Origin of the sequence: Streptomyces niveiscabiei (genome assembly GCF_033794345.1) — a bacterium.
GTDB classification, from domain to species: domain Bacteria; phylum Actinomycetota; class Actinomycetes; order Streptomycetales; family Streptomycetaceae; genus Streptomyces; species Streptomyces niveiscabiei.
On the sequence record NZ_JARAYJ010000018.1, the window covers coordinates 84,165 to 141,835 of the forward strand.

Annotated in this window: 42 protein-coding genes (1 of these 42 only partly in view); 15 read left to right on the forward strand and 27 right to left on the reverse strand. The window is 72.6% G+C overall.

Annotated elements, in window-relative coordinates:
• Positions 1 to 1,103: the 5' portion of a cell division protein PerM gene (locus PV682_RS24330; protein ID WP_319733272.1), read on the reverse strand. 943 nt of this gene lie to the left of the window's left edge; 1,103 of the gene's 2,046 nt are visible here — the first part of the coding sequence; the start codon lies at positions 1,101 to 1,103; its stop codon lies beyond the left edge, outside the window.
• Positions 1,104 to 1,199: 96 nt separating this feature from the next.
• On the opposite strand from PV682_RS24330, the gene PV682_RS24335 reads away from it, so the two are divergent.
• Positions 1,200 to 2,309 (forward strand): helix-turn-helix domain-containing protein, encoded by a 1,110-nt coding sequence (locus tag PV682_RS24335; RefSeq protein WP_319733274.1) that lies wholly within the window; start codon positions 1,200 to 1,202, stop codon positions 2,307 to 2,309.
• A 77-nt stretch (positions 2,310 to 2,386) separates the two neighbouring features.
• Here the strand turns inward: PV682_RS24335 and sucD are convergent, their stop codons facing one another.
• The 5 genes from sucD to PV682_RS24360 all read right to left on the reverse strand — a co-directional run bounded on the left by sucD (position 2,387) and on the right by PV682_RS24360 (position 9,650).
• Positions 2,387 to 3,271 (reverse strand): succinate--CoA ligase subunit alpha, encoded by an 885-nt coding sequence (gene sucD / locus PV682_RS24340; RefSeq protein WP_055724966.1) that lies wholly within the window; start codon positions 3,269 to 3,271, stop codon positions 2,387 to 2,389.
• 28 nt (positions 3,272 to 3,299) lie between these two features.
• Positions 3,300 to 4,478, reverse strand: coding sequence for an ADP-forming succinate--CoA ligase subunit beta (sucC, locus tag PV682_RS24345; protein WP_319733277.1), 1,179 nt, complete (start codon positions 4,476 to 4,478; stop codon positions 3,300 to 3,302).
• Positions 4,479 to 4,818: 340 nt separating this feature from the next.
• A complete protein-coding gene (locus PV682_RS24350) occupies positions 4,819 to 6,039 on the reverse strand; it encodes a VWA domain-containing protein (RefSeq protein ID WP_407705731.1) in 1,221 nt (406 codons plus the stop codon).
• Between the two features lie 157 nt (positions 6,040 to 6,196).
• Complete coding sequence (locus PV682_RS24355) at positions 6,197 to 8,446, reverse strand: DUF5682 family protein (RefSeq protein ID WP_319733279.1); 2,250 nt, start codon at positions 8,444 to 8,446, stop codon at positions 6,197 to 6,199.
• 46 nt (positions 8,447 to 8,492) lie between these two features.
• Positions 8,493 to 9,650: an ATP-binding protein gene (locus PV682_RS24360; protein ID WP_319733281.1), complete on the reverse strand. Its 1,158-nt coding sequence runs from the start codon at positions 9,648 to 9,650 to the stop codon at positions 8,493 to 8,495.
• 131 nt (positions 9,651 to 9,781) lie between these two features.
• Between PV682_RS24360 and PV682_RS24365 the strand changes: the two genes are divergently transcribed.
• Together PV682_RS24365 and PV682_RS24370 are read left to right on the forward strand one after the other, a co-directional pair.
• A complete protein-coding gene (locus PV682_RS24365) occupies positions 9,782 to 11,113 on the forward strand; it encodes an SWIM zinc finger family protein (protein ID WP_319733283.1) in 1,332 nt (443 codons plus the stop codon).
• 31 nt (positions 11,114 to 11,144) lie between these two features.
• On the forward strand, positions 11,145 to 12,830 hold the full coding sequence (locus tag PV682_RS24370; protein WP_319733285.1) for a DUF5691 domain-containing protein: 1,686 nt from the start codon (positions 11,145 to 11,147) through the stop codon (positions 12,828 to 12,830).
• 164 nt (positions 12,831 to 12,994) lie between these two features.
• On the opposite strand, the gene PV682_RS24375 is transcribed toward PV682_RS24370, so the two are convergent.
• Positions 12,995 to 13,417, reverse strand: coding sequence for a cobalamin B12-binding domain-containing protein (locus tag PV682_RS24375; protein ID WP_319733287.1), 423 nt, complete (start codon positions 13,415 to 13,417; stop codon positions 12,995 to 12,997).
• Between the two features lie 943 nt (positions 13,418 to 14,360).
• On the opposite strand from PV682_RS24375, the gene PV682_RS24380 reads away from it, so the two are divergent.
• Both PV682_RS24380 and PV682_RS24385 read left to right on the forward strand, forming a co-directional pair.
• Entirely contained in the window at positions 14,361 to 15,188 is an 828-nt protein-coding gene (locus tag PV682_RS24380; RefSeq protein WP_319733402.1) for a lipase family alpha/beta hydrolase, read from the forward strand.
• Positions 15,189 to 15,445: 257 nt separating this feature from the next.
• Complete coding sequence (locus tag PV682_RS24385; protein WP_319733289.1) at positions 15,446 to 16,945, forward strand: M23 family metallopeptidase; 1,500 nt, start codon at positions 15,446 to 15,448, stop codon at positions 16,943 to 16,945.
• A gap of 61 nt (positions 16,946 to 17,006) precedes the next feature.
• Here PV682_RS24385 and pcrA read toward each other — a convergent pair whose 3' ends face one another.
• Positions 17,007 to 19,454 carry a DNA helicase PcrA gene (gene pcrA, locus PV682_RS24390; protein ID WP_319733291.1) on the reverse strand — a complete coding sequence of 816 codons (2,448 nt, stop codon included), beginning with the start codon at positions 19,452 to 19,454 and terminating at the stop codon, positions 17,007 to 17,009.
• Positions 19,455 to 19,902: 448 nt separating this feature from the next.
• Here pcrA and PV682_RS24395 point away from each other — a divergent pair, with 448 nt between their 5' ends.
• The gene (locus PV682_RS24395; RefSeq protein ID WP_319733293.1) at positions 19,903 to 21,033 is read left to right on the forward strand and encodes a C40 family peptidase; all 1,131 of its coding nucleotides are present in this window, start codon (positions 19,903 to 19,905) and stop codon (positions 21,031 to 21,033) included.
• Positions 21,034 to 21,075: 42 nt separating this feature from the next.
• On the opposite strand, the gene PV682_RS24400 is transcribed toward PV682_RS24395, so the two are convergent.
• Positions 21,076 to 21,429 (reverse strand): hypothetical protein, encoded by a 354-nt coding sequence (locus tag PV682_RS24400; protein WP_319733295.1) that lies wholly within the window; start codon positions 21,427 to 21,429, stop codon positions 21,076 to 21,078.
• 340 nt (positions 21,430 to 21,769) lie between these two features.
• Here PV682_RS24400 and PV682_RS24405 point away from each other — a divergent pair, with 340 nt between their 5' ends.
• Positions 21,770 to 22,855: a C40 family peptidase gene (locus tag PV682_RS24405; RefSeq protein ID WP_319733297.1), complete on the forward strand. Its 1,086-nt coding sequence runs from the start codon at positions 21,770 to 21,772 to the stop codon at positions 22,853 to 22,855.
• 12 nt (positions 22,856 to 22,867) lie between these two features.
• Here PV682_RS24405 and PV682_RS24410 read toward each other — a convergent pair whose 3' ends face one another.
• Positions 22,868 to 23,554: a LuxR C-terminal-related transcriptional regulator gene (locus PV682_RS24410; RefSeq protein WP_055725290.1), complete on the reverse strand. Its 687-nt coding sequence runs from the start codon at positions 23,552 to 23,554 to the stop codon at positions 22,868 to 22,870.
• Positions 23,551 to 24,840 carry an ATP-binding protein gene (locus PV682_RS24415; RefSeq protein ID WP_319733300.1) on the reverse strand — a complete coding sequence of 430 codons (1,290 nt, stop codon included), beginning with the start codon at positions 24,838 to 24,840 and terminating at the stop codon, positions 23,551 to 23,553. Before PV682_RS24415 ends, PV682_RS24410 begins: the two co-directional genes overlap by 4 nt.
• Before the next feature lie 153 nt (positions 24,841 to 24,993).
• On the opposite strand from PV682_RS24415, the gene PV682_RS24420 reads away from it, so the two are divergent.
• Together PV682_RS24420 and PV682_RS24425 are read left to right on the forward strand one after the other, a co-directional pair.
• Positions 24,994 to 26,367 (forward strand): PspC domain-containing protein, encoded by a 1,374-nt coding sequence (locus PV682_RS24420; protein WP_319733302.1) that lies wholly within the window; start codon positions 24,994 to 24,996, stop codon positions 26,365 to 26,367.
• Positions 26,354 to 26,584: a hypothetical protein gene (locus tag PV682_RS24425; RefSeq protein WP_319733304.1), complete on the forward strand. Its 231-nt coding sequence runs from the start codon at positions 26,354 to 26,356 to the stop codon at positions 26,582 to 26,584. Before PV682_RS24420 ends, PV682_RS24425 begins: the two co-directional genes overlap by 14 nt.
• Here PV682_RS24425 and PV682_RS24430 read toward each other — a convergent pair.
• Positions 26,581 to 27,108 (reverse strand): DoxX family protein, encoded by a 528-nt coding sequence (locus tag PV682_RS24430; protein ID WP_319733306.1) that lies wholly within the window; start codon positions 27,106 to 27,108, stop codon positions 26,581 to 26,583. The genes PV682_RS24425 and PV682_RS24430 overlap by 4 nt on opposite strands.
• Positions 27,109 to 27,220: 112 nt before the next feature.
• Complete coding sequence (locus PV682_RS24435; protein ID WP_319733308.1) at positions 27,221 to 28,507, reverse strand: hypothetical protein; 1,287 nt, start codon at positions 28,505 to 28,507, stop codon at positions 27,221 to 27,223.
• 191 nt (positions 28,508 to 28,698) lie between these two features.
• Between PV682_RS24435 and PV682_RS24440 the strand changes: the two genes are divergently transcribed.
• Positions 28,699 to 29,574: a DUF4429 domain-containing protein gene (locus PV682_RS24440; protein ID WP_319733310.1), complete on the forward strand. Its 876-nt coding sequence runs from the start codon at positions 28,699 to 28,701 to the stop codon at positions 29,572 to 29,574.
• Here the strand turns inward: PV682_RS24440 and PV682_RS24445 are convergent.
• On the reverse strand, positions 29,571 to 30,365 hold the full coding sequence (locus PV682_RS24445; protein WP_109363413.1) for a class II aldolase/adducin family protein: 795 nt from the start codon (positions 30,363 to 30,365) through the stop codon (positions 29,571 to 29,573). The two genes, PV682_RS24440 and PV682_RS24445, sit on opposite strands and share 4 nt — an antisense overlap.
• A 119-nt stretch (positions 30,366 to 30,484) precedes the next feature.
• On the opposite strand from PV682_RS24445, the gene PV682_RS24450 reads away from it, so the two are divergent.
• Entirely contained in the window at positions 30,485 to 30,958 is a 474-nt protein-coding gene (locus PV682_RS24450) for a pyridoxamine 5'-phosphate oxidase family protein (protein WP_319733313.1), read from the forward strand.
• Between the two features lie 10 nt (positions 30,959 to 30,968).
• Here the strand turns inward: PV682_RS24450 and guaA are convergent, their stop codons facing one another.
• Positions 30,969 to 32,543, reverse strand: coding sequence for a glutamine-hydrolyzing GMP synthase (guaA, locus tag PV682_RS24455; protein ID WP_319733315.1), 1,575 nt, complete (start codon positions 32,541 to 32,543; stop codon positions 30,969 to 30,971).
• A 279-nt stretch (positions 32,544 to 32,822) separates the two neighbouring features.
• On the opposite strand from guaA, the gene PV682_RS24460 reads away from it, so the two are divergent.
• Complete coding sequence (locus PV682_RS24460) at positions 32,823 to 33,104, forward strand: chorismate mutase (RefSeq protein ID WP_055725304.1); 282 nt, start codon at positions 32,823 to 32,825, stop codon at positions 33,102 to 33,104.
• Between the two features lie 603 nt (positions 33,105 to 33,707).
• Here the strand turns inward: PV682_RS24460 and PV682_RS24465 are convergent.
• Entirely contained in the window at positions 33,708 to 34,862 is a 1,155-nt protein-coding gene (locus PV682_RS24465; RefSeq protein ID WP_319733318.1) for a hypothetical protein, read from the reverse strand.
• Between the two features lie 240 nt (positions 34,863 to 35,102).
• Between PV682_RS24465 and PV682_RS24470 the strand changes: the two genes are divergently transcribed.
• Positions 35,103 to 36,128, forward strand: coding sequence for an LAETG motif-containing sortase-dependent surface protein (locus tag PV682_RS24470; RefSeq protein WP_319733320.1), 1,026 nt, complete (start codon positions 35,103 to 35,105; stop codon positions 36,126 to 36,128).
• Positions 36,129 to 36,186: 58 nt separating this feature from the next.
• On the opposite strand, the gene PV682_RS24475 is transcribed toward PV682_RS24470, so the two are convergent.
• The 6 genes from PV682_RS24475 to PV682_RS24500 form a co-directional block, all read right to left on the reverse strand.
• On the reverse strand, positions 36,187 to 37,977 hold the full coding sequence (locus PV682_RS24475; protein WP_319733322.1) for a GMC family oxidoreductase: 1,791 nt from the start codon (positions 37,975 to 37,977) through the stop codon (positions 36,187 to 36,189).
• Between the two features lie 8 nt (positions 37,978 to 37,985).
• The gene (locus PV682_RS24480; protein ID WP_319733324.1) at positions 37,986 to 39,605 is read right to left on the reverse strand and encodes a succinic semialdehyde dehydrogenase; all 1,620 of its coding nucleotides are present in this window, start codon (positions 39,603 to 39,605) and stop codon (positions 37,986 to 37,988) included.
• A gap of 177 nt (positions 39,606 to 39,782) precedes the next feature.
• Positions 39,783 to 40,778 carry a serine/threonine-protein kinase gene (locus PV682_RS24485; RefSeq protein ID WP_319733326.1) on the reverse strand — a complete coding sequence of 332 codons (996 nt, stop codon included), beginning with the start codon at positions 40,776 to 40,778 and terminating at the stop codon, positions 39,783 to 39,785.
• Positions 40,779 to 40,921: 143 nt separating this feature from the next.
• On the reverse strand, positions 40,922 to 42,757 hold the full coding sequence (locus PV682_RS24490; RefSeq protein WP_319733328.1) for a serine/threonine-protein kinase: 1,836 nt from the start codon (positions 42,755 to 42,757) through the stop codon (positions 40,922 to 40,924).
• Positions 42,758 to 42,901: 144 nt separating this feature from the next.
• Complete coding sequence (locus PV682_RS24495) at positions 42,902 to 45,535, reverse strand: protein kinase (RefSeq protein WP_319733330.1); 2,634 nt, start codon at positions 45,533 to 45,535, stop codon at positions 42,902 to 42,904.
• 178 nt (positions 45,536 to 45,713) lie between these two features.
• Entirely contained in the window at positions 45,714 to 47,549 is a 1,836-nt protein-coding gene (locus PV682_RS24500) for a serine/threonine-protein kinase (RefSeq protein ID WP_319733404.1), read from the reverse strand.
• A gap of 347 nt (positions 47,550 to 47,896) precedes the next feature.
• Between PV682_RS24500 and PV682_RS24505 the strand changes: the two genes are divergently transcribed.
• A complete protein-coding gene (locus tag PV682_RS24505) occupies positions 47,897 to 48,937 on the forward strand; it encodes a serine hydrolase domain-containing protein (RefSeq protein WP_319733332.1) in 1,041 nt (346 codons plus the stop codon).
• A 180-nt stretch (positions 48,938 to 49,117) separates the two neighbouring features.
• On the opposite strand, the gene PV682_RS24510 is transcribed toward PV682_RS24505, so the two are convergent.
• On the reverse strand, positions 49,118 to 50,824 hold the full coding sequence (locus PV682_RS24510) for a glycerol-3-phosphate dehydrogenase/oxidase (RefSeq protein WP_319733334.1): 1,707 nt from the start codon (positions 50,822 to 50,824) through the stop codon (positions 49,118 to 49,120).
• Positions 50,825 to 51,046: 222 nt separating this feature from the next.
• On the opposite strand from PV682_RS24510, the gene PV682_RS24515 reads away from it, so the two are divergent.
• The gene (locus tag PV682_RS24515; protein ID WP_319733336.1) at positions 51,047 to 52,246 is read left to right on the forward strand and encodes a nucleotide sugar dehydrogenase; all 1,200 of its coding nucleotides are present in this window, start codon (positions 51,047 to 51,049) and stop codon (positions 52,244 to 52,246) included.
• A gap of 661 nt (positions 52,247 to 52,907) precedes the next feature.
• On the opposite strand, the gene PV682_RS24520 is transcribed toward PV682_RS24515, so the two are convergent.
• From PV682_RS24520 to PV682_RS24535, 4 genes are all read right to left on the reverse strand, one after another.
• The gene (locus PV682_RS24520; protein WP_319733338.1) at positions 52,908 to 54,032 is read right to left on the reverse strand and encodes a GuaB3 family IMP dehydrogenase-related protein; all 1,125 of its coding nucleotides are present in this window, start codon (positions 54,030 to 54,032) and stop codon (positions 52,908 to 52,910) included.
• Between the two features lie 117 nt (positions 54,033 to 54,149).
• Positions 54,150 to 55,652: an IMP dehydrogenase gene (gene guaB, locus PV682_RS24525; protein WP_319733340.1), complete on the reverse strand. Its 1,503-nt coding sequence runs from the start codon at positions 55,650 to 55,652 to the stop codon at positions 54,150 to 54,152.
• Between the two features lie 205 nt (positions 55,653 to 55,857).
• A complete protein-coding gene (locus tag PV682_RS24530; protein WP_010351757.1) occupies positions 55,858 to 56,445 on the reverse strand; it encodes a sigma-70 family RNA polymerase sigma factor in 588 nt (195 codons plus the stop codon).
• Between the two features lie 347 nt (positions 56,446 to 56,792).
• Entirely contained in the window at positions 56,793 to 57,404 is a 612-nt protein-coding gene (locus PV682_RS24535; RefSeq protein ID WP_003948568.1) for a response regulator transcription factor, read from the reverse strand.
• Positions 57,405 to 57,671 lie beyond the last annotated feature (267 nt).

Consider the following 57,671-nt stretch of genomic DNA (forward strand, 5'->3'; position numbering starts at 1 on the left):
AGGAGCGGGAAGGGCGGCAGAAGGGCGGCGGGGTCGGAGCCGAGGGGCGTGACGGGGTGCCCGGCGCCGAGGGCGAAGCCGGGGCCGAGGGCGTAGGAGGCGCCCCAGACGGCCGCGTTGGGGACGAGGGCGACGCACAGGAGCAGGACGGCGAACCGCCCGGACCAGCCCTCCGTCAGGTGGAGGAACGACCCGCGCGCGGCGCCCCCGTGCAGGACGGTGGAGACGGCGACCAGCAGCGCACCGCCGCCGAGGAGTACTCCGGCACCGGCGAGCCCGGCGCGGAGGGCGACGCCGCACCACTCCCGGACGTCCCGCTCCGCACCGTCGGACTGTTCGGCGCCCGGCGCCGAGGCCCCCGGCTCCCCGCCGCCGAACCTCCGGAACAGCCCGGCGGAACCGGCGCCGTTCCCCGGCGGAAACCCCCCGAAACCCGACCGCCCGGAACCCGAACCCCCAGAACCCGACCGCCCGGAACCGAACCACCCCGAGCCGATCGCCCCTGAGCCGAACCACCCCGAGCCGACCACCCCCGCACCGACCGAACCCGGCCCGACCGCCCCCGCGCCGAACCCCCCGGACCCGCTCCAGGCCCCCGCCGCAGCCGCGACGGCGACGACCACCGGCACGCACACTCCGGTCCACCCCCAGGAGGGCCGCAGCGCACCCCCGGCCGCGTACCAGGCGGCTCCCGCCGCGACGAGGAGGTACCCGGCGACGACGCCCGCCCACCCCGCGCCGCCCCCGTCCGCGTCGCGCGCGGCGCGCCGTACGAGCCACACCGGCAGCAGGACGAGCAGCAGCGGCGTCACCCCCATGGGCGCGGGCACACCCGAAAGTGTGTCGACGCGGACGAGTTCCGCGCCGTGCGCGAGGAGCCACAGGGAGGCGGCGACGTGGAGCGCGCCGCCGGGCCCGCTGTCGGGGTACGGGGAGCTGATCCACAGGACCATGACGAGCACCGCGACCGACCCGAGCCCGAGACCTGCGGCGAGCACGCCGCCGAGGAGGCCGGCGGCGAGTGCGGGCGAGCGTTCGCGCACGCGCGCGGGGAGGGACGACAGCGGCGGGCGGCGGGCGGTCATCGGGTTCACGCCCGTCATGCTCCCAACGACACGCGCTTTCCCGGCGTAACAGGCGAACGTTCGCCGTGTCACCCAAAATACTTTTATGTACTTTTTCGTACGAAGGGGTGCCCGGTGACCCAGAGCCCAGCCGCTCCCCTCCCCCCTCCCAAGGAACGCCGACGCCTGCGCGAGGCCCACGCGCTGACGCAGGCTCAGGTCGCCTCGACGGTCGGCGTCACCCGAGAGACGGTGCGCGCCTGGGAGGCCGGGCGTACGACACCGCGCGGCACCAAACGGGAGGCGTACGCGAGGCTCCTGGCCTCGCTGGAAAAAGAAGTGACGGAATTTCAGGGAGTGACGCAACCTCAACCGGCGGTAGCCGCGTCTCTCCAGGCAGAACGGCCCGAGCAGGACCCGAGCGCCCAGGACGCCCCCGAGCGCTCGCCCCTCACCCCGGCCCAGGCCTTCGACGCCCTGTACGCCTTCTGCGCCCCCGCCCTCGTCCGCCAGGCCTACCTCCTCACCGGCCGCCGCGAGCTGGCCCGCGAATCGGTGGAGCGCGCGTTCCAGTCGGCGTGGCAGCGCTGGCCCGAGGTCGCGACGGACCGCGACCCCGCGGGCTGGATCCGCGCCACGGCGTACGAGTACGCGCTCTCCCCCTGGCACCGGCTGCGCCCCCGCTACCGCCACCCCGAACCCCCGCCCGCCTCCGCCCCCGACCGCGCCCTGCTCGACGTACTCCTGAGGCTCCCCCCGTCCTACCGGCGCACGCTCGTCCTGTACGACGGTGTCGGCCTCGACCTGCCGGAGACGGCGGCGGAGACGGAGGCGAGCACCCCGGCGGCGGCGGGCCGCGTCCTGTACGCGCGCGAGGCCCTCGCCACCCGCCTGCCCGAGCTCGCCGACCCGGCCACCCTCCACCGGCGCCTGGCGGAGGCCGCCTCGGCGGAGCGCCTGCGGGCGCCGAGGCCGAGGACGGTACGGCTGGCGGGCGAGCGCCGGGCGAGTTTCTGGACGCGCGCGGCCATCGCGTTCACGGTGGCGATCATCGGCGCGACGGCCCTGACTCTGAACACGGCGCCCACGCACTACGAACCGCCGGTCCCGCCGGGGGCGACGGTCAGCGGGGTCCCGCCGAGGCAGGCGCCGGGCGCGCTGTCGGACGCGGAGCTGTCGCTGCGGGCGAAGCTGCGCAAGGAGACGAGCCACGGCCCGGAAAGGCTCGTACCGGACGTCCGATGACGCCGCGGGTGCGCCGAGTACGCCGATGGGCCCGCCCCCGTGCGGGGAGCGGGCCCATCGGAAGGAACCGGTCGGCGTCAGCCGGCCAGGATCTCCCGGGCCAGCTTGGCCGTCTCGGTCGGCGTCTTGCCGACCTTGACGCCCGCGGCCTCAAGGGCCTCCTTCTTCGCCTGGGCGGTGCCGGACGAGCCGGAGACGATGGCGCCGGCGTGGCCCATGGTCTTGCCCTCGGGCGCGGTGAAGCCCGCGACGTAGCCGACGACCGGCTTCGTCACGTTCTCCTTGATGTACGCGGCGGCCCGCTCCTCGGCGTCGCCACCGATCTCACCGATCATGACGATGAGGTCGGTGTCGGGGTCGGCCTGGAACGCGGCGAGCGCGTCGATGTGCGTGGTGCCGATGATCGGGTCGCCACCGATGCCGACGGCGGTCGAGAAGCCGATGTCACGCAGCTCGTACATCATCTGGTACGTCAGCGTGCCGGACTTCGAGACCAGCCCGATGCGGCCCGGCTTGGTGATGTCGCCGGGGATGATGCCGACGTTCGACTGACCGGGCGTGATGATGCCGGGGCAGTTCGGGCCGATGATCCGGGTCTTGTTGCCCTTCTTGCCGGCGTACGCCCAGAACGACGCGGAGTCGTGCACGGCGATGCCCTCGGTGATCACGACGGCCAGCTCGATCTCGGCGTCGATGGCCTCGACGACGGCGTCCTTCGTGAACTTCTCCGGCACGAAGATGACGGTGACGTTGGCGCCCGTCTTCTCGATCGCCTCGGCGACCGTGCCGAACACGGGTACCTCGGTGCCGTCGAAGTCGACGGTCGTACCGGCCTTGCGCGGGTTCACGCCGCCCACGACGTTGGTGCCGTCCGCCAGCATCAGCTTGGTGTGCTTCTGCCCGGTGGCGCCGGTCATGCCCTGGACGATGACCTTGCTGTCCTTGTTGAGCCAGATAGCCATGGTGTGTCGGTGTCCTCGTCCTGAGTGCTTACTTGGCGGCGGCCAGCTCGGCGGCCTTGTCGGCCGCGCCGTCCATGGTGTCGACGCGCTGCACCAGCGGGTGGGCGGCGTCGGTGAGGATCTTGCGGCCCAGCTCGGCGTTGTTGCCGTCGAGGCGGACGACGAGCGGCTTGGAGACGTTCTCGCCGCGGTCCTCAAGGAGCTTCAGGGCCTGGACGATGCCGTTGGCGACCTCGTCACAGGCGGTGATGCCACCGAAGACGTTCACGAACACGGACTTGACGTCCGGGTCGCCCAGGATGATCTCCAGGCCGTTGGCCATGACCTGGGCGGAGGCGCCGCCGCCGATGTCCAGGAAGTTGGCGGGCTTGACGCCGCCATGGTTCTCGCCGGCGTAGGCGACGACGTCGAGGGTGCTCATGACGAGACCCGCGCCGTTGCCGATGATGCCGACCTCGCCCTCCAGCTTGACGTAGTTGAGGCCCTTCTCCTTCGCCGCGGCCTCGAGCGGGTTCGCCGCGGCCTTGTCGTGGAGCTCCTCGAAGTCGGGGTGGCGGAACTCGGCGTTGTCGTCCAGGGAGACCTTGCCGTCCAGCGCGATGACGTCACCGGAGGCGACCTTCGCCAGCGGGTTCACCTCGACGAGGAGGGCGTCCTCCTTGATGAAGGTGTCCCACAGCTTGACGAGGACGTCGGCGACCTTGTCCGCGACCTCGGCCGGGAACTTCGCGGCCTCGACGATCTCGCGGGCCTTCTCGGGGGTCACGCCCTCGATGGCGTCGATCGGCGTCTTGGCGACGGCCTCGGGACGCGTCTCGGCGACCTCCTCGATCTCCATGCCGCCCTCGACGGACGCGATGGAGAGGAAGGTGCGGTTCGCGCGGTCGAGGAGGAAGGAGACGTAGTACTCCTCCACGATCTCCGGCGCGGTCTCCGCGATCATCACCTTGTGGACCGTGTGGCCCTTGATGTCCATGCCGAGGATGTTGGTCGCGTGCTCGACCGCCTCGTCGGCCGTGGCCGCCAGCTTCACGCCGCCGGCCTTGCCGCGGCCACCGACCTTCACCTGGGCCTTGACGACGGACTTGCCACCGAGCCGCTCGGTGGCTGCGCGGGCCGCCTCAGGCGTGTCGATGACTTCACCGGCCAGCACCGGTACATCGTGCTTGGCGAAGAGGTCCCTCGCCTGGTACTCGAACAGGTCCACGCGCTTCCGTCCCTATCAGTGATCTCGCGGTTCGTTGGATGCGTGGGCGTGCCGCGAAGGGCAACGTGACGACCGCATGTGTCACAAGCAGGGCGCACACGGTGTCCGAGCGCGCGGCATGTCCGTCTCGCAGGTTATCCCTGCCATGCGACCCCCTCTAAATCGCGGGTCACACCCAGGCGGTGATACCTGTCACATGATGCCGCCCGACGGCCCCCTCCCTGGCACCGCGTGCCGTCTCCGCAGGTCCCGCAGGCGGGCGCGGAGGGGCGAGGGGGAGGGACGGGTACGAGGGGAGCCGGCCCCCCGTCCCGCCCGGCGCCCCCTCGCCCCCGGCCCCTCAGCCCGCTGCCGGCACGGGCAGCGGTCTCCTCTCCAGCGCCGCGGCCATCACCTCGGGGAACAGCTCCGGGGTGCAGGCGAAGGCGGGTACGCCCAGGGCCGCCAGCGCGGCGGCGTGTTCCCGGTCGTAGGCCGGAGCCCCTTCGTCGGAGAGGGAGAGGAGGGCGACGAACTCGACACCCGCCGCCTTCATCGCGGCGACGCGCTTGAGCATCTCGCCCTTGATCCCTCCCTCGAAGAGATCACTGATCAGTACGACGACGGTGGCGGCGGGCCGCTCGATGCGCGCCTGGCAGTACGCGAGCGCGCGGTTGATGTCGGTCCCGCCGCCCAGGTGCGTCCCGAACAGGACGTCCACCGGGTCGTCGAGCTGGTCGGTCAGATCAACGACCGACGTGTCGAACACGACGAGTCGCGTGCTGATCGTCGTCAGAGACGCCAGCACCGACCCGAACACCGCCGCGTACACCAGCGACGACGCCATCGAACCCGATTGATCCACGCATAGCATTACCCCCTTGTCGAGTGACTGTGCCGCCCGCCCGTATCCGACGAGCCGCTCCGGTACGACCGTCCCGTGGTCCGGGAGGTAGTGCCTGAGGTTGGCGGCGATGGTGCGGTTCCAGTCGATGTCGCGCGGGCGTGGCCGCCCCGTCCGCGCGCTGCGGTCGAGTGCTCCGGCGAGCGCGGCCCGGGTCCGCCCGGCGAGCCGCTTCTCCAGGTCCCGGACGACCTTGCGGACGACGGCTCTGGCCGTCTCCCTGGTGGTCTCCGGGAGTGCCCGGTCCAGCGAGAGCAGGGTGCCGACGAGATGCACATCGGCCTCGACGGCCTCCAGCATCTCCGGCTCCAGCAGCAGGGACGCGAGCCCGAGGCGCTCGACGGCGTCCCGCTGCATGACCTGGACGACCGGTGAGGGAAAGTACGTCCGTACGTCCCCCAGCCAGCGGGCCACCGACGGCGCGGACGCCCCGAGCCCCGCTCCCCTCCCCTGCCGCTCCCCCTCCTTCCCGTACAGGGCTCCCAGCGCCGCGTCCATCCCCGCGTCCCGCCCGTGCAGTTCGCATCCGGTCCCCTCCGCCTGTGCTCCCCCGAGCACCAGCCGCCATCTCCGCAACCGCTCGCGCGCCTCGCCGTCCCCCGGGAGTCCGCTCGTGTCCGTCACCGTCTTCACCTCCCCCTCGGTCGCCGCCACCGGGGCCTCCCGGCGGCATTCCATTCGTCTGATGATTCGTCAATTCGTTTTATGAGTCGGGCAGTTGCCTGGTTCTCCGGCCCCTCACTCATCGATCGCTTCAGCCTCCCCCATCGGTTCACTCATCCGCTCACCAATTTCTCAATCCCTGAAAACCCCGGCGAACCCCGGCCAACCCCCGCTAACCTGCGCCCTCACGCATCCCGAGCAGGAGCCGCACCACCGGTACGACCGCCTCGGCCCGGACCGCGTCGAGTTCCTCGGCGAACCCGGTGGTCCCCGTCGCCGCCCCGGCCGCGGTCCCCCGCCGAACGACCTCGCCCAGCGTCCGGCGCACGCCCGCGTCGAAGGCCGCGAACGTCCGCCGCAGCAGCGGCAGCACGTCCACGAACGCCTCCTCGGACACGCCGGTGAGCCAGGTGTCGACGATCGCGAGGAGCCGTTCGTCGTGGACGAGCAGCAGTCCGCCGCCCGCTCCGCCGCCGACGAACCCCTCGACCCAGTCGGCGGCCTCCCTGGGCGCGGTCCCCGGGGACAGGGCGAGCCCCATCCACCGGGCGGCCTCCTCCGGCCCGGCGTCCCCGCCGTCCAGCAGGAGCCTCGCCGCGCGCCCGCGGATCACCGCCGCGACGGAGTCCCGTCCGGCGAGGGTGCGCAGGACACCGCGCCAGCGCGCGCCCAGGTCGTCCCCTGTGCCTCCTGTGCTCTCGGCGCCTTCTGTGCCTTCTGTGCCTTCTACGAGCAGCGCCACGGCCCCGTGGACGGCGTCCACATGCGCGCGTATCTCGCCGGCCGCGTCGGTGTCGAGGCCGGTGCAGGCGGCGGGCAGGCCGACGCAGATCCGCAGGGCGAGACCTGCGGCGACCTCGGCGAGCGCGCCGGTGTCGGTGCCCCGGACGTCGCCGTAGCGCAGGGCGCGGACGAGCGCGGGGAGGGCCTGGGCGAGGTGGCCGACGTCGGTGTCGAGGGCCGCGCGGTCGGCGAGGGCCCGCATCACCTCCGGGAGGGCGTCGGTGAGGCCCGCCAGGAGGCAGTGCTCGGCGAGGGCGGTGACCTCGGCGAGGGCGCGCGCTGCGACGGCGTCGGCCTGGGCCTTCGCGGTCGCGGCGGCCTGGACCGTCGTCCCCCAGCCGCCCGCCTCGGCGACCCGTACGGCCAGTTCGGGTTCCCAGCGCAGCCGCCAGGTCTCCCGGAAGGTCCCCGTGGCGCCGCGCGCCTCCAGCGGTGTGCCCCAGTCGACGCCGAGCAGGCGCAGCCGGTGCAGCAGGCGGCTGCGCGCGGTGTCGGTGTCGCCCCGCAGGTCCAGGTCGACCTCCCGCCCGGCCGCCTCGGGGCGCAGCCGCAGCCGGCGCTGCTCGCGCTCCAGGTCGCGGCGCAGGGGCACGGCGGGCGCCTCGTCGGGGACCTCCCCCATGACGTCCCCGACGACGAGCCGGTCCCACACGAGCGCGAGCGGTACGTCCGACCCGTCGCACAGCACCGCGCGCGCCGCGTCGGTCGCCTCCCCGAGCCCCGCCAGGGGCCTGCCCCGCAGTGCCGCGAGCGTCTCGGCGAGCCGTACGGCCTCGATGACGTGCGCCGGGGAGACGATCCGGTCCTCCTCCCGGAGCAGCCGCGCGACCTTCGTCATCCACCGTTCGACCGGCCGGTCCGGCGCGCCGAACAGGTGCCCGTACCAGCCCGGCGACTCGATGCCCGCGCCGTACCCGCCCGCCCGCGCGAGCCTGCGGTACGTCCACGGCACCCACGTCAGTTCAGCCCTGGCCTTCGGCAGTCCCTTCAGGAGCGCGCGGTCGGCGGCGACGGTCGTACGGCGGCGCAGCGCGGGCACGTGCCAGGCGCCGCACACGACGGCCACGCCGTCCTCGCCGAACTCCTTCACCGCCGCCCGCGCGTGGAGCCGCATCTGGGCTTCGCGTACGGCGTCCCGCGGGTCCTCCTGGTCGTCGTACGCCTCGCGGACCGCGCCCATGGCCTCCTCGACGGCGGCGAACGGGTCGCCTGTGCCCCGGTGTTCGATGACGTCCTCCCACCAGCGCTCCGGGTCGTCGTGGCCGGCGGCCTCGGCGAGGGCGCGCAGGGGGTCGACGCGCAGGGCGGTGGGGGCGGTCGCCGGGGGCGCGGCGAGGGTGTGGGCGGCCGGCAGGTCGATGAAGCGGGCCTGTGCGCCGTGTGCCAGCGCCCATGTGAGGGCCGCCCACTCCGGGGAGAACTCGGCGAACGGCCAGAACGCGGACCGTCCGGGTTCGTCGACGACGTGGGCGAGCAGGGCGACCGGCGCGCGCATGTGCGCGTGGGCGATGAGCGGCACCAGCGCGTCCGCGTCGGACGGGCCCTCGATCAGCACGGCCCGGGGCCGTGCCTCCTCCAGCGCCCTGGTCACGGCGCGGGCCGAACCCGGTCCGTGGTGCCGTACCCCCAGCAGCTTCATCGTCCTCACCTCCTTCCGGGCCACTTGCTGTCGTCGTTGTCGCTGGTCACGCGCTCGCCTCCCGGCAGGCGCGGTAGAAGTCCGTCCACCCCTCGCGCTCGCGGACGACCGCTTCGAGGTACTCCTGCCAGATCCCCCGGTCGGACGCCGGGTCGCGGACGACCGCGCCGAGGATCCCGGCGGCGACGTCGGCCGGGCGCAGCACGCCGTCGCCGAAGTGGGCGGCGAGCGCGAGGCCGCTCGTGACGACGGAGATGGCCTCCGCCGTGGAGAGCGTGCCGCTGGGCGACTTGACCTTGGTGCGGCCGTCGGCGGTGATTCCGTCGCGCAGTTCCCGGAAGACCGTCACGACGCGCCGGATCTCTGCGATGCCGTCCGGGACGGCGGGCAGGTCCAGGGAGCGGCCGATCTGCTCGACGCGCCGGGCGACGATCTCGACCTCCGTCTCCGCGCTCGCGGGCAGGGGCAGCACGACCGTGTTGAACCGGCGGCGCAGCGCGCTGGACAGTTCGTTGACCCCCCGGTCGCGGTCGTTGGCCGTCGCGATGACGTTGAACCCCCGTACGGCCTGCACCTCCTGGCCCAGCTCCGGGACGGGGAGGGTCTTCTCCGAGAGGATCGTGATCAGCGAGTCCTGCACGTCGGCCGGGATGCGCGTCAGCTCCTCGACGCGGGCCGTCATCCCCTCGGCCATCGCCCGCAGCACCGGGCTCGGTACGAGGGCGGCGCGGCTCGGGCCGTGCGACAGGAGCTGCGCGTAGTTCCAGCCGTAGCGGATCGCCTCCTCCGGGGTCCCGGCCGTGCCCTGCACGAGGAGCGTCGAGTCGCCGCTGACCGCCGCCGCGAGGTGCTCGGACACCCACGTCTTGGCGGTGCCGGGGACGCCCAGCAGGAGCAGTGCGCGGTCCGTGGCGAGCGTGGAGACGGCGACCTCCACGATCCGGCGCGGGCCCACGTACTTCGGCGAGATCACCTCGCCGTCGGGCAGCGTGCCGCCCAGCAGGTACGTCGCCACCGCCCACGGTGACAGCTTCCAGTTCGGGGGGCGCGGACGGTCGTCCTGCGCGGCCAGCGCGGCGAGTTCGGACGCGAAGGCGGTCTCCGCGTGCGGGCGCAGGACAGTCTCGGCGACGGGTGTCGCGTTCGCGAGCGCGGCGTGGTTCTGGGTCGGTTCGGCGGACGTCGGTCCAGCGGTGAAAGACATGGCTGAGGCCCCCTCCAGCTCGGCCGGTTCGGATCTGGTTCCACCATGCACCACCCCACTGACAATCGCCCTGACCTGCACAAACGCTCTGTCGAGGGCGATTGTCAGTGGGGGGTTCTACCGTCGGTGTCATGACTCAGCAGGGGGTGCGCCGGACCGCGGACCAGGTGCTGGCACTGGCGCCTGACGACGCGTCGCGCAAAGCGGGGAGCGAACTGGCCGAGGCCGGGCGGTGGTCGGGTGCGGGCTGCTCCGGGGCGGGGGTGGTGTGGGGGGTGTACGAGGCGGGCGGGGCGTCGTACCGGGCGCTCGCCGACCTCTCGGGCGCCGGGGGGCTCGTGTCCGTGTGCGGCTGCCCGGGCCGGAAGTCGCCGTGCGAGCACGTGGTGGGGCTGCTGCTGCTCTGGGCGGCGCACGATCCGGCCGTGCGGGAGGGGGTGGCGCCGGACTGGGTCCGGCGGGGCGGCCCGCAGGAGGCGTCGCCGGCGAAGGGCGGCGGCCTGGCCGATCCGGAGGCGGCGCGGCGGCGTGCCGAGCGTCGGGCCGCGCGGATCACCGCGGGCGTCGTGGAGTTGGAGCAGCGGCTCGGCGATCTGGTCCGGTCGGGGCTCGCGGGGGCCGAGCGGGAAGGGTACGGGCTGTGGGAGGAGACGGCGGCCCGGATGGTCGACGCGCAGGCGCCGGGGCTCGCCGCGCGCGTGCGCGAGGTGGGCGCGATACCGGCCTCCGGCCCCGGCTGGCCGTCCCGCCTGCTGGAGGAGTGCGCCCTGCTGCACCTCCTGACCCGGGCGTGGCTCCACCGGACCGGCCTGCCCGAGGAGTTGGCGGCGGCGGTCCGCGCGCACGTCGGCCTGCCGACGACCCCGTCCGGCCCGCCGGTCCTCGACGACTGGCTCGTCCTGGCCCAGTACGACACGTCGGACGGCAGGCTGACGACCCGTCGCAGCTGGCTGTACGGCGCGGCCACCGGGCGTACGGCGCTGGTCCTCTCGTACGGTCCCGCGGGCCGCGCGCCCGAACTGGCCCTGCCGGTCGGCCTGTCCGTGCGCGCGGAGGTCACCGCCTATCCGGTCGGCCCCCGAGTCGCGCTGGGGGACCTGTCCGCCGCTCCGGTCCCGACGGCCCTGCGGCCTCCCGGTGTCACGCCGGGCGAGGCCACCGCTCTCTACGGCACCGCGCTCCGGGCCGATCCGTGGCGGGAATCCGTGCCGGTGACGCTGGGCGGGGTCGTGCCGACTCCCGTCGGTGACTCCTGGCACCTCGCGGACCTGGAGGGGAAGACCGCGCTTCCCCTCACCCCGGCCGCTCTGTCCCGTTCCGGGCTCTGGCGGCTCGTCGCGCTCTCCGGCGGGGCTCCCGTCACGGTGTTCGGGGAGTTCGGGCATCGGGGGTTCACGCCTCTGACGGCATGGTCACCCGATCGGGGTGAACCGATCGCGGGGTTCGTTCCGATCTCCTCGTGAAGGCACCGACATCGCAGGAAAGGGCGGGGTCATGAACGGCACATCTTCATCCGGTCTCTGGGACGAGTTGGTCACGGCGGCGCTGCTGGGCACGAATCGGCGGTCGGTCCCGGAGGCGGTGGGCGCGCGCGGCGGGGAATCGTCGCCGGGTTCGGCTCGGGGGCGAGCGCCGGATCCGCCTGACGGCCCTCTCGCCGAACCGCCTCGCCCGAAAGACGCCCCCGCCGTCCTCCTCGACGCCGCCGCCACGGAAACCCTCCGTCGCAGGGCCGGTCTCCTCCCCGGGCTCGCCGCGCCCCCTCTTCCGCTGTCCCCGGAGGACTTCCGGCGCCCCCTGCCGGCTCCGGCCGCCCGGCGTCTGGCGCTCCTGCTCGCCGACCGTGCCGCGCAGGCAGGTGGCAGGCGGGGAGCGGCCCCGGACCTCATGGAGCTGCTCCCGCAGTGGCTGGCGGCGGCCAACGCGCACGGGTACGCGCCGCCCCCTCAGGTGCTGCCCGCGTTGCTGGACGCGGCCAGGGGGCGGACGGATCTGCGGCCGGCGGCGCTGGAGTTCGCGGGGCCGAGGGCGCTGTGGCTGGCGCGGCTCAACCCGGACTGGCGGTTCGCGCTGCGGGCGACGGCCGGGGACGGGGTGGCGCTGCCGGGGCCCGAGGAGACCGAGCGGGTACGACGGCTGTGGGAGGAGGGGCTGTTCGCGGAGCGGGTGACGCTGCTGATGGCGCTCCGCGCGCGGGACGCCGACGGGGCGCGCGAACTGCTCGCGGAGACGTGGGCGACCGAACGTGCCGAGGACCGTCTGATGTTCCTGGACTCCCTGCGGGCCGGGCTCGGTCCGCGCGACGAGCCGTTCCTGGAGCAGGCCCTCTCCGACCGCAGCCGCAACGTGCGCTCGACGGCGGCGGAACTGCTCTCCGCGCTGCCCGGTTCGGCGCTGGCCGCGCGGATGGCGGCCCGCGCCGGTACGTGCGTCGCCGTCGACCACCTGGCCGAGGTCCCGACGATCGGGGTGGAGGCACCGCACGAGTGCGACGCGGGCATGGAGCGCGACGGGGTGATCAGGACGGCTCCGACGGGGCGCGGTGAACGGTCGTGGTGGCTGGGGCAGTTGGTGGAGGCGGCGCCGCTCGGCGCGTGGTCGGCGCGGCTGGGGGGCCGGACGCCGGAGGAGATCGTCGCGATGCCGGTGGCGGACGGGTGGGCCGACGAGCTGCACGCGGCGTGGTGCCGGGCCGCCGTACGGCAGGGGGACGCGGAGTGGTCGCGGGCGCTGCTCGGGGCGCCCTCGGCGCCGGATGCGGGCGGGCCCGGCGCCGTCTCGCTGGCCGAGCGCGCGCGGCTCCTCGGGACACTGGCTCCGGCCGAACGCGCCGACTGGGTCGCCGGGTTCATCGCCGCGCACGGGCTGTCCGAGGCGTTCCAGCTCCTCGGAGTCTGCGCAGTCCCCTGGGCGCCGGCCCTCGGGCGCGCCGTAGTCGACGCCCTCGACATCGCCCGCGACGCCGGCAGCTACCCGTGGAGCTTCAGCGGCGTCATGGGCCTCGCCGAACGCTGCCTCGCCCCCGAGGAGGCCACCCGCCTCGACGCGCTCCTCTCCGTACCGGAGGAGTCCGAGAACACCGCCCCCGGCGCCGGAAGCTACTGGGCGGAGGCGTTCCAGAGACTCGCGGCGACACTGCGGCTGCGGGGCGAGATGCGGCGGGAACTGGAGGGGGCGTGAGGCCGGCCGGGGTGAGGGCGCGCCGCGCGGGGTGCGGGTGTCGCCGACGCCGCTCCCCGGAGCCCCCAGCCTGCCGCCGACGCCGCTCGCCGGAACCTTCAGGCTGCCGCCGGCACCGCTCCCCAGCCCCCTCAGCCTGCCGCCGACGCCGCTCGCCGGCCCCCTCAGCCCCCGGAAACCGCCGACTGCCGCACGTTCCCCCGCACCCACTCCACGATCGACTGAGTCGTGGCCCCGGGGGTGAAGATCTCCGCGACGCCCTGTTCCTTGAGGCGCGGGATGTCGGCCTCGGGGATGATGCCGCCGCCGAAGACGAGGATGTCGTCGGCGGAGTGTTCACGCAGGAGGGCGATGACCGCGGGGAAGAGCGTGTTGTGGGCGCCGGAGAGGATGGAGAGCCCGATCGCGTCGGCGTCCTCCTGGATCGCCGTGTCGACGATCTGTTCCGGGGTCTGGTGGAGGCCGGTGTAGATGACCTCCATCCCGGCGTCGCGCAGCGCACGCGCGATGACCTTGGCCCCGCGGTCGTGGCCGTCGAGCCCCGGCTTGGCCACCACGACGCGGATCCGGCCGGCTGCCACACCCATCACTGCCTCCCTGGAGGGATCGCCTCGTCGGTGCCCCTGTGGCCCGGACGCCCCAGGCCCACAGTGGCACGAGAAGTGAACGAACGTTTCCTACAGCTTCCCGCAACCTGCCGTTTCACGGCGAAGGGCGAGGGGCACATCACACAGTGGGACACGTTCGCCGCGCACCGCTCCCCTCGCAGCACGGGGGAACAAGCGCAACGGGAGCCGCAACGAGGTCGCCGTACCGCCGCGCCGTGGCCACGCGCCGCGGCGGTACGGCGAGTCGGCGCAGGCAACTGGGGGCACCTCCCGGGCCATGGGCTCCGGGGGGAGGGCACGAGCAGAGCAGGTACGGCACGACAGCGGGGAAGCCTCGTCGCCACACCGGCAAGGACCCTCGCCGCGTCACGGGTGATCGCGCGGCCCGGCCACCCCCTCCGCACCGCCCCCCACCGCCTCACCGTCCCCCTCCGCCCGGCCTCCCACGAGGGCACACGGGGGAACAGAGCCGTTCCTCCCGTGCGCCGACAGGAGGAGGCCGGCCATGACACACGCCACGCAGACCCCGACGGCCGCGACCGAAGGCGAGGCCCCCGAAGCCGAGCCCGCAGCCGACACCCGGCCTCAGCCGCCGGCCGCGCTCCCCGCCCCCACCGACCCACCGGCCCACGCCAAGGAACCGGCACCCCGCGCACAGCCTCCGATCCCGACGCCGACCGCGTTCCCCTCCCCCACCGAACCCCCGGCCCACGCCGACGAGCCGGCACCCGACGCGCAGCCCCCCGCCGCCCCACTGGCCCACGCCAAGGAACCGGCACCCGACGCGCAGCCTCCGGCCGACGGCCGGACCCCGGGACCGATCCCGGCCCCGACCTCGGCCGAACCCCCCGCCAAAGCCCCCGCCAAAGCCGCCGCACCAGCCACCCCCCATACCGCGCCCCCCACCCCCACCCCCAACCCCCTGAAGCGCCTGATCCCCGCCTGCCTGACCACCCTCTCCACAGCCCTGTGGAAAGCGACGGCCCTGGAGCTCGCGATCCTCGCCGGGCACCTCCTCCTCTACCCCACCGGCATCACGCAGGAGCGCCCGGCCCCGGCCCCCACCACCCCCGACGACGAGGCCCCCCGGCTGCCGACCGCGCCTCGCCCCCCGGTCGTCCTCCTGCACGGCTTCATCGACAACCGCTCCGTCTTCGTCCTCCTGCGCCGAGCCCTCGCGGAGCGCGGCACGCGTTCCCTCACCTCGCTCAACTACTCCCCCCTGACCTGCGACATCCGCACGGCGGCGGAGCTGCTGGCCCGGCACATAGAGGACGTCTGCGAGCGCACGGGCAGCCGCCAGGTGGACGTGGTCGGGCACAGCCTCGGCGGTCTGATCGCCCGTTACTACGTGCAGCGCCTCGGCGGCGACATCCGCGTCCGCACGCTGGTCACGCTCGGCACCCCGCACGGGGGCACGCGCGCGGTCCCGCTGGCGAACGCGCACCCGATCGTGCGCCAGATGCGCCCCGGCTCACCGCTGCTGGAGGAGCTGGAGCGCCCCGCGCCGGGCTGCCGGACGCGTTTCGTGAGCTTCTGGAGCGACATGGACCAGGTGATGGACCCGCCGGAGACGGCGTGCGTCGACCACCCCGACCTGCTCGCCGAGAACATACGGGTCACCGGCATCGGCCACCTCGCCCTGCCGGTGCACCCGGCCGTGGCAGCGGGCATACGCGAGTCCCTGGACGCGAACCTCCCGCACCGGCCGGCGTCCGACACACGGCGAAACGGCTTGACGGTCGCCTGAGACCCACCCGGCGAGACCCCTCCGGCGAAACCCGCCCGAGCCCCGGCCACCCCCCTCACGAACCCCCCTCACCCCACCCCGCCTCGAACACTCATCGAACACATCCCCAAACCCACGCCCGCCCTCCCCCGAAACACGGCCGAATGCCCGTTTCCCGCAAGGGTGAAACCTGACGAAGATTGTCGTGCCCGTATACCGCCGGGTACAGTCACCGCACTGCTCTGGCAGCCCCTGTTGTCGAGGCGAAAGAGAAGTTGGTGGACGATCGTCACCCGTCGGGGATCCTGACCACCCCGGCCCCGGCCTCCGACGCCGACCCGGCGCATTCGGCGCCGTACGGCACCCAGGAGGCCGCGTACGACGACGTCACCTCCTCCTACGCCGGCTACGACACCGGCACGTACGCGACGGGCGGCTACGACACCGGCGCCTGGCAGACGGCGACGGGCAGTCACCAGAACCTGAACTACGACCCGTACGCGGCCCAGCACCACGCCGCGTACGACACGGGCGCGTACGACACGACGGGCTGGCAGGCGGACTACCAGCAGCTGTCCGCGATCCCCACGCAGGCCCCGGCGCACGACGACGGCACGGGTCAGTGGGACGCGCGGACCTGGCTCCCCCCTGAACAGACGGGCGGACCCGCCGACCAGACCCAGCAGTGGGAGTGGGGGACGCAGAGTTTCGACACGGGCGCGTACGACGCGACGGAGTGGAACTCGGCGAGCACCCCGGACGTTCACGAGACACCGGACGTCCACGAGACGAACGGCGACGGATACGGCCCCACCGACCCCACCGCCGCCGCGTACGGCAGCCCCGAGCACGACCTCCCCTTCGACCAGCAGCCGACCACCACGTTCGAGGCGACGCCCCTCGCCGAGACCGGTGAGCTCCCCGTCCTCCCAGACGGCCACCTCCTGGACGGCCAGGAGGAGACGGCCCCCGCCGAAGTCCTGCGCTCCGGCACCGACCACCACGGCCCCACCCCCCGCCCCGGAGGCCGCGCGGCGAACCGCGCGGCCCGCCGCAAGCCCCCCGCGAAGCGCTCCGCGCTCCTGACCGTCGCCGTCCCCTCGGCCTGCGTGATGAGCGTCGCCGGTATCGCCGCCGCCTCGGTCGGCACGTTCAGCGACGACACCCAGGAGACGACCGCCTCGGCCGCGGAGCCGAAGTCGGTCAAGCCGTCCGCCGCGAACAACAAGCTGGACACCCAGCTGGCGAGCCTGAGCGCGGAGGCCGACGCGTTCGCGGACCGCGCGAGCCGTACGCAGGAGCGCATCGACCTCAAGGCGCAGCAGGAGGCCGAGAAGAAGAAGGCCGCGGCGGAGGCGGCGCGCCTGGAGCGGCTGCGCCCCAAGTACGCGCTGCCCGTGGCCCAGCACGGCCTGAGCGCGTACTACGGCCAGTCCGGCATCAACTGGATGTCGATGCACACCGGCATCGACTTCCCCGTCGCGTACGGCACCACGGTGATGGCCATGACCGACGGTGTCGTCCGCACCCAGTGGAACAGCGCGTACGGCAACATGATGATCGTGACGGCGAAGGACGGCACGGAGACCTGGTACTGCCACCTCTCCAGCTACCGCGTCGCGTCGGGTACGACGGTCAAGGCCGGCGATCCGATCGCCTACTCCGGCAACTCCGGCAACTCCACGGGACCGCACCTGCACGTGGAGGTCCGGCCGAACGGCGGCTCGTCGATCGACCCCCTGTCGTGGCTGCGCAGCCACGGGCTGGACCCGACGTAAGCACGTCGCGTACGACGACGGAGGGGCTCGCACCGCGCAGGTGCGGGCCCCTCCGTGTTCTTCAGAGCTTCTCGACCGGCGCGTACCGCAGCAGGAGCCGCTTCGGCTTCCCCTCGCCGAAGTCGATCGTCGCCTCGGCCTTGGCCCCCGCGCCCGCCACGCCGACGACGGTGCCGAGGCCGAACTGGTCGTGGGTGACCCGGTCCCCGACGGCCAGCGCGATCGCGGGCTTCTCCTCGGCGCCCCGCCGCGTGGCGAACCCGGAGGCGCCCTTCGCGGAGGACCTGGACGACGACAGGGACGAGGTGACGGCGGACGGCGGCGCGGCCGGCGCCCCCGTCCGCTTCCAGTCGACGTGCGTCCCCGGGATCTCCTCCAGGAACCGCGAGGGCGGGTTGTACGAGGGCTGCCCCCAGGCACTGCGCAGCGTGGACCGCGTCAGGTACAGCCGCTCGCGCGCCCGCGTGATCCCGACGTACGCGAGCCGCCGCTCCTCCTCCAGCTCCTTGACCTGGCCGAGGGCACGCATGTGCGGGAAGACGCCGTCCTCCATGCCGGTGAGGAAGACGACGGGGAACTCCAGCCCCTTGGCGGTGTGCAGGGTCATCAGCGTGATGACGCCCGAGCCGTCCTCGTCCTCGTCGGGGATCTGGTCGGAGTCGGCGACCAGCGCGACGCGCTCCAGGAAGTCCGCGAGCCCGCGCGGCGCCGACTCGTCTTCCCCGGTCTCCTGCTCGAACTCCAGGGCCACGGAGGCGAGTTCCTGGAGGTTCTCGATGCGGGTCTCGTCCTGGGGGTCGGTGGAGTTCTGCAACTCGGCGAGGTAGCCGGTGCGTTCGAGTATGGCCTCCAGGACGGTGGCGGGTCCGGCGCCGGACTCGACGACCGTACGGAGGTCGTCCATCAGCTCGTTGAACCGCTTGACGGCGTTCGCGGAGCGCGCGGCCATGCCGTACGCCTCGTCGACGCGCTTGAGCGCCTGCGGGAAGCTGATCTTCTCGCGCTGGGAGAGCGCGTCGATCATCGCCTCGGCGCGCTCGCCGATGCCGCGCTTGGGGACGTTGAGGATGCGGCGCAGGGGGACGGAGTCCTCGGGGTTGGCGAGGACGCGGAGGTAGGCCAGGACGTCCCTGACCTCCTTGCGCTCGTAGAAGCGGACGCCGCCGACGACCTTGTAGGGCAGGCCGACACGGATGAAGACCTCTTCGAAGACACGGGACTGGGCGTTGGTGCGGTAGAAGACCGCGACGTCCCCGGCCTTGGCCGCGCCCTCGTCGGTGAGGCGGTCTATCTCCTCGGCGACGAACTGGGCCTCGTCGTGCTCGGTGTCGGCGACGTAGCCGGTGATGCGGGCGCCCGCGCCGGCGTTGGTCCACAGGTTCTTGGGCCTGCGGGACTCGTTGCGCTCGATGACCGCGTTGGCGGCGGACAGGATCGTCTGCGTGGAGCGGTAGTTCTGCTCCAGCAGGATCGTCGTCGCGTCCGGGTAGTCCTCCTCGAACTGGAGGATGTTGCGGATGGTCGCGCCGCGGAAGGCGTAGATGGACTGGTCGGCGTCACCGACGACGCAGAGCTCGGCGGGCGGCAGATCGACTTCCCCGGAGCCCACGAGTTCCCGTACGAGCGCGTACTGCGCGTGGTTCGTGTCCTGGTACTCGTCGACCATCACGTGCCGGAAGCGCCGCCGGTAGTGCTCGGCGACGTCGGGGAACGCCCGCAGCAGGTTGACGGTCGTCATGATCAGGTCGTCGAAGTCGAGGGCGTTGGCCTCGCGCAGCCGCGACTGGTAGAGCGCGTACGCCTGGGCGAGGGTCTTCTCGAAGCCGTCGTTCGCCTGGGCGGCGAAGTCCTCCTCGTCGATCAGCTCGTTCTTGAGGTTGCTGATCTTCGCGCTGAACGACTTCGGCGGGAACCGCTTGGGGTCGAGGTCGAGATCCCGGCAGACGAGGGCCATCAGCCGCTTGGAGTCGGCCGCGTCGTAGATCGAGAACGACGAGGTGAAGCCGAGCTTCTTGGACTCCCGGCGCAGGATCCGTACGCACGCGCTGTGGAAGGTCATGACCCACATGGCGTTCGCACGCGGGCCGACGAGCTGCTCGACGCGCTCCTTCATCTCGCCGGCGGCCTTGTTGGTGAAGGTGATGGCGAGGATCTGGCCCGGGTGGACGTTCCGCTCGGCGAGCAGGTACGCGATGCGGTGGGTCAGTACGCGGGTCTTGCCGGACCCGGCGCCGGCGACGATGAGCAGGGGCGAGCCGGCGTGGATCACCGCCGCCCGCTGGTTGTCGTTCAGCCCGTCGACGAGCGCGGCGGAGTCCAGCACCGGGCGGGGGGCGCCGCCCCGGTAGTGGGTGTCACGGTCCGGCGGCAGGTCGAACTTCCCGTCGAACAAATCGGCCGGGATTGGCTCCGGGCCCTGCTCGTCCTCGGGCGGCGGAGGGGGTTCCTCGGCATGCCCGCGCGGGGCCTGGAGGTCCGCCAGGAAGCTGTCGTCAAAGAGGCTGCTCATCGCTCTCCGAGTCTAGAGGCCGCGACTGACAACCGGACCCGGTCCCCCGCATTGCCCTTGCTCACCTTCCGGATCGCCTCTATCACAACCCGTGATGACCTGCGGGGACTTCGACACAGGTCACAAAAACGTATCGGGCAAATCGCCCGCCAACCTTCACAGAAGCCACACGAGTTGGCTACCGTGCCGGTCAAGGCCGCCTGTCCCCCACCGGCGAACGTCGCCGGGCCGAGCGGCCTCCGCCGAGTCCGGCCCGCCCCCGTGCGCGAGGCAGCCGGAGCCGGGGACCCACCGAGAACTCGGGGTGAATCGGCCGACCTCCGCCGGGGAAGGCCGTAGGGCAACCTTCCGCAGCAGCACCCCCGCCCGAACCCTCCTCCAGCGCCTGCGCGGCCTGGGGGACCCCCACCGCTAACCCGGCAGCGGACAAAGGAAGGAGTCGCCTCCATTGGCGTCACAACGCAAGCTCCGCTGGACGGGCATGCGCGCGTCAGGCATCGGCGCCCCCGCACTCGCCACGGCCGCGATCACGTCCATGGCGATGTTCTCCCAGCCCGCTGAGGCCACCGCGAACCCGTCCGACGACGGCAGACCTACCCTGGAGGACGTCGAGGCCAAACTCGACGCCTTCTACAGCAGCCAGTCGGGATCGAAGAAGGACGCGGCGGCCAAGGAGAAGGAGACCAAGCGCGCCAAGACCTTCCTCGACACGGCGGCCCGCTACCGCACGCAGGAGCCGCCGCTGCTCCCGCCGCCGCCCGCACTGCCGCCGCTCCCGTCGTTCCCGCCGTCGATCACCCAGGGACCCGACCGGGCCCCCGCCGAGATCCCTGCCCAGGCCCCCGCCCAGGTCTCCGGCCGGGCCCCCGCCCAGGCCCCCGGCCACGACTACGACTTCACGGCCGGCCCGGAGAACTTCACGAGCGCGCCCGCAGGCCACCCCACAAGCCACGAGGCCGCACCGAGAAGCGCCGACCGGATCCCGGACTGGTCCGACGGAATGCCGCCGAACCACCCGTCGTTCCCGGAACTCCCCCTGCCGACGACGCTCCTGGCCACCCCCGGAACAACCGCCCCCGAAACGGACGCCCCGGAAAGCGACCTCAGCCACGCGAAATCCGTAGTCCAGGGAAAACTGAGCAAAGCGCAGGCCCTGCTGTCCTTCCACACCGCCGGACAGCAGAAAGCGACCCCCCGCCAAGCGGAATCCACCCCGATATCCGCCGAGGCGGAAAGAGCCCTCGCCTTCGCCCGCGAACAACTCGGCAAACCGGTCGTCCTGGGCGCCGCGGGCCCCGGCTCCTTCGACGGCCCCGGCCTCACCCAGACCGCCTGGAAATCCGCCGGAGTGGCCCTGCCCCGCACCGCGTTCGGCCAGGTCACGGCGGGCAAGCCGATCCGCCTCCCGGACGCACGCCCCGGCGACCTGGTCTTCTTCCACGACGCCATCACGCACGTCGGCATCTACATCGGCGAGGGCCGGATGATCCACGCCCCGCGCCCCGGCGCGTACGTGTGCGAGGAATCCATCCACTTCGCGGGAACGTCGGAGATCCACAGCGTGGTACGCCCGGCCTGAACACGTGTAACCACCGGTAATACAGAAACGCCGCCGCGGACCTCAGGTCCAGAGCACGGCGATGAAGACATTGACGGCGGTGAGCAGCCCGACGAGCCCGAACAGGGGCTTCTCGACCTTCTCGTCGTCCCTCTTCACATAGGTCAGCCCGAGAATGACGACCAGCAGCGCCAGCTTCACGCCGATCTTGACGTTGTCGACATGCTGGTCGTCGGCCTGGTTCAGCCCGACCAGGATCACCCCGGTGACCAGCATGGTCGCGGCCCCGTGCAGCATCCCGGGGACGAAGCGGGCGGTGCCCTGCCCCATCGCCTTCAGCTGCGTGAGGAACCCGCCGAGCAGCGCGGCGATGCCGATGATGTGCAGGCCGACGAAGAAATGGATGAGTACGTCCATGAGGCCGGAGCCTAATCAGCGCCTCCCGGCCCCGTAGCAGCCGCCCCCGCCCCGGCGGGCCGATTCCCCGCACTCGGTCAACCCCGCGCCCCGCCCCGCCCTCGAAGGCGGGATCGGTACGCAGATACGGTCACCCGACAACTCTCTGGAGCCACTTCCGCACATCGCGTTACTCAAACGTCACAGTGCGGCCTAGCGTCCTGCCCCAGGTGCCCGGCTCCCCACCGCCGCCCGGGCCAGGGGCGGCAGTCGGACACCACCGCCGAGAAGGTCCGGCGGCGTCGCGCTCCCCCTGTGCGGGGCGTCGCCGGACGTGCGGCTCCCCGTACGAGAGGACGCAGTGGCAGCGCACCGCAAGCCCCGTCAGCGCGCGAACGTCGCGCACACCGCCCGTACCGCCGCCACCCTCGCCCTCGCGGGCGCGGCGACCGCGACGGCCTTCGAGGGGACCGGCCACGCCGAGCCCGCCCCGACGGCGGCCCAGGTGAAGGCGAAGGTGGACCAGCTGTACCGGGAGGCCGAGGTGGCCACCGAGCAGTACAACGGCGCCCGGGAGAAGGCGGACACGGCCCAGCGGCGGCTCAACTCCCTCCAGGACGAGGCCGCGCGGCAGGAGGCGAGCCTCAACTCCGAGCGGGACAAGCTGGGTTCGCTCGCCGCCGCCCAGTACCGCGACGGCGCGCTCGACCCCGCCGTACAGCTCGCGCTCTCCGGTGACCCGGACCGCTACCTCGACGGTGCCGCGTTCGCGGAGCGCGCGGGCGACCGGCAGTCCGCGGCGGTCTCACGGGTACGGCGGCGGCTCGCCGAGGTCGAGCGGCTGCGCGGCGCGGCGCGTGTCGAACTGGCGTCGCTCACCGCACGCCGGGCGGAGCTGCGGCGGCACAAGGAGACGGTGACGGGGAAGTTGGCGGCGGCGCGGAGTCTGCTGGGCCAGCTCTCCGCGCGGGAAAGGGAACAGGTCACCGGAGAGGGCCAGGTGACGTCACCGCGCGCCTCCCGGAACGGGCGCACCACCCTGCCGGGCACGGCCCAACCGGCGGCGGCCCCGTCGGGTACCCGGGCACAGGCCCCCAACTCCCGCGCGAGGGCCGCCATTTCGTACGCCTACGCCAAACTCGGCAGCCCCTACGTCTGGGGCGCCACCGGCCCCGACGCCTTCGACTGCTCCGGTCTGATCCAGGCGGCGTACCGTTCGGCGGGCCTGGCCCTGCCCCGTACCACGTACGCCCAGATCGGCGCGGGACAGCGCGTCTCCCGCTCCCAACTCCTCCCGGGCGACCTGGTGTTCTTCTACTCGGGCATCAGCCACGTGGGCCTGTACATCGGCGACGGGCAGATGATCCACGCCCCGAACCCGTCAAGTCCCGTACGCGTCGCCCCGATCGACGAGATGCCGTTCGCGGGGGCGACACGGGTGGCGTGACCCGGCGAGCCCTCACACCAGCCGGCGAGCCGTGGCCCACCGGGTCAGCTCGTGCCGGTTGGACAGCTGCAACTTCCGCAGTACCGCGGAGACATGGGACTCGACGGTCTTGACGGAGATGAACAGCTGCTTGGCGATCTCCTTGTACGCGTACCCGCGCGCGATCAACCGCAGGACCTCGCGCTCGCGTTGGGTCAGCCGGTCGAGGTCCTCGTCGACCGGCGGCGCGTCCGTCGAGGCGAACGCGTCGAGGACGAAGCCCGCGAGGCGGGGCGAGAACACCGCGTCGCCCTCCTGGACGCGGAAGACGGAGGCAACCAGATCCGCGCCGTTGATGTTCTTCGTGACGTACCCGCGCGCACCGCCCCGGATCACGCCGATGACGTCCTCGGCGGCGTCGGACACGGACAGCGCGAGGAACCGCACCGGCCGCTCGGGGTCGGACGCCAGGTCGGCGCAGCGGCGCAGGACTTCGACGCCGCCGCCGCCGGGCAGGTGGACGTCGAGGAGGACGACCTCGGGCCGGGTCGCCGTGATGACGGTGACGGCCTGGTCGACGTCCGCGGCCTCCCCGACGACCTCGACGCCGGTCTCCTCGGTGCGGCCGATCTCGGCCTGGACCCCCGTACGGAACATCCGGTGGTCGTCGACGAGGACCACCCTCACCCGGCGCTCAGGACCCGTCTCTTCGCTCGTCACGTCTTCTCCGCCCTCTCCATCTCCAGCTCGACTTCGGTGCCGCCGCCGGGCACGGCCCGCAGCCGTGCCGTACCGCCGTTGCGCTCCATGCGCCCGATGATCGACTCCCGTACGCCCATGCGGTCGGCGGGGATCGTGTCGGGGTCGAAGCCGGGGCCCCGGTCGCGGACGGACACGAAGACGGTACGTCCCTCGACCTCGGCGTAGACCTGGACGGCTCCGCCCTCGCCACCGTACTTGGCGGCGTTGACCATCGCCTCACGCGCGGCCTGCATCTGCGCGGACGTCCGCTCGTCGAGTTCGCAGTCGCCGACCACGACGACCTCGATGGGGACGCCGTGCTTGTCCTCGACCTCGGCGGCGTTGCGGCGTACCGCGTCGGCGACGGTGGTGGGTTCGTCGGCCTCGTCCTTGCCGGTGCCCTCGGGTTTGTACAGCCAGGTGCGCAGGTCGCGTTCCTGGGCGCGGGCGAGGCGGCGGACCTCGGCGGCGTTCTCGGCGTTGCGCTGGATCAGGGTGAGGGTGTGCAGGACGGAGTCGTGGACGTGCGCGGCGACCTCGGCACGCTCCTGCGCGCGGATGCGCATCAGCCGTTCCTCGGAGAGGTCCTGCGTCATACGGACGAGGTAGGGGCCCGCGAGGAGGGTGATGCCGACGAGGACGGCGAGCGCCGCCTGGAGGACCGAGCCGAGGTGCGCGGCGGAGCCCTGGAGGACGAAGACGCCGGAGACGCCCGCGGTGACCAGGAGGATGCCGCCGAGGGTGCGGACCAGCGTCAGGGTGCGCCGGCGGCTGCCGACCTCGACCCAGCGGGCGCGGCGCGCGTTGTCGGCCTGCCGCCAGACCAGCGCGACCCCCGCGCCGACCAGCACGATCGGCAGGAAGTACACGCGGGCGCCGTTGCCCAGGTCGACGCTGCCGACGAAGACCATCGCGAGGACGACCATGAGGAGCAGGGCGAGGATCTGGCCCCGGTCCGGCTTGCGCGCGACGAGCCTGCGGCGGCCGTCGGGCGCGGTCTCCGTCGTGACGAGGGACGGCGGCGGCTTGCCGCCCACCCCGCCGACGCCCAGGGGTACGAAGAACCAGAACGCGGCGTACAGCAGCGCGCCGAGCCCCTCGGCCATGAACATGCCGGCGAACATGAGCCGGACCCAGATCACGGGCAGCCCGAGGTGCCCGGCGAGGCCCCGCGCCACTCCGCCGAGCCAGCGGCCGTCGCTGCTGCGGTAGAGCTTGCGCAGAGGCCGCGGTTCGACGAGGGGTGCGGTTGCGGGGTCCGGCATACGGACGATGGTCACACGGAACGACACCCCCTGGCATCAGGGTCCACCCCCGAGACTCCCCTGATCCCCCCACCTCGCCCCGGGCCCGATATCAGGGTCCGACCAGGGTCCTCCCGGCTCCCATACCCCCCTCGGACCCGCCACCATGGACCCATGGCAGATCACGAACCCGCCGCGAACCCGGGGGGAGCCGCGGCCTCGCCCGAAGCCACCGGCACCACCACCGCCGAAAAGCCCGTCCCCCCCGCCCCTCTCGCCTTCCGTCGCGACCGTGATCACAAGCTCATCGCCGGTGTCTGCGCGGGCCTCGGGCGGCAGTGCGACATGGACCCGGTGATTTTCCGCATCACCCTGGCCGTGCTGTCGGCGACGGGCGGTGTCGGCCTCATCTTCTACGGCTTCGCCTGGCTCTTCGTCCCGTACGCGCACGACGACGAGAACGAGGTACGCCGGCTGCTGACGGGCCGGGTCGACGGGCAGGCGCTCGCCGCCGTGCTGTTCGCCCTGGTCGGCTGCGGCATCTTCCTGTCGATGCTGGGCAACGGGAACGTCCTGACGTTCGCGGTGATCCTGTCGCTGTTCCTCGCGGGCGCGGGCTACTGGTCGCGGCACCGCGACACCTCGGACCCGGCCCCCCTGACCGCGCAGGCCACCGCGGACGCCCCGCCGGAACCGCAGGCCCCGCCGATCACGGCGACGCTGCCGTCCTGGTGGCGCGACCCGATCGTGAAGGACGGCACGCACAACGGGGGCACCGGCTACCTGTGGGGCCCGGGCGAGCCCGCCGACGCCACCCCGCCCGCCTTCTCCTGGCCCGGCCTGCACTCCCTGCACCGCGGCTTCCCGCCCCGCCAGCGGCCCCGGCACCACGCGACGGCGGCCCAGGACCGGCGCGGCCCGCGCTGGATCGGCGGCCGGCTGTTCTTCCTCGCGCTGGTCGCCGGTGTCCTGACCACCCGCCTGACCTGGGACGACCACCCCCTGGGCACGACGCTCCAGGCGGGCCTGTCGGCGGCCCTGATCGTGCTGGGCCTCGGCATCGCGGTGAGTTCGTTCCTGGGCCGCACGGGCGCGGGCTCCTTCTTCCTGGCCCTGGTCACGGCGGGCCTGCTCGCCGCGACGGCGGCCGTACCGAAGAACATCACGACGCAGTGGCTGGACCGGACCTGGAGCCCGGTGACCGCCACGCAGCTCCAGAGCTCGTACGACCTCGGCACGGGCAAGGGCACCCTCGACCTGACGGCGCTGGCCCTGCCGAAGGGCTCCAGCGCCGCCACCGAGGTCACCGTGGGCCTGGGCAAGCTGCACGTGATCGTCCCGCAGGGCACGACCGTACGGCTCAGCGCCGACGTGGGTCTCGGGGACATCCAACTGCCGGACGACAAGAAGGAGGACGTGGACGTGCAGCCGGGACGCCACCAGGACCTCACCCTCACGCCGCCCGCCGGTACGATCCCGTCCGGCACCCTGGACCTCGACGTCCACGTGGGCCTCGGCCAGCTGGAGGTGTCCCGTGCCGCGTCATGAGTTCCGCCCCGGCCGTCTGCTCGCGGGCCTCTTCCTCGGCCTCGCGGGCGCGCTCTACGCGGGCGACGCCGGGGGCCTGTGGGAGACGCCGTGGTTCGCGATGTTCCCGATGGTCATGTTCGGCCTGGCGGTCGCGGGCGTGGCGGGCGCGACGGCCCGTACGGTACGCAAGCGCCGGGCCCGACGCCCCGGCGCTCCCGCGGAACCGGCCCCCTAGAGGCCCCTGGAGGCCCGCCGCCGTTCCTTGAGCAGCGCGTCGACCGACGCCACCGACGCCCCGGCGAGCACCAGCGGCAGCCAGGCCATCATGTACGGCAGGTCGTTGCCGTAGTAGTACGGGTCCGAGGCCCAGCTGACCGTCAGCCACAGGCTGAGCGAGATGAGCAGTCCGCCGAGGGCGGCGATCCGCGTCAGCAGCCCCAGCAACGCGCCGATCCCGACGGCGAGTTCGCCGAGCGCGATGGCGTACCCGAACCCGACGGGGCTCTTCAGCGCCAGGTCGACGAGGGCGGGGATCGCCGAGGAGTCCCGTACGGCGCGCATGGTGTCGCCGAGGGACCCGGCGCCGGAGTCCTTCATGAACGCGCTGTCGGTGAGCTTGTCGAGCCCGGCGTAGATGAACGTCACGCCGAGGAAGATCCGCAGCGGTACGAGCGCGTACCGCGTCGCCACGTCACGCCAGCCCTGCCCGCCGCCACCGACCGAGGAAGGGTAGGTATCCGTACGCATCCCGTGAGCCATTGCCGTCGCCGCCTCTCGTCCACCACACCGTGCACCCCTCACCAGACGATACGGACGCGCGGTGCCCGCGGCTCACCGTCGGCCGTTACTGACAGCAAAGCGACAGCGGGCGCTATTCGGCCACGTCGATCGCGTACCGCCCGGTCTCCACCCCGGCGGCGGTCACGACCTGCACCTCCACCCGCCCGGGCTCCACCTCGGCGGGCACCGGCACGGTCAGCACGGCGTCGGTCGGATTGCTGAACCCCCCGACGACGGGCACCAGCGGCACGTGCACATGCACGGCCCCCACCCGTACGACCATCCGGGCGAGCCGGTCGGCGCTCTGCGCCCCGGGCGGTACGAATCCGGCGCCCCGGATCTCGATGTCGTCCCCGGTGCGGATGGGCCCGTCGAGGTCACCGGCCTCCCGGGACCGGACGACGGACAGGATCACCGGCCGCCCGCCCTCGGCGTACTTCCCGGCGAGGTAGGTCCCCGCCGACACGAGCACGACCAGCGCCAACCCCCAGGGCAGATCGGGCAGTTGATCGGGCCGCCGGGCGAGCCGCACGCAGGTGAACACGAGGGCGACCCCGCTGATCACGACGTACTGGATGTCGGCGAACGCCCCGCGCCCGGAGTCGTCGGTCAGCAGGTCGGCGGCACGCGGCCGGTGCGCCCGCACCTTCTGCAACCGCTGCGCCAGCACCCGCACCCCCACAACCCGCCTGACCAGCACGGCGATTCCACAGACGACGGCGAGCACGGTCACCACGCCCGCGCCCCGCGCGAGATCGAGCCCGTCGATCAACGCGTCCCGCTCGCCGGCCCCGGACGCCCCGGCCAGCTCCCCCACCAGCACGAGCACCGAGTACGCGACGACCAGCACCCAACTCCCGGCGACCACACGGGAGGTGGAGAGCCGGTTGTCCTCCCCGACGACCGGCGCGAGCGCCCCGCCCTTCCCGCGATGGAACCAGGCTGCGGCGCTCAGCGCGCACCCCACGACGACCGCCGCGAGCAGCCCCGCCGTCCGCGCACCGCTCCACCCCGCCCCGACCGCCGTGAGCGCCTGCACGAGCAGCAGCACGAGCACGCCCGCCCACACGGCCACGACGGTCCACCGCCACAGCCCGGCGAGCCACGCCTCCCCCTCGGCGCGCCCCCGCTCGGCGACGTCCCCGGCGGACTGGGTCAGTTCCTCGGACACCCACTGCCGGGAGGCGAACGCCGAGTGCGCGACGGCCGCCGGCACCCCCTCACCGGCCGCGAAGGAGTCCCGCCGCGCGAGGAACGCGGCGACGGCCCGCCGATGTCCTTCCCGGGCCCCGTGCGGACACCCGCCGCACGTGCATCCGCCCGTGTGGACGCCCCCGGCGTCGACACCGGCCCCCTGCCCCGCTTCCCGCACCGCCACGCCCGACGACCGCCTTCCCGCGACCAGAGTGCACCCTCGCCAGAAGACCGGACAGCCCCGACAACTCCCGTGCGACGAGAGCGAATTGTGCCCTACCGGGACCCTTCCGCGCTGACCCGCCCGACGACCGGGACGAACCGAACACCGAACGTCCACAGAAGCCCTGTTGACCCCCCTGGGACAATTCCCCTATGGCCGAGATCATCCAGCGCGACGGGACCTGGGCCTTCGACGGTACGACCGTGCGGATCACCCCCGGTCTGCACCGCACCGTCCCCCTGTTCCGCCAGACGTACGGCGAGGTCGCGCTCCCCCTCGAAGCGGTCGCCGGTGTCGTCTACGAACCGGAGCGCAGGCGCGGCCGGTTACGGGTCCGGCTGCGCGAGGGCGCCGATCCGCTCCTCCAGGCGACCGGCGGCCGGCTCCCCGAACCGGCCGACCCCTACCGCCTGCTGGTGGACCCGGACAGCGCCGGGACCGCCGAGTTCCTCGCCGAGGAGATCCGCAACGCGCTGCTCCTGGAGCAGATCCCGAAGGACCCGACGGCCGGCTACCTCCTCCCCGGCCCCCCGGTCCCCGTCTCGGTCCGCTCCTCGGACGGCACGGTCTCCTTCGACGGCACCCGGGTCCGCATCGACTGGGCGGACACCTCGGACCGGGTGAAGCGGGCGACGGGCCCGCGCGTGATCGGCGTCGGGGACGTCGTGCGCGTCGAGTGGATGCCCAACTCCGGTTACGACGACGGCTTCCTGCGGTTCGTCACCCGGGACACGGTCTTCTCGAAACTCCCGCCGGAGAAGGACCCGTACACCCTGGACCTGTGGGGCAACACCCGCCGCGACCTGCTCACCGCCCTGGTCGCGACGGCCGTCACGGCCCGCCTCCCGCACCCGTCGGCCCGTCCGCTCCGCGAGGACTTCCCGGCCCTGCCCCCGCCGCCGGCCGACCACCACGACGTACTCCTGCGCCGTCTGCGGGAGTTGGGGGAACTGCACCGCGCCGGGGTCCTCACGGACGAGGAGTTCACGCGGACGAAGACCGTGGTTCTCAGGGGGTTCGGAAGCTAGCTGAGGAGATCCGGTTCGCTGCGGCTGATGTCCTGCCACAGCGGCTGGTAGTTGATCCACGCGACCAGGTCCCCGCCCAACTGCTCGCGCGTGGCGGTCGCTTGACGCCGTTCGATCAGCACCGGGCGCCCGGCGGCCTTCGCGGTCAGCTGCACCTGGCTCGACCGTTCCATGGACAGGAACCACCAGGCGGCGGCGTCCACGGAGTCCCCGACGGTCAACAGCCCGTGGTTGCGCAGGACAAGGGCCTTCCGCGACCCCAACGCCGAGGCGATGCGCCGCCCTTCGTCCGCGTCGACGGTCACCCCGGTGTACGTGTCGTACAGCGCGTGGTCCTCGAAGAAGGCGCAGCTCTCCTGCGTGATCGGGTCGAGCAGTTCCCCGAGCGCGGCGAGCGCCCTGCCGTACACGGAGTGGCAGTGCGCGACGGCGACGACGTCCGGGCGCGCCGCGTGCACCTGCGCGTGCACGGTGAACGCGGCCTGGTTGACGTGGTAGCTCCCCTCGACGACCTGCCCCTCGGCGTTCGCCAGCACCAGATCGCTCACCGTCACGTGCTTGAACGGCACCCCGAACGGGTTCACCCAGAAACAGTCGCTGAACTCCGGGTCCCGCGCGGTGATGTGCCCCGACACCCCGTCCTCGAACCCGAGCCGCCCGAAGATCCGTACGGCGCCCGCGAGCCGCTCCTTGCGGTGGCGCCGCTCGTCCTCGGGCGACTCGTGCGTCGGCGGCAGGGCGAACCGGAGCCGGTCGGTGGGCAGCGGGGCAGGCGGGGTGGGCCCGGACATCGGTCCTCCAGCGATGGACTGCTCTACAGGGCCGGAAGTTACCGCCGGTCAGCGGAAAAAGGCAGGGCCGCGCGGGAAAGGCGACAGGAGATGTCGGGATACGCCGGGACACTCACAGCATGAACACGAACTGGGCCGCTTTCCGCACCGCCGAACCCGACCTCGCCGCGACCGTCGAGGCGCGGTTCGCGCAGCACACGCACCAGGTCCTCGCGACGCTCCGCAAGGACGGCTCGCCGCGCACCAGCGGCATCGAAGTCCGCTTCCACGACGGCGAGTTGTGGCTCGGCATGATGACCGGCTCCCTCAAGGCCCGTGACCTGCGCCGGGATCCGAGGTTCGCGCTCCAGGCGAACCCCGGCGAGGGGACGAGCCTGGGCGGGGGCGACGTACGGATCTCCGGGCGGGCGCTGGAGGTCGAGGACGGCCCGCTGAAGGCGTCGTACGTGAAAGAGGTGGAACCGCCGGAGCCGTTCCACCTCTTCCGCGTCGAACTCACCGACGTCACACGGACGTTCGTGGAGGACGAGACCTATCTGGTCGTCCAGCTCTGGGAGCCCGGCAGGCCGGTGCGCACGATCAAGCGCACCTGAGCCCCAGGGGTTACTCCCACTCGATCGTGCCCGGCGGCTTCGAAGTAACGTCCAGCACCACCCGGTTGACGTCCCGCACCTCGTTCGTGATCCGCGTCGAGATGCGCGCCAGGACGTCGTACGGGAGCCGCGACCAGTCGGCGGTCATCGCGTCCTCGGAGGAGACCGGGCGCAGGACGATGGGGTGGCCGTAGGTGCGGCCGTCGCCCTGGACGCCGACCGAGCGGACGTCCGCGAGGAGGACCACCGGGCACTGCCAGATCTCGCGGTCGAGGCCGGCCGCCGTCAGCTCCTCACGGGCGATGGCGTCGGCCTCGCGCAGCAGGTCGAGGCGCTCCTTGGTGACCTCGCCGACGATGCGGATGCCGAGGCCGGGGCCGGGGAAGGGCTGGCGCTGGACGATCTCCTCGGGGAGGCCGAGCTCCTGGCCGACCATGCGGACCTCGTCCTTGAACAGCTTGCGCAGCGGCTCGATGAGCTGGAACTCCAGGTCCTCGGGGAGGCCGCCGACGTTGTGGTGCGACTTGATGTTGGCGGTGCCGGTGCCGCCGCCGGACTCGACGACGTCCGGGTAGAGCGTGCCCTGCACGAGGAACTCGACCGCCGGGCCCGCGTCCGCGATGATCTCGGCCTGCGCCTGCTCGAAGACGCGGATGAACTCGCGCCCGATGATCTTCCGCTTCTCCTCGGGGTCGGAGACCCCGGCGAGCGCGGTGAGGAACCGCTCCTCTGCGTCGACGACGACCAGCTTGACGCCGGTCGCGGCCACGAAGTCCTTCTCGACCTGCTCGGTCTCGCCCTTGCGCATCAGGCCGTGGTCGACGTACACGCAGGTCAGCTGGTCCCCGATGGCCCGCGCGACGAGGGCTGCGGCGACGGCCGAGTCGACGCCGCCGGAGAGCCCGCAGATGGCGCGCTTGTCGCCGACCTGCTCGCGGATCGCCGCGACCTGCTCCTCGATGACATTGCCAGTGGTCCAGTCCGGCTTGAGCCCGGCGCCCCGGTACAGGAAGTGCTCCAGGACCTGCTGGCCGTGCGTGGAGTGCATGACCTCGGGGTGGTACTGGACGCCGTACAGCCGCTTCTCGTCGTTCTCGAAGGCGGCGACGGGGACGACGTCGGTGGACGCGGTGACCGCGAAGCCCTCGGGCGCCGCCGAGCAGGCGTCGCCGTGGGACATCCACACGGCCTGCTCGGCCGGGGTGCCCTCGAAGAGGGTGGACGACACCTTGGAGACGTGCAGGTCGGTACGGCCGTACTCGCGCGCGCCCGTGTTGTCGACGGTGCCGCCGAGGGCCTGCGCCATCAGCTGGAAGCCGTAGCACATGCCGAAGACGGGGACGCCGGCCTCGAAGAGCGCGCTGTCGATGCGGGGGGCACCCTCCTCGTACACGGACGAGGGGCCGCCGGAGAGGATGATCGCCGCCGGGTTCTTCGCGAGCATCTCCGCGGCCGGCATGGTGCTCGGCACGATCTCGCTGTAGACCCGCGCCTCGCGGACCCTACGGGCGATGAGCTGGGCGTACTGCGCGCCGAAGTCGACGACCAGGACGGTGTCGGGGGCGGCTGGGGTCGCTGATGACACGGGGGCCTTCCGGCGGAGGGGCGGGGTGCGTGGGGCCGATTCTACCGGGGCCGCCGGAGGGGGGCCGGTGGGGAGGGAGGCCATGGCATACTGACCTCATGCTCACGCCCACGACGTTCTTTACCTATGGCACCCGGCCCGCCGGCTGCCATGGTCGTGCTTGCGCGTAGAGCCGAGCGACTTCCCAGGCGCCCCGGGCCGACAAGGCCCGGGGCGCCTGTCGTTTCTCCTCCGGGACCTGCTCGATCCGGGGCTCACCGAATCCCAAGGAGCCCCCGCATGACCTCCCTCGACCTCACCGGCGCGAAGACCTCCGACGCCGCAGACGTGATCACCGGCGCCCGCGAGCGCATCGACGCCCTCGACGACCGCATCATCGGCCTCATCCAGGAGCGCGCCGCCGTCTCCGCCGTCATCCAGGACGCGCGCATCACCTCCGGCGGGCGGCGCGTGAACCTCTCCCGCGAGATGGAGGTCATCGGCCACTACAGCGCGGCGCTGGGCAAGCCGGGTACGACGCTGGCGATGACGTTGCTGGAGCTGTGCCGGGGCCGGATCTGAGCCACCGGCCGCGCCTCGCAGATGAGTTCGGGCCCTCCCTCATCCGTACGGCGCGTGACCGATCCCGGGCGTCCGTCGTTGGTACCGGTGTCCGTGCCAGCCAGGCGCGGGCCCGGAAGAACCACGCGTGGCTCGTCGGAGCGATGAGACGTACGGATCGTGCCGTGCGTCGTGGGACCTCGCTCCAGCGAGATGACCGGACGGCAGGGGACAGCGGCCCGGTCATCCCAGAGAAACGGTCGGCCCCGGGGACGCTCGGGGCCGACCGGCGGAAACTGCAAAAATCTATGAGGTCCGGGTCAAACGGTTGCGGCGACCGCGTTCATCCAGCACGATGCGTACAGCTTCACGTCCCCCCACGAACCCCCGCCCGCCGTGCACGGCGCGGCGGAGACGCCGGAACGCCCACTGCCAGAGGTCCAGACCACTGGCGTTCGGCAGGTGACGGGCCGGCCCACGCACCATCCACAGCGGCGCACCCCCCGGCGCCGCTCCCGGGAGGCACCGGCGCTGCCCTGACGCCGGTGCTGACGAAAGAAGGGCCCCGCGGCTCCGTCCCGCGGGGCCCTTCGCTCTTGCCGGCCGCTCCAAGGTCGGATGCGGTCAGATGCGGGAGACCGTTCCGCACGGCTCCTCGACGCCCGGCGTCCCCGTGTCCATCCCCTTGCTGCGGTCGTACGGGTCCGACTCCGGCCCGGAGGGCGACGGCCCGGACGAGCGGTCGCCGACGAACTCCGGGTGGAACCAGCCGTCGTACACGTCGCACGTGGAGTTGGCGCTCTCCATCTGGTTCACGGAGAGGAAGACCGTCCCCGGGGTCACCTGGTAGCGCGCGGGGTCGGAGAGCTTGACCTCCAGGAGGCGGCGGACGACCGTGCGGGTCGCCTCGGCGTCACCGTCACCGGCGGGCGTGCTCGCGCGGACCACGGGATAGACGAAGGTGTAGTCGGCGCGGACGACGACCGAACCGTTCTTGTCCCCGGTGAAGGTCATCCGCCCGCGCGTCTTCACGACGTTCCCGGCGATCCTGACCTCGGCGGGGTCGAACCGGCTGAACAGCAGCAGCGGATCGTCCTCCTTGTCCGGCTTGCGCAGGGCCGCGCCGAACAGCTTGTGGACGTCCTTCTGGAGCGGGTCGATCAGCTTCGGCGCCGCGTCCGGGCGCTCGCCCCGCAGCGTCGCCGGGTCGAGGTTGGTGTCGATCAGCAGGGTCCGCGTCTTCGTCAGCACGTCCTGGACCTGCGCTTTCGTGAACCCCTTCACCGCCGTCGCCGGGGGCGGGACGATGCCGGCGGCGCCGTCGGCCCACTGGAGCGCCGGGGAGCCCGCGAAGGGGCGGGCCTGCGTGGGGGCGTCCGGGTCGACGGCTCCGGGGGCGGCGCTGGGGGCGGCCGTCTCGGGCGGGAGGGGGGTCGCCGCGACGTCGGTGCCGTCCGAGCCCGTACCGAACGGGTCGCCCGGGATGACCGACGGCTTCATCGCGACGAAGGCCAGCGCGGCGGCGACGGGGACGCCGACGAACGTCCACAGGCGGCGTCGCTTGCGCGCCCGCGCCTCGGTGTCCTGCCAGGCGGGGCCGGTGCGCCAGCCCTCGGGGAGTTCGCCCCGGGCCTCCTGCTCGCGCAGGCGCGCGGTCACCATGCGGGCGCGCGCGGACGGTTCCTTCGGTACGTCGTCCGAACGCTTCGCCGTATCCTCCACGGTCTCGCGCAGGAACTTGTCCCAGTCGTCGTCGGATATCTCGGGCACGGTGGCCATCCCCCTCGGTCCTCACGCAGGCTTCTGCGGCAGCAGAGCGTAGAGCGCGATGCGGCCCACATCGAAACCACGTGATGTGGAACACATAAGAATTGCGTGAGAAACCGTGCAACCTTTCCCGCTGCTCGCGGATCAAACCTCCCGTAACACGGGCCACACCCGCGCCCCCAACGCGGAAGGTCTCCCGCCGACACGGCACGCCACCCGGGCGCGCCGTGCCTGACAACCCGAGGTCTTCTCATGAAGCTCCGCCGTGCCATAGCCGTGGCCGCCGCGACCGCCGCACTGTCCCCGCTGGCCCTGATGTCCGCGCCGTCCGCGTTCGCGGAGGACGGCACGTCCGCGTCCCCGTCGCCGTCGGTCTCGGCCTCCGAGTCGGCGCCCGAGGAGGTGCCGGCGTCCCCGGCGGCCGGTGACACGACCGGTGACGACAAGGGCGACACCGGCAAGGGCAGCGCGTCGCCGAGCACCTCGCCGTCGAGCTCGCCGAGCGGCAGCGCGTCCGGTACGCCGACCGGCACGCCGTCCGCGAGCACGTCGGTCAGCTCCTCGCCGTCGGCCCCGGCGGAGGTCGACTACTGCGAGACCATGTCCGAGGAGGACGAGATCCAGCTCAGCGAGAGCCTGAGCACCGGTCTGTCCAACCTGCCGGAGAAGATCGTCGCGGGCAGCGGCTGGCACAACTTCACCTTCGACGTCGCCAACGACGGCAAGGACACGATCAAGGACATCAAGCCGTTCATCCTGGTCGGCGCGGAGTCCGAGGACGCCGAGGAGGACTACTCCGACGGCCTCACCCTCCAGGTCTTCCAGCCGTCCTCGGGCAAGTGGATCACGCTGGAGGACGGCTTCGGCGACGCGACGACCTTCAGCCCGCTGACGCTCGGCGCGGGCAAGTCCACGTCGTACAAGCTGCGGATCGCCGTCGACGGCAAGGTGCCCGACTCCATCGGCTTCGCCATCGGTCTCGCGACGTACTCGGACGCCAAGAGCTGCTGGGTCGGCAACGACCCGAACGGCGCGATCTACGAGGTCCAGATCCTCGCCGCCGGTTCGAAGCCCGGCAAGCCGGGCAACGCCAAGCCCCAGACGGGCGGCGCCAAGCCGGTCAACCTGAACGACGTCGAGGTCACCGGAAGCCTCGCGGAGACCGGTTCGTCCTCCGCGCTCCCGATGATCGGCCTCGTCGGCGGCGCGGCCGTCGTCGCCGGTGCGGGCGCGATCTTCATCGTCCGCCGCCGCAAGACGGACGGCAGCCACGCGTAATACCTGAGGACGACGGAGGGACCTGCGCTCGGAGGGGGGCGCAGGTCCCTTCGTGCTGTCAGTCCCCCTTGGGGGGTACGACCGGCATCCCGAGGAACGGCAGCCTCAGCGCCCCGAACGCCTCTTCCGGCACCGCAGGCGACTTCGGCTCGACGGCGGCGAGCCGCTCGTACGCCTCCCCCTGCGCGGGCCGCGTGTCGGGCTCGCCCTTGTTCGGCCAGTACGCCATGGCCCGTTCGGCCTGCGCGGTGATCGTCAGGGAGGGGTTCACGCCGAGGTTCGCGGAGACGGCGGCCCCGTCGACGACGGAGATCCCGGGGTGGCCGTACAGCCGGTGGTAGGGGTCGATGACGCCGCTCTCCCGGGAGTCCCCGATGGGGCACCCGCCGAGGAAGTGCGCGGTGAGCGGAGTGCCCATCAGCTCACCGACGTTGGACCCGGCGAACCCGTTGATGTCGGCGGCGATGGCGGACGCGGCTTCCGAAGCGGCCCTGATCTGCTGGGGGTTGGGCGCGCCGTGTCCCTGACGGGCCGTCAGCAGCCCCTTGCCCACACCGGACGGCTTCAGGTAGGTCGTGAGCGAGTTGTCCAGCGACTGCATGACGAGCCCGATGATGGTCCGCTCGGACCACTTCCGGTTCGACAGGGACCGCAGCAGCAGCATCGGGTGCCGGGCGATGTGCGCGAGCCAGCCGGCGACCCTCGACGACCCTTCCGCGTAAGGGACTTGGACGATCGACAGGCCGCCCATCGCGTTGGACCCCTTGCCGTACCGCACGGGTTCGATGTGCGTGCTGGCGTCGGGGTGCACGGACGAGGTGATGGCGACCCCGCGCGTGAAGTCGGGGCTTCGCCCGGTGGCCTTCCGGTAGCGCCGCTCGTCGGTCTGCGCCCCCACGAGCGCCTCGGAGTTGGTCCGGGTCAGCTCCCCCAACCGCTCGGACAGGTACGGGAGTTGCCCGCCCGCCTTCATCCGGTGCAGCAGCGTCTGCGTGCCGTAGGTGCCGGCCGCGAGGACGACGTGGCGGGCGGTGAGGATCCGCCCCTTGCCCTTGCGCCGGTTGTCGGTGGGCAGCGTGGCGACCGCGTACCCGCCGCGCGAGTCGTCGGTGACGGAGACGACGGTGGTCATCGCGTGCACCGTCGCTCCGGCCTTCTCGGCGAGGTACAGGTAGTTCTCGTTGAGGGTGTTCTTCGCGCCGTGCCGGCAGCCGGTCATGCACTCCCCGCACTCGGTGCAGGCCCGCCGCTTGGGCCCGGCCCCGCCGAAGTACGGGTCGGCAACTTCCTCACCGGGCTTGGCTGTCGGCCCCTGCCCGTCCGCGTCCTCGCCGTCCCCGAAGTAGACGCCGACCGGCGCCATGTGGAAGGTGTCACCGACGCCCATGCGCTGCGCGGCGGCCTTGAGATGGACGTCGGAGGGGGTGACGGTCGGGTTGAGCCGCACGCCGAGCATCCGCCGGGCCTGGTCGTAGTACGGCGTCAACTCCTGTTCCCAGTCGGTTATCTCCTTCCACTGGGGGTCCTCGAAGAACGCCTTGGGCGGCACGTAGAGGGTGTTGGCGTAGTTGAGGGACCCGCCGCCGACCCCGGCGCCGGCCAACACCATGACGTTGCCCAGGAGATGGATGCGCTGGATGCCGTAGAAGCCGAGCCGGGGTGCCCAGAGGTAGTTCCTCAGGTCCCAGGAGTTCCTGGGCAGCAGCTCGCGGCCGAACCGGCGCCCGGCCTCCAGCACGCCCACCCGGTAACCCTTTTCGGTGAGGCGCAGCGCGGTCACGGACCCGCCGAAGCCGGAGCCGACGACCAACACGTCGTAGTCGTAGGCGACTTGGGACTGCTCTGACACGCTGCCTCCTACCGGAACCGGAAAGCCTTCATCGCCCGAAGGCTGCGGCTCATGAACCGCGCGTACTTCTCGTCGTCCATGCCGAGCGAGGGCGCCATCGGCAGCAGCCGCTGGTGCGCGACCGTCTGCGCCTCGGTGTACTTGAGGATCCCCTCGGACCCGTGCCGCCTGCCGAGCCCGGAGTCCTTCATGCCGCCCATCGGCGACTGGACACTCCCGTACGCGGACGCGTATCCCTCGTTGACGTTGACGGTCCCGGTCCGCAGCCGCGCGGCGACGGCCCGCCCACGCCGCCCGTCCTTCGTCCACACGGACGAATTGAGGCCGTACGACGTCGAGTTGGCGAGCGCGATGGCCTGGTCCTCGTCCGTGAACCGGTAGATCGCGACGACCGGCCCGAACGTCTCCTCCCCGCACACCGCCATCGGCGCCTCGACGCCTTCGAGGATGGTCGGCTCGTAGAAGTAGGGCCCGATGTCGGGCCGGGCCACGCCGCCCGTGACGACGGTGGCGCCCTTGGCGACGGCCTCCGCCACGTGCCGCGTCACGGTGTCGAGCTGCCGCTGTCCCACCAGCGAGCCCATCTCGGCACCGTAGGCGAGGGAGTTGCCGAGCCGCATGGCCCGTGTGCGGGCGGCGAACCGGTCGAGGAAGACGTCGGCGATCGACTCGTGGACGTACAACCGCTCGATGGACACGCAGAGTTGGCCGGCGGAGGAGAAGCAGGCCCGGACGGCGCCGGCGGCGGCCTTCTCGATGTCCGCGTCCTTCAGCACCAGCATGGCGTTCTTGCCGCCGAGTTCGAGCGACACCCCGACCAGCCGGGCGGCGGCGCCCTGCGCGACCTCGCGGCCGACGCGGGTGGAGCCGGTGAAGGAGACGTAGTCGGCGTGCCGGACCAGCTCGGGGCCGATGACCGGGCCGTCGCCGAGCACGACCTGGAACACCTCGGCGGGGAGGCCCGCCTCGATCAGCAGGTCGCGCGCCCACAGCGCGGTGAGGCAGGTCTCCGTGTCGGGCTTCATGACGACGGCGTTGCCCGCGACGAACGCCGGGATCGCGTCGCCGACGGACAGTTCGAGGGGGTAGTTCCAGGGGGCTATCTGCCCGACCACCCCTCGGGGATGACGCAGTTCGGTGACCTTGGTGAGACTGGGGATGGCTCCCGTGTGCCCCTTGGCCCTCAGGTACGACGGTCCCCTGCGGCCGTAGTGCCGGGCGGCGACCGCGACGGCCTGGACCTCCTCGTGCGCGTGCAGCCTCGCCTTGCCGGTCTCCAGCTGGACCAGGTCGAGGACCTCCGCCTGGCGCTCCAGGAGCAGGTCGTGGAAGCGCAGCAGCACCGCCGCCCGCTCCCTGACCGGCGTCCGCGCCCAGACGTCCTGCGCGGCGCGGGCCCGCTCGAAGGCGAGCGCCACGTCCTCGGGCGTCGACTCGGGCAGGTCGGCGAGCTTCTCCCCGGTGAACGGCGTGTGGTTGGCGGTGCGCCCCGAGCCCACGACACCCTTCGTGAGCTGGGCGACCAGTTCGGGGGTGACCACGTCCGCCGCGGTGCGCACCCCGGCCGGGGCCGGGGCGACGGGGTTCGTGCCGTGCGGGGCGCTGCTGGGAGCCTGCGAGTCCGTCATGACGCGCAGGGTATGCCGCCGCCACGCCTTTGGGTACCCGTCGGTAACGCGGATTCACCGCACCCGCACACCGTGCCAGCGTTCACTGGCGAGGAAGCCGCTGATCAGGGGGTTCACCGAGCCGCTGGGACAGGCGCCGCCGGATCGCCGCCGGGCTCCTGCCGGATCGCCGCCGGGTCACCCGAAGAAGAGGCTGAGCGGAAAGGGCCGCCGCCGCGCCGGCTCCTGGTCGTCGTACCCGCCCTGGTCCTCAGGTACGACGACCCGCTCCCGCTCCCGCGGCGCCTCCCTCTCAGGTACGACGCCCCGAGCACGCCCCTCACCCGCCTCACCCTCAGGTACGACACCACCCCCGGAGACCGCCCGCAACACCTCCTCCACCTCACCGGCCCCCATCCGCTCCCCCGGCTCCTTCACCAGCAACCCCGAGAGCACCACCCCCAGTTCACCGGCCCGCACCGGCTCGGGCACCTCCCCGGCGAGCACCGCCGCGAGCGTCTCCTCGGCGGTGCCCCGCCGAAACGGCGACACCCCCTCGACAGCGGCGTACAGCAACACCCCCAGCGACCACAGATCCGACTCGGCCCCGGCATGCCCCCCGGCGGCCCGCTCCGGCGCCGCGAACTCCAACTCCCGTACGGTGCCCCCCTCTTCGTACCCATGGGCGATCCCGAAGTCGGTCACCACGACCCGCCCGTCCGCCCCGAGCAGCACATGCTCGGGCCGTACGTCCCGGTGCACGATCCCCACCGCGTGCGCGGCCCGCAGAGCCCCCAGCACGACACCCCCGACCCGGGCCGCCTCCACGTACCCCAGAGGCCCGAGCTCCAGCGCCTCCGCGAGCGACTCCCCCTCGACCAACTCCATGACCACCCAGGGAAGTTGATCCTCCCCCTCGACCACCACGTCCTGGATCACGACAGCACCGGGATGCTCCACGCGAGCAGCGGCGCGAGCCTCCTGGTACAGCCGATGCGCGGCCCGCCGGAACTCCTCGCTCCCCGGCTCCCCCGGCACCCGAGGCGCCTTGACGGCAACCTCCCGCCCGGCCTGCACGTCCCAGGCCCGCCACACGACTCCCGCCCCCTCACCCCCCGTCTCCCCGAGAAGGCGGTACCGCCCGCCCACTATCCGCCCGTCACCGTCGTCCCCAGCACCCCGGTCGTCACTCATGCCCCATGACTACCGTGCGAGCCCCCGGATTATCAACGCGAGCCGGACCCGAGCCCGAGCCCGAGCCCGAAGACAACCAGACGAACCACCAGAAGCCCCCCGGGAAAGCACCGGCGGACACCGGAAGCCGGACGCGCCCGCCCTCAGCCCGCCGACCGATCCGCTTCCCGCCAGCTCTTCAGCACGGACGTGAACTGCTTCGCGGCGGTGGCCCAGTCCTCCACCGGCGACGACATGTAGATCGCGTACTCGGTCCCGTCATGCGCGACGTACGTCTCCTCGACCGCCCGCCGAGGCCCGGGAAACTTCGTGTCCTTGGCGAGCGCCGTCCACGTGTACTCCCACTCGGACCCCTTGCGGTCCCGGTACAGGTTCTCCTCCAGCTTGACCCGCCGGTAGTCGACGAGCCGCTTGAGCTGCTTCTCCAGATCGATCTGGTGGGCGTGCGGATCGGCGTAGTCGGGCGAGACGTCCATGGCGATCCGGACGAAGTGCTCGCCGCCGTCCGGCGTGTAGTCGATCTGCTTGAGGTCCCCGTCGTCCTGGAAGACCTCCCGCTTCCACCCCTTCGGCAGCGACAGCCCGAACCCGAGCGGATCGTCCACCTCCACCCAGGAGTCGGGCACGGTCCCCTCGACGGCGGACGGACCGGGCGAGGGATCGCCGGCGGCCAAGTCCCCGCGCTGCCGCCCCTCGTCCCACCGCTGGAACGCCACGGCGGTCCCGCCACCGACCAGCGCGGCGAGCACGACGACGAGCGCGAGCGTCCGCAGCCGCCGCCGCTTCGGCGCCGCCTGCCCGGCACCGGCTCCGGTCACGACCCCGACGGAGTGCACCTCACCACTGCTGTACGGCGGCACCCCGGCCCCGGCGTGTCCCCCGGACCCGAACCCGTCGCCACCGGCCGCGAACCCGGCACCGTCACTCCCGCCGACAGCCCCGAACCCGGTCCCGTTGCTTCCACCAGGAGCCCCGAACCCGGCCCCGTTGCTCCCCCCACCGACCGTCCCACCCGCAGCCCCACCAACCCCACCGGCCCCATACACCCCGTTGGACCCACTCCCGAACCCGGCACCCGACCCCGAGTCGAACCCCTGCCCGGACGTCCCGTACCCGCCGCCGCCCTCGTACCGCGTGGGCACGTACGCCTGAGCCCCCTGCGCCCGCCGCCCCTCGGCGGCCTCCGCCAGCATCTCCTCGGCCTCGGCCATCCCGGGCCGCGTCGCGGGGTCCTTGCGCAGCAGCGCGGTGATGACCGGCCCGAGCACCCCCGCGTGCCGCGGATCGGCGGCCTCTTCCTGGACGACGGCCTGCATCGTGGTCAGCGGGGAGGTACGCCGGAAGGGCGAGCGCCCCTCGACGGCGGTGTACAGCGTCGCGCCGAGCGCCCACAGGTCGGAGGAGGGCCCGGGGTCGTTGCCGCGTACCCGCTCGGGCGCGAGGTAGTCGACGGACCCGACGACCTCCCCCGTACGGGTGATCGTCGTGTCGCCCTCGATCTGCGCGATGCCGAAGTCGGTGAGGAGCACCCGCCCGTCCTCGGAGAGGAGAACGTTGCCAGGCTTCACGTCCCGGTGCAGCACGCCCGCGGAGTGCGCCGCGCGCAGCGCCCGCAGCACCCACATCCCGATCCGCGCGGCCTCGGCGGGCTCGACCCGCCCGTCCGCCTTGACGGCGTCGGCGAGGGAGCGGCCCTCGACGAGTTCCATCACGATCCAGGGCCGGCCGTCGTGTTCGAGGACGTCGTGGACGGTGACGACGGCGGAGTGGTTGATCCGCGCCGCCGCGCGCGCCTCGGCCCGGGTGCGGGCGAGCAGCACGGCCTTGTCGGCCTCCGCGACGTAGAGCGCGGCGGTCAGCTCCTTGATCGCGACGGCCCGGTGCAGCAGCTCGTCGTGCGCACGCCACACACGGCCCATGCCGCCGCTCCCGATGGAGTCGACGAGCCGGTAGCGGCCCGCGAGGAGCAGGCCCTGCATCTGATTCACGTTGCCCCGCAATGCTCTTGACAGGCTCAGCGTAAAGACCGGCCGACGTCCGTGGAACCAAAGCGGGCCCATGGAGACACCACTGTGACGGTTGTCGCTTCGGACCCGTTCCGGGAACCGGCCCGCCCGCCGCCCTCAGCCGGTGTACCGGTAGCTCTCCGCGGCCTGTTCGTACAGCCGCGTCACCTCGTCCCGCTCCGCCTCCGGCCCCCGGACCTGGACGACGTGGTACCGCCCGGCGATGAGGATGGCCCGGTTGCGCACGAACAGTTCCTGCCCGCCGTCGCTCGTCCAGGTGAACTGCCCCTCGGCCATCTTCTGCTGCCCGACCTGGATGTTCCTGAGCCCCGACGCGGTCGCCCAGCTGGAGCGCCGGTAGGACTCCAGCTCGCTCTCCCGGTCCCGCTGGTAGGCCATCGGATCGCTCCCGTTGGCCGCCGCGGTGTCCCTGCCGGGTACGACGATCAGCTCGAACTCCCCGTGCGAGTAGACGACCTGCCCGCGCCCGTTCTTCGGCGACCGCTCCCAGCCGTTGGCGACGGCGACCCGGAACCCGGCGTCGTCCGCGCGCAGCGTGAACCCGTCCGCCACGTCGGACCCGGCCTGCGTCGACGTGCCCGCCGTCGTCTCCTCGCCGCCCGGCGCCGACTGGTCGGGCCGGGGTTCGCTGCTGGCGGGCGGCGGCGAGGCGGTCGCCCCGGCGACCTCGGTGGCACCGGCCGAGGAACCTGGGCTGTTCGCGGCCCCCTCCTCGCCGGCCTTCGGCATGAAGAGCACCGCGTACGCGATCGCCCCCGCCAGCAGGAGCAGGACGATCACCAGCAGCGTCCGCCCCAGGCTGCGCGGCGACCGCTCCGCGCTACGCAGCGAGCGCTCATGGCCGCGCGGCGCGCGTTCCGGCTCGACGCGCCCCCGCTTGTGCCGGGCGTGCGCGCCTCCCGCCGCGGCCTTCGCCCTGGCCTTGCGCCGGCGCACCAGCTCGCCCTTGCGGCGGATGATCGGCAGCCGTCGCGGGTCGGCGGGCGGCGCGGTGACGACGTACGCCCCGGCCTCCGCCTCGGGCGCCGACCGCACCAGCGACCGCAGCCAGCCGCGCAGCTCCTCGAAGTCCGGCCGCTCGGTCGGGTCCTGGCGCAGCAGGGACTCCACGACCGGCCTGAGCGGCCCGCACTCCTCGGCGAACGCCGGGGGCTCACCGCACACCATCTGGACGAGTTCGGCCGTCGACTCCTCCGGGTAGGGCGCGTGTCCCTGGACCGACCTGAAGAGCAGCGCGCCGAGCGCCCACAGGTCGGTGGCGGGGCCGATGGGCGCGGCCAGCTGCCAGTTCTCGTGGACCGGCCCGGCCTGCTCGGGGGCCCAGCGCTCGGTGACGGGTCCCACGACCGCCATCCGTGCCTGGCGGGCACGCTCGGCGGCGAGGGCGGTGGTCGGGGTGGACGCCGGGTTCTGCTGCGGGACGGTGTGGCCGGGACGGGCGGTGTCTGCCTGCTCAACGGCCGGGGGCGGCAGCGGGGTTCCCGCCGCGAGGTCACTCCATCGAGTGGGAGTCACGGGCGCCTGGGTTGACTCGCCGAGTGAGGGCCGGGGGTCGCGTATGCCGTAAGGGCTGACGACATCCGGCGTCTCCCGGACGCCATGGGCACCGGCGCCGTAGGGACCAGCGAGTCCCTGTGCCCCGCGCACCCCGTACGGATCGGCGATCTGCCCGTGCGGGTCCTCTCCCCGCGCGCCCGGCAGCGCGGTGCGCCCGTTCTCCGGTGCCCGCCCGCTCTCCAGGGCGTTCCCGTTCTGCTGGGCCTTCCCGTTCTGCTGGGCCTCCTGGACCCGGGCCGCCGCTCGCGCGCCCGCGCGGTACGCGGCGATGGCTCCGGCGCGCGCGGCGCGGATGTCCCCGCCGGTCTCCGGGGCCGCGGTGCGCGGGGCGATCTCACCGGCCGGGCCCGCCGCCGTACCGGTCCCGGCCGCGCCGCTACCGGCCGTCCCGTTTCCGAACGTGCCGTTGCCGAACGTGCCGTTGCTCATCGTGCCGTCGCCGGTCGCGCCGCCGGGTGGCCGGCCCGCGGCCCGTGCCTCGATCGCGGCCCGCCGCGCGGCCTCGGGGTCCACGCCGCCGGCCCCGAGGGGCGGCACGGAGACGGTCCTGGGCAGTGGCCCGTCCTCGGCGGGCACCGGGTCGTTGCCGCACAGCGCCTCCTCGGCCGCGCCGACCGCGAGGCCGGTGAGGACGATCCGCCCGTCGTCGCACACGAGGACGGTCCGCGCCGTGATGTTGCGGTGCACCCACCCGTGCGCGTGCAGCACCCGCAGCGCCATCAGCACGTCGGAGGCGACCTCGGCGGCCCGGTACGGCGTGAGCGGCTTCTGCGCGAGCAGCTCGGCGAGCGGGCGCGCGCCCACGAGTTCGCTCACTATCCACAGCGAGCCGCCCTCGGCGAACACATCGAAGACCTGGTCGAGCCGGGGATGGTCGGGAATGCGCGCGGCGGCCTGCGCGGCTTCGAGGGCGCGGCGTACGACGGGGTCGGCGGGCCTGCGGGTGCTCGCGCCGGCGCCGTACCCGCGCTCGCGCGCGGTGAACCCCTCCGGCAGCCCCTCCGCGTCGAGGACCTCAGCCTCGACGACCTCGGGCAGCGGCACCTGCCGGACGAGGACCTCCTGGCCGCTGTACGTGTCGAAGGCGCGGGTCTCGCTGAGTTCGTACGCCTCGGACGGCGGCAGCGGCAGCCGGTAGCGGTCGGCGAGCACCCGACCCGCGTAGTCGTCCATCGTGCCTCCCCCGGCCGCCCGGTCTGTCAATTCCGTTCGCGTCGCGCTCCGTTGTGCACCCGGACCTGGATGCGTACGGTCCGCGAGCACTCACGATACGTGCCGGAGGCAACCCGCAAAGAGCGGTTGCCATATATCCCGGTCCATCCCCCGTACGGGCCGCCCGGAAGCGTCCGTCTCACTTCTTGGGCCGGAAGCTCTCCGTCAGCGCCGTCCAGGTGGACTTCCGCAGCTCACCGTCCCAGTCGGCGGCCTTCGCCGTGTACATGAGCGCGTACCCCTGGTCGTCGTCGACGACGAAGCCCCGGTCGATCGTCCGGTACGAGGTACCGCTCTCCGTGTAGGTGAACTCCCAGTCGGCCGTGTTCCAGCCCCGGTAGTCCACCGCCTCTATTCGGATCTTGCGGTACTGCGCGCGCAGCATGGACTTCTCCTGGGCCGTCCAGTCCGCGACGGGGTTGTCCTTGGGCGTGCTGGTCCAGGCGACGAGCAGCTTCTGCCCGTCCGGCCCGGTGAACCGGTCCCCGGCGGAGCTCGCGGTGCTGAACTTCCATCCGGCGGGCAGCCCGATCGCGTACCCCTGGCCGCCCTTGTGCGTCGTCACGGCCGCGCTGTCCGCCGACGGCGACACCTGCGTGCCGGCGCCGCCGGTGGGCGCCGTCTGGCCGGCCGGGGTGGAGGCGCCGGGCTCGGCGGACCGGCCGGCCGCACCGTCCGTGCGCGTGCCGCCCGACTGGTCCTCCTTGGTGCCGGCGCTCTCGCTCGCGACGGTCCGCTTGCCGCCCTCCGCGCCCGAGTCGTCGGCGCCGCCGTCCCCGCTGAGGCTGACCGCGAGGACCGTGCCGATCACGGCGAGGACCACGACCACCGCGATGATCACCAGCGTCCGCTTCGGCACCACGTCCGTCAGCGGCGCCCGCTGCACCGGCCGCGCGGGCAGGTCCGGCGGTGTCATGACGGGCCAGCCCGAACTGCGCCCGGCCGCGGGGGCGTTCGCCGGCGCGGGACCGCTGACCGCCGCCGACCCGGCGTGCCCGGCCGCGGGGGCCCCGGCCGGGACGGCGGCCTTGCGCGGCTTCTCCGCCTGCTTCGTGGCCTGCTCCGGGGGTGCCACCATCGGCACGGCCTGCGTCACGTCCAGCGGCGGCGGCTCCTCGGCCTCGGGCGCGTAGACGACCTTCTCCAGCAGCCTGCGCGCGCCCGCGTCGTCGAGGCGCCGCACGGGGTCCTTGGTGAGCAGCCCGTAGATGACGTCCCGGAGGGGGCCCGCGTTCTTCGGCTCCTCCAGCGGCTCGGTCATCACCGCCGTGAGCGTCGCGATCGCCGAGCCCTTGTCGTACGGCGGGGCGCCCTCGACCGCCGCGTACAGCAGGCCGCCCAGCGACCAGAGGTCCGCCGCGGGGCCGGGCTTGTGGCCCCGCGCGCGCTCGGGGGCGATGTACGAGGGGGCGCCGACGAGCATTCCCGTCGAGGTGATCGACGGGTCGCCCTCGACCTGCGCGATGCCGAAGTCGGTGAGCACGACCCGGCCGTCCTCGGCGATCAGCACGTTCGACGGCTTCACGTCCCGGTGCAGGATGCCCGCGCGGTGCGCCGCCCGCAGCACGTCGAGGATCGCGAGCCCGACCTCGGCCGCGCGCCGGGGCTTCAGCAGGCCGTCCTCACGGATGACCTCCGCGAGCGAGCGCCCCTCGACCAGCTCCATGACGATCCACGGCCGGTCGTCCTCGTCGACCACGTCGAAGACGGTCACCGCGCTGTTGTTGCGGATCTTCGCGATCGCCTTGGCCTCGCGCAGCGTGCGCGTGATGAGCCGGCGCTTCTCCTCCTCGTCGATGCTCGACGGGAACCTCAGCTCCTTGACGGCGACGGTCCGCCCGAGCGTCTCGTCCTCCGCGCGCCACACCGTCCCCATGCCGCCGCGGCCGAGTACGCCTCCCAGCCGGTACCGCCCGGCGAGGAGACGTGCGCTCTTGTCCTGACGGGATGTCCCCGCCCGCTCCGCCTCCGACATGCGTCCCCTCATGCAACCCGCCCTGACAGAGCCTCCATTGTCCCCTACCCGCCAAGTGCCCGACGCCCAGACCCCCCTCTCCTCGCGCCCCTCCTCCTCACATTCCGGCCAATAGGTACACCGCCGTTCAGCCATCCCCGCCTCCCTCCTTCGGTCCAGCCCTCCGTCACCCCGCCACGCCCGCCCGGACATTCACCGCACCACCGCCCGAAGTGACCGAACCACCCGTCGCCCGGGGCCAGTTGCCCCCGACCGTCACGTCAACCCCACGCCTCCCCCCTGTCTGTCACACCTCGCCCTCATCTCCGGCCTGCATCATGACCCCCACCCACCCGAGGAGGACCGCGATGCCGCCGCGCCGGAGCCTGCTGGTCGTGGCCGTCGCCCTGCTCCTGCTGGAACTCGCGGCGGCCGGCTCGCGGGCCACCGTGAACCCGTCTCCGGAGTCACTGCTCCCCCTGCTGGTCTTCCGGGGGAAGGCCCCGGCCGCCGCCCTGCTGGCACGGACACCGGACGGCAGCCGGTACGCCTCCGCCGGGGCCGGGATCTCCCCGGACGACCACTTCCGGGCCGGCAGCGTCACCAAGACCTTCGTGGCCACCGTGGTGCTCCAACTGGCCGCGGAACACCGGCTGTCGCTGTCCGCCCCGGTGGAGCGGTACCTGCCGGGACTGGTGCGGGGAGCCGGCAACGACGGCCGCGCGCTGACCCTGCGCTCCCTGCTCACCCACACCAGCGGCCTGTACGACTTCACCCGGACCACCCGGGGGACCGTCCCGCTCACCGCTCTCCAGGCCGTTCGTCTGGCCCTCACCCACCCTCCGGCCGACCGAGGCCGCTTCTCCTACTCCAACACCAACTACGTCCTGCTCGGCCTGGTCGTCGAACAGGTCACCGGCCGCTCCTACGCCGCCGAGGCCGAGCGCCGGATCATCACTCCCCTGCGTCTGACGGGCACCTCCTTCCCCGGCTCCCGTACGTCCCTTCCCGCACCGCACGGCCGCGCTTTCGCGAGCGACGGTTCCGACGTCACCGATCTCGACCCCCGCGTCGCGGGCGCCGCCGGCGAGCTGGTGACCACACTCGCCGACCTCGACCGCTTCTACGCGGCGCTGCTCTCCGGCCGCCTCCTGCCCCCGCCCTGGCTGGGCGAGATGCTCGACACCCGCGCCGCACACGGCTCGTACGGCCTGGGCCTGTTCCCCGCGAGGCTGCCCTGCGGTGTCACGGTGTGGGGCCACGACGGCCGCATCCCCGGCAGCTACGTCCGCACCGCCGCGACGCCTGACGGCCGCCACGTCCTCACGTTCCGCGTGAACACCACGACGCTGGCGACCCCCGACCTCGAACCGGCCTTGCTCGCTGCCGAGTTCTGCCCGCGTCACTAGGAGAACGGCGGGCCTCAGAGCAAAGATCCCAGCGTGGGGTCACTCATTCGAGTGACGTCACCCATGGCGCCCCAAAGGGGCGCGGGGCTGTACCGATATGCGGCTCCGCCGCGCGGGCGCGACCAGCCACAACGATCCCGCAGCCGCCGACCGCCAGAACGCGGCACCCCCGTAGGCACCTCAGAGCGGAACGATGTCCGGCGCCCCCAACCTCGCCGCATCCGCCGTCAGATCGTCCGGCTGCCGCTGAGACTCCCGCTCCGCCTCCACCCGCTTCTCGTAGTGCTGGACCTCCCGCTCGACCTGCCCCTCGTCCCACCCGAGAACCGGCGCCATCAGCGAAGCGACCTCGCGGGCACACCGCGTCCCCCGGTCGAACGTCTCGATGGAGATCCGGGTCCGCCGGGTCAGCACATCGTCCAGATGCCGGGCCCCTTCATGCGAGGCGGCGTACACGACCTCGGCCCGCAGATAGTCATCAGCCCCCTGAAGCGGCTCCCCGAGCGAGGGATCCCCGGCGATGAGGTCCAGCACCTCCTGCGCCAACGCGCCGAACCGATTCAGCAGATGCTCGACCCGCACGACGTGCAGCCCGGCCCGCGCGGCGATCCGCGCACGCCCGTTCCACAGCGCCCGGTACCCCTCGGCGCCGAGCAGCGGCACGTCCTCGGTGACACACGCGGCGACCCGCTGGTCGAGCCCGTGGACGGCCTCGTCGACCGCGTCCTTGGCCATCACCCGGTACGTCGTGTACTTGCCGCCCGCGACGACGACGAGCCCCGGCACCGGATGCGCGACGGTGTGCTCGCGCGACAGCTTGCTGGTCGCGTCCGACTCGCCGGCCAGCAGGGGCCGCAGCCCCGCGTAGACGCCCTCGACGTCGTCGCGGGTGAGCGGCGTCGCGAGGACCGAGTTGACGTGCTCCAGGAGGTAGTCGATGTCGGCGCTGGACGCGGCCGGGTGCGCCTTGTCGAGGTCCCAGTCGGTGTCGGTCGTCCCGACGATCCAGTGCCGCCCCCAGGGGATGACGAACAGCACGGACTTCTCGGTGCGCAGGATCAGCCCGGTCGAGGAGTTGATGCGGTCGCGCGGCACGACGAGGTGGATGCCCTTGGACGCCCGGACGTGGAACTGCCCGCGCGAGCCGACCATCGCCTGCGTGTCGTCGGTCCACACCCCGGTCGCGTTGACGATCTGCCGGGCCCGGATCTCGTACTCCCCGCCCGCCTCGACGTCCTGCACGCGCGCGCCGACGACCCGCTCCCCCTCCCGCAGGAACCCGGTCACCCGCGCGCGGTTGGCGACCTTCGCGCCGTACGAGGCGGCCGTGCGCACCAGGGTGGCGACGAAGCGGGCGTCGTCCATCTGGGCGTCGTAGTACTGGAGCGCGCCGACGAGGGCGTCCTTGCGCAACGCGGGGGCGACGCGCAGGGCGTGGCGGTGGCTCAGGTGGCGGTGCAGGGGCAGGCCCCGGCCGTGGCCCCGGGCCATCGACATCGCGTCGTAGAGGGCGACGCCCGAGCCCGCGTACAGCCGCTCCCAGCCCTTGTGCTGGAGCGGGTAGAGGAACGGCACCGGTTTGACCAGGTGCGGTGCGAGGCGCTCCAGGAGGAGGCCGCGCTCCTTGAGGGCCTCGCGGACGAGGGCGAAGTCGAGCATCTCCAGGTAGCGCAGGCCGCCGTGGATGAGCTTGCTGGAGCGGCTGGAGGTGCCCGACGCCCAGTCGCGGGCCTCGACCAGGCCGGTGGACAGGCCCCGGGTGACGGCGTCGAGGGCCGTGCCCGCGCCGACCACCCCGGCTCCGACGACCAGGATGTCGAGTTCGTGCTCGGCCATGTCCGCCAGTGACTCGGCCCGCTGGACCGGTCCCAGTGTCGCTGTCCTCACCGTCGCCTCCCGCCGTCGATCACCTTGCCCTCGCTCAAAGTCTGACCGCCTTGTCCGCGTCAGGCCACACCTGTGGACAACACGCCCGACCAATCCCGCATAACGGTCATATTTACTCCTAGTCTGACATTGCGCTCGCCCGTCCAGTCCACAGGGCTTGCGCACCCGCCCCGCTTCGGTTAACCCCACCGTTCTCGGTGACTGGGAAGGACGGCCCACCCCATGCCCGCAGATCTCGCCGTCATCGGACTCGGCCCCCTCGGCCTCCCCCTGGCCCAGGCCGCGGTCGCCGCAGGCATCCCCACCATCGGCTACCGCACCGGCCCGGAACCCGGCTCCCTCACCCCCGCCGAACTGCGCCGCATGCTCGCCGGGGGCTTCCGCGTCGTCACCGACCCCGCCGAACTCGGCCGCGTCCGCACGGCGGTGATCTGCGCGCCCACCCCGCGCGACGCGGACGGCGGCCTGGACCTCGGCGCGGTGGAGTCGGCCGCCCGCACCCTCGCCGGGCACCTGCGCCCGCACACCACCGTCATCCTCGAATCACCCGTGCACCCCGGGACGACCGAGGACTTCCTGCGCCCCCTCCTGGAAGAGACCTCGGGCCTGCGCGCGGGACGCGACTTCCACCTCGCGCACTCCCCCAGCCGCGTCGACCCCGGCAACCGCGCCTTCACCCCGGCCAACACCCCCAAGGTCATCGGCGGCCTCACGCCCGCGTGCACGGAGTCCGCCGCCGCGTTCTACGGCCGCCTCACCGACAAGGTCGTCCGCGCGCGCGGGCTGCGTGAAGCGGAGACCGTGCAGCTCCTGGAGACCAACTTCCGGCACGTCAACATCGCCCTCGTCAACGAAATGGCGATCCTCTGCCACCGTCTGGGCGTCGACCTCTGGGACGTCATCCGCTGCGCCGAGACCAAGCCGTTCGGCTTCCAGGCGTTCCGCCCGGGCCCCGGCGTCGGCGGCCACTCCGTCCCCCTCGACCACCCCGGCGGCCCCCTGCGCATGGTCGAACTCGCCCAGCAGGTCAACACCCGCATGCCCCGCTACGTCGTCCAGCGCGCCGCCGCCCTCCTGAACGAACACGGCAAATCAGCGCGCGGCGCCCGCGTCCTCCTCCTGGGCGTCACCTACAAGGCGGACCTCGCCGACCGCCAGAACACCCCCGCCCACGAGATCGCCGTCCGCCTCATGGAGCTGGGCGCCTCGATCAGCTACCACGACCCCCACGTCCCCTCCTGGAACGTCCTCGACCGCCCCGTCCCCCGCGCCGACTCCCTCTACGAGTCCGCCGCCGACGCCGACCTGACGATCCTGCTCCAGCAGCATCGGACGTATGACCTCCAGGGGTTGTCAGTAAAGGCGCAGCTGCTGCTGGACACGCGGGGGGCGACGCCTACGGGGGCGGCGCATCGGTTGTGAAAGGGGGCGCGCGGGAGGAGCGCACTTCTGGGGTTGGTGGCGCGAGGCAGGCAGGGGCCAGTACCTTGGAGGCAGGCGGGGTCAGCCGTAGAGGGCACTGAGGCAGACTCGTGGATGGGCTACGGAGTGTCCGCCCCTGGGTTTCGCAGGGACGGCCATTCACCATCACGCCTAAAGGTGGGAGCCCACCACAGCCGGATACTGCGGCAGGCTCCCGGATGGTTCATGGGTGTTCCGCCCCTAGGTTACTTGGGGGCGGCCACTCACCATCCAAACAGCCGCAAGATCCACCTCCTCTTGAACTGGACCATCCGAAGACGGACCTTGTCCCAGCGGGTGGGCTTGCGATGGCGTCCCATGGGCGCCCCCTTCCACGACGCCGCCCGATAGCCCGGTAGAGCGGCTCGTCTGGAATCGGGCCGGGCCCCGAGGGGACGGGGTCCGGATCAAGTCCTTGGAAGGGGGCGCTACCAGAAAACCTGGGCGCCACGAGAAGGACGCTATCGCCCGACGATCAGCAGAAACCTTCCCTCAAACCCCGTTCACCACCGCACGCCCCCCACCTCACCTCGCGCGCCCCCACCAAAAGCCTCAAGAAAAACGAAAAGGAGCCGATCACCGCACCCGCGGCAACCGGCCCCTTCAAGCGTCGTACGACCGACTACCGCCGATCCTGCGAATCCGCGACCACGACCTCGACCCGCTGGAATTCCTTCAGCTCGCTGTACCCGGTCGTCGCCATGGCCCTGCGCAGCGCGCCGAAGAAGTTCATGGACCCGTCGGGCGTGTGGGACGGCCCGGTGAGGACCTCCTCGACGGTGCCGACGGTCCCGAGGTCGACCTTCTTGCCGCGCGGCAGCTCCTCGTTGACGGCCTCCATGCCCCAGTGGTGCCCCTTGCCGGGCGCGTCGGTGGCGCGCGCGAGCGGGGAGCCCATCATGACGGCGTCGGCGCCGCAGGCGATCGCCTTGGGCAGGTCGCCGGACGAGCCGACCCCGCCGTCGGCGATGACGTGGACGTACCGCCCGCCGGACTCGTCCATGTAGTCCCGGCGCGCGGCGGCGACGTCCGCGACGGCGGTGGCCATCGGGACGCGGATGCCGAGCACGTTGCGCGTGGTGTGCGCCGCGCCGCCGCCGAAGCCGACGAGGACGCCCGCCGCGCCCGTGCGCATGAGGTGCAGCGCGGCCGTGTACGTCGCGCAGCCGCCGACGATCACGGGGACGTCGAGTTCGTAGATGAACTGCTTGAGGTTGAGCGGTTCGTGCGACCCGGAGACGTGCTCGGCGGAGACCGTCGTGCCCCGGATGACGAAGATGTCGACGCCCGCGTCGACGACGGCCTTGGAGAACTGGGCCGTGCGCTGCGGGGAGAGCGCGGCGGCGGTGACCACGCCCGCGTCGCGCACCTCCTTGATGCGGCGGCCGATCAGCTCTTCCTTGATCGGCGCGGCGTAGATCTCCTGGAGGCGGCGCGTGGCCTGCTCGGAGGGCAGCTCGGTGACCTCGTCGAGCAGCGGCTGCGGGTCCTCGTAGCGCGTCCAGAGCCCTTCGAGGTTGAGGACGCCGAGGCCGCCCAGCTCGCCGATGCGGATCGCGGTGGCCGGGGAGACGACCGAGTCCATGGGGGCGGCCAGGAAGGGCAGCTCGAAGCGGTAGGCGTCGATCTGCCAGGCGATCGAGACCTCCTTCGGGTCCCGCGTACGGCGGCTGGGGACGACGGCGATGTCGTCGAAGGCGTACGCCCGCCGCCCGCGCTTGCCGCGCCCGATCTCGATCTCAGTCACGTCTGTGGCCTTTCCCTGTTGCGTTGCAGCGCCTCCCAGTATCCCCGACGGGTATGACAAAGGCGGCCCCGGAGTTCCCGGGACCGCCTTTGTCGGGCTTCACGCGCGCGTGGAGCTTTACTTGCGGCTGTAGTTCGGCGCCTCGACGGTCATCTGGATGTCGTGCGGGTGCGACTCCTTCAGACCGGCCGAGGTGATCCGTACGAAGCGGCCCTTGGACTCCATCTCGTCGATGGTGGCGGCACCCACGTAGCCCATGGTCTGGCGCAGGCCGCCGACGAGCTGGTGCAGGACGCTGGAGAGCGGGCCCCGGTAGGGCACCTGGCCCTCGATGCCCTCGGGGACGAGCTTGTCGTCGGAGGCGACCTCGGCCTGGAAGTAGCGGTCCTTGGAGTACGACTTGCCCTGGCCGCGCGACTGCATGGCGCCGAGCGAGCCCATGCCCCGGTAGGACTTGAACTGCTTGCCGTTGATGAACTGGAGCTCGCCCGGGGACTCCTCGCAGCCCGCGAGGAGCGAGCCCAGCATGACGGTGTCGGCGCCGGCGGCGAGGGCCTTGCCGATGTCGCCGGAGTACTGGAGGCCGCCGTCGCCGATGAGCGGGATGCCTGCCGCGCGGGCGGCGAGGGACGCCTCGTAGATGGCGGTGACCTGCGGGACACCGATACCGGCGACCACGCGCGTGGTGCAGATCGAGCCGGGTCCGACGCCGACCTTGATGCCGTCGACACCGGCGTCGATGAGGGCCTGTGCGCCGTCGCGGGTGGCGACGTTGCCGCCGATGACGTCGACGTTCACGCTGGACTTGATCTTCGCCATCCAGCTCAGGGCGTTGCTGTTGTGGCCGTGGGAGGTGTCGACGACCAGGAAGTCCACGCCGGCCTCGGCGAGCGCCTGGGCGCGCTCCAGGGCCTCGGGGGAGGCGCCCACGGCGGCGCCGACGATGAGGCGGCCGTCGGCGTCCTTGGCGGCGTTCGGGTACTTCTCCGCCTTGACGAAGTCCTTGACGGTGATGAGGCCCTTGAGGACGCCCGCGTCGTCGACGAGGGGCAGCTTCTCGATCTTGTGGCGGCGCAGGAGTTCCATCGCGTCGCCGCCGGAGATGCCGACGTGGCCGGTGACCAGCGGCATCGGGGTCATGACCTCGCGGACCTGGCGGGCGCGGTCGCTCTCGAAGGCCATGTCGCGGTTGGTGACGATGCCCAGGAGCTTGCCGGCGGGGTCGGTGACCGGGACGCCGCTGATGCGGAACTTCGCGCACAGGGCGTCGGCCTCGGCGAGGGTCGCCTCCGGGTTGACCGTGATCGGGTCGGAGACCATGCCGGACTCGGAGCGCTTCACGAGGTCGACCTGGTTGACCTGGTCCTCGACGGACAGGTTGCGGTGCAGCACGCCGACGCCGCCGAGGCGGGCCATGGCGATGGCCATGCGGGACTCGGTGACCTTGTCCATGGCGGCCGACAGCAGGGGGATGTTCACCCGGACGTTGCGGGACACGCGGGACGAGGTGTCGACCGCGTTCGGGAGGACCTCGGAGGCTCCCGGCAGCAGCAGCACGTCGTCGTAGGTCAACCCGAGAGTCGCGAACTTGCCGGGCACTCCGTCGACGTTGGCAGTCATGACACCTTCCCCAAATGGCCTTGATCGGTGCGGATGTCCATGCTAACGGGAAGCAGGGGCCGCAAATTCCACGGTACGAGGTGACCTCGGGCTTCGTATGTTCGTACGGAACGGAGGGGCGCCCTGTTCAGCCGGGGCACCGTCCGCGCGCGGGCGCCGCTCGACAGGTAAGGGGCGTCGCCCTGGAGCACGCCCCTTACCGTCGTCACTGTTCCGCCAGCGCCCGCAGCCTGCTGAGCGCGCGGTGCTGGGCCACCCGGACCGCGCCGGGCGACATGCCGAGCATCTGTCCGGTCTCCTCCGCCGTCAGCCCCACGGCGATCCGCAGCAGGAGCAGTTCGCGCTGGTTCTCGGGGAGGTTGGCGAGGAGTTTCTTGGCCCAGGCGGCGTCGCTGCTGAGCAGGGCGCGCTCCTCGGGGCCGAGGGAGTCGTCGGGCCGCTCCGGCATCTCGTCCGAGGGGACGGCCGTGGAGCCGGGGTGGCGCATGGCGGCACGCTGGAGGTCGGCGACCTTGTGGGCGGCGATGGCGAAGACGAACGCCTCGAAGGGGCGCCCGGTGTCCCGGTAGCGCGGCAGGGCGAGGAGGACGGCCACGCAGACCTCCTGCGCGAGGTCCTCCACGAAGTGCCGCGCGTCCCCGGGCAGGCGCGACAGGCGCGTACGGCAGTAGCGCAGGGCCAGGGGGTGGACGTGGGCGAGCAGGTCGTGGGTCGCCTGCTCGTCGCCGTCCACCGCGCGATGGACGAGGGAGCCGATCGTTCCCTGGGCACGGACCGCCTCGTCATCACGCATCGGTCCATGGTGCACCGAGGCCGTCTCGTCCGTGGCGCCGTGTCCTTCGTTGTGCACCGAAGCGTTATGAGCAGGTGCGCCGGAACTCATACCCCGCGCCCTCCCCTCCCGCTCGGCCGACTCGTCCCCGAGGAACTCCACACCTCAAGCATGCGGCATCCCCGCCGAAACGAGCAGCGCGCCTCCGGAAGGCCGACCCGGGTGACCGGCGTCCGCGGGCTCCCACCACCCCACCCACCAGCGGAGAGTGAGGAGACGACAGCCGCCGCGAACGCACTGGGAATGTGTCCAAGATGACTCCCGGGACGGGGTTCCCGCGCGGGTGTCCGGCACCGTCGGCGCGGCTCTCAGCGGACGAGCCCCCACCGGAACCCGAGGGCCACCGCGTGCGCCCGGTCGGACGCGCCCAGCTTCTTGAACAGCCGGCGCGCGTGCGTCTTGACGGTGTCCTCGGACAGGAACAGCTCGCGCCCGATCTCCGCGTTGGACCGCCCGTGGCTCATCCCTTCGAGCACCTGGATCTCGCGCGCGGTGAGCGTCGGCGCGGCGCCCATCTCGGCGGACCTGAGCCGGCGCGGGGCGAGCCGCCAGGTCGGGTCGGCGAGGGCCTGCGTGACGGTCGCGCGCAGTTCCGCGCGGGACGCGTCCTTGTGCAGGTAGCCGCGGGCCCCGGCGGCGACCGCGAGGGCCACGCCGTCCAGGTCCTCGGCGACGGTGAGCATGATGATGCGCGCACCGGGGTCGGCGGACAGCAGCCGCCGTACGGTCTCGACGCCGCCCAGGCCGGGCATGCGTACGTCCATCAGGATCAGGTCCGAGCGGTCCGCGCCCCAGCGGCGGAGGACTTCCTCGCCGTTGGCCGCGGTCGTCACGCGCTCGACGCCGGGCACGGTCGCGACCGCGCGGCGCAGCGCCTCTCGGGCAAGCGGGGAGTCGTCGCAGACGAGGACGGATGTCATGGCCGCCCTCCGCAGCTGATGCGCGTCACCTTGTGCCTCCAGGCTGGTACGTATTCACCTGTGCGGTCGACCGGCTCGGACATCTGCCCGAGCTTTTGTGTTTTCAACCGCCTCCGCACTCTCAACGACGGTCACTCGAAAGAGTTACGGGGCTGCGTAGCCTCTTCGGCACTCTACGTGAGGGTGCTCGGACGGTGGAGACGGCGCAACGGACCCTCGCCGTTTCATCACAACCAGTGCCCCATTTAGACCCATTTCTTCCCTTGA

What these genes read in the sequence shown, in the direction of transcription:
- sucD (WP_055724966.1), bottom strand. Translation starts at nt 3,271, where the DNA reads ATGGCTATCTGGCTCAACAAGGACAGCAAGGTCATCGTCCAGGGCATG.
- PV682_RS24350 (WP_407705731.1), bottom strand. Translation starts at nt 6,039, where the DNA reads ATGGAATGCCGCCGGGAGGCCCCGGTGGCGGCGACCGAGGGGGAGGTG.
- PV682_RS24355 (WP_319733279.1), bottom strand. Translation starts at nt 8,446, where the DNA reads ATGAAGCTGCTGGGGGTACGGCACCACGGACCGGGTTCGGCCCGCGCC.
- PV682_RS24360 (WP_319733281.1), bottom strand. Translation starts at nt 9,650, where the DNA reads ATGTCTTTCACCGCTGGACCGACGTCCGCCGAACCGACCCAGAACCAC.
- PV682_RS24365 (WP_319733283.1), top strand. Translation starts at nt 9,782, where the DNA reads ATGACTCAGCAGGGGGTGCGCCGGACCGCGGACCAGGTGCTGGCACTG.
- PV682_RS24370 (WP_319733285.1), top strand. Translation starts at nt 11,145, where the DNA reads ATGAACGGCACATCTTCATCCGGTCTCTGGGACGAGTTGGTCACGGCG.
- PV682_RS24375 (WP_319733287.1), bottom strand. Translation starts at nt 13,417, where the DNA reads ATGGGTGTGGCAGCCGGCCGGATCCGCGTCGTGGTGGCCAAGCCGGGG.
- pcrA (WP_319733291.1), bottom strand. Translation starts at nt 19,454, where the DNA reads ATGAGCAGCCTCTTTGACGACAGCTTCCTGGCGGACCTCCAGGCCCCG.
- PV682_RS24400 (WP_319733295.1), bottom strand. Translation starts at nt 21,429, where the DNA reads ATGGACGTACTCATCCATTTCTTCGTCGGCCTGCACATCATCGGCATC.
- PV682_RS24415 (WP_319733300.1), bottom strand. Translation starts at nt 24,840, where the DNA reads ATGCCGGACCCCGCAACCGCACCCCTCGTCGAACCGCGGCCTCTGCGC.
- PV682_RS24420 (WP_319733302.1), top strand. Translation starts at nt 24,994, where the DNA reads ATGGCAGATCACGAACCCGCCGCGAACCCGGGGGGAGCCGCGGCCTCG.
- PV682_RS24430 (WP_319733306.1), bottom strand. Translation starts at nt 27,108, where the DNA reads ATGGCTCACGGGATGCGTACGGATACCTACCCTTCCTCGGTCGGTGGC.
- PV682_RS24440 (WP_319733310.1), top strand. Translation starts at nt 28,699, where the DNA reads ATGGCCGAGATCATCCAGCGCGACGGGACCTGGGCCTTCGACGGTACG.
- PV682_RS24445 (WP_109363413.1), bottom strand. Translation starts at nt 30,365, where the DNA reads ATGTCCGGGCCCACCCCGCCTGCCCCGCTGCCCACCGACCGGCTCCGG.
- PV682_RS24450 (WP_319733313.1), top strand. Translation starts at nt 30,485, where the DNA reads ATGAACACGAACTGGGCCGCTTTCCGCACCGCCGAACCCGACCTCGCC.
- PV682_RS24460 (WP_055725304.1), top strand. Translation starts at nt 32,823, where the DNA reads ATGACCTCCCTCGACCTCACCGGCGCGAAGACCTCCGACGCCGCAGAC.
- PV682_RS24465 (WP_319733318.1), bottom strand. Translation starts at nt 34,862, where the DNA reads ATGGCCACCGTGCCCGAGATATCCGACGACGACTGGGACAAGTTCCTG.
- PV682_RS24470 (WP_319733320.1), top strand. Translation starts at nt 35,103, where the DNA reads ATGAAGCTCCGCCGTGCCATAGCCGTGGCCGCCGCGACCGCCGCACTG.
- PV682_RS24480 (WP_319733324.1), bottom strand. Translation starts at nt 39,605, where the DNA reads ATGACGGACTCGCAGGCTCCCAGCAGCGCCCCGCACGGCACGAACCCC.
- PV682_RS24485 (WP_319733326.1), bottom strand. Translation starts at nt 40,778, where the DNA reads ATGAGTGACGACCGGGGTGCTGGGGACGACGGTGACGGGCGGATAGTG.
- PV682_RS24490 (WP_319733328.1), bottom strand. Translation starts at nt 42,757, where the DNA reads ATGCAGGGCCTGCTCCTCGCGGGCCGCTACCGGCTCGTCGACTCCATC.
- PV682_RS24495 (WP_319733330.1), bottom strand. Translation starts at nt 45,535, where the DNA reads ATGGACGACTACGCGGGTCGGGTGCTCGCCGACCGCTACCGGCTGCCG.
- PV682_RS24500 (WP_319733404.1), bottom strand. Translation starts at nt 47,549, where the DNA reads ATGTCGGAGGCGGAGCGGGCGGGGACATCCCGTCAGGACAAGAGCGCA.
- PV682_RS24505 (WP_319733332.1), top strand. Translation starts at nt 47,897, where the DNA reads ATGCCGCCGCGCCGGAGCCTGCTGGTCGTGGCCGTCGCCCTGCTCCTG.
- PV682_RS24515 (WP_319733336.1), top strand. Translation starts at nt 51,047, where the DNA reads ATGCCCGCAGATCTCGCCGTCATCGGACTCGGCCCCCTCGGCCTCCCC.
- guaB (WP_319733340.1), bottom strand. Translation starts at nt 55,652, where the DNA reads ATGACTGCCAACGTCGACGGAGTGCCCGGCAAGTTCGCGACTCTCGGG.
- PV682_RS24530 (WP_010351757.1), bottom strand. Translation starts at nt 56,445, where the DNA reads ATGCGTGATGACGAGGCGGTCCGTGCCCAGGGAACGATCGGCTCCCTC.
- PV682_RS24535 (WP_003948568.1), bottom strand. Translation starts at nt 57,404, where the DNA reads ATGACATCCGTCCTCGTCTGCGACGACTCCCCGCTTGCCCGAGAGGCG.